The organism is Bradyrhizobium erythrophlei (genome assembly GCF_900142985.1).
Lineage (GTDB): Bacteria > Pseudomonadota > Alphaproteobacteria > Rhizobiales > Xanthobacteraceae > Bradyrhizobium > Bradyrhizobium erythrophlei_B.
Window position 1 is genome coordinate 3,825,913 of record NZ_LT670849.1, and the last position, 55,992, is coordinate 3,881,904.

Here is a 55,992-nt window from a genome sequence, read left to right on the forward strand (position 1 = left end):
TTGTACCTGGGGGATGGCGCCACGAGCCGCTCGACTATTGCCGGATCGCAGTACAGCAAGTTGGCTCTCCTCGAATGGTTCGAGCCATCGACGGACGGTCGGAGCGGCAGCTCCGGCCGGCCGGACACATTTCAGTCAGCCCCTCAGCGACGTCGCAAAGCTGGTCGTGGGATCAGAAGATGCAGATGAGCCTGCTCTTTGTCGCGAACCATATCTTGGAAGAACTTTCGGTTGAAGCCGGCATTCCCTTAGACATCGGTATGCGAACTCCGTTAGCTGAAGACGACAAGCTAATAAGATCCTCAGTCGCACATTTGATCGAGGAGCACTCCCGCGGTTTTGGTGTCCCGCAACTTCTCATCGGAGCCGCGGGACGTCATATAGCGGCTCATCTTCTTTTTGCTTACTCGCCAGAAAGGGACGTCGACCTCACCGGCCGAATGGCGGACTGGCAGCTGAAGCGTGCAATCGAATTCATACATTCCCATGCGTGCGAAGATATAGGATTGGCCGAACTTGCAGGTTCAACGGGTTTGCCGCCGCATTATTTCTGCCGGATATTCAGGAAGACTGTCGGCATTCCACCTTACCGCTACCTTTTGAATTGCAGAATGGAGGCGGCCAAGCGGCTTTTGGTCACCAGCGATTTGGCAGTTACTGCGATCGCCCTGGAAGTTGGCTTTTCGAGCCACGCCCATTTCAGCACCGCGTTTAAGCGGCTCGTTGGTCAAACGCCAGCCGCATATCGGAAGGCAGTAAGCCCGAATGTCGTATTACCAAGTTAGACGGTCCAATTCACCGGCTAAGTAGTATTCAGACCTGTTGGCGCAACCTGGCTAGGGCGGTCACGGTAGGCCAGCCTATACTCATCAGTTGATGATCCAGCGCACGCAAAATTCACGCGCTCGCGAATGTCGGAAACGCCGATCTGATTGTGACCGTCGAATTCCTGGACAACGCGAACCTGCCTTTGGCTTCGGAATGTGAAGCAGCGCCGACCTGCGGAAAATAACGCGTCGCGCTCGTCTCCGTCCCCACCCGATCAAAACTGCAAAATCCCGAAACCGCATCCCAATCCGGGCAAGCGCAAGACCCATCGGATGATAACTCTCCGCAACAAAGATATTCAACCATTCCGGAGAACCGAACAATGCTGCTGAATGATGTTTTCGTATTCGACAACGCCGTACACATGTACGACCTCTCGGACGAAAATCTGGTCCGGAGTGATAGCGCTCTTGATCGCGCTTACCATCTGCATCTGGGAGATGTCCGCAGAACCGCCGGCCAGGAATCCACATACGGAAACGGGAACATGTTTTCCAGTTTTGCCAGACGGTGGAACACAGCCGATCTTGGCCGACTGTTGTTCAAGGATTCAGTTACGGATATGGCGATGGCGCAAGCCGTTCCGCTTTATGATGTCTACAAAAGGGGCTTTGCACCGGTCGAAGCACAATATGAATTCGCAAAAGCCTTTCCCGATCGCGTGATGTTTTGTGGCGGAGTTGATCCGCTCTATCCCAGTCTCGATGCGGCGCTCGCTGAAATGGATCGCCAAGTTAACGAATTGGGAGCGCGCTCATTCAAATTCTACAATGCACATATCGGCCAGGCATGGCGCGCCGATGATCAAAAAATTGCTTATCCGATGTACGAGCGGGCAAGAAAGCTCGGCATCAAGGTCATACAATTCCACAAGGGATTCCCGATCAGTCGAGCAAATCTGGAAGACCTTAGTCCGTTGGATATTCAACGAGCCGCAACTGACTTTCCCGATCTAACATTTGCAATCCACCATCTTGCGCTGCCGTACTTTGAAGAGACTGTCTACATCGCCGCGCGATTTCCGAACGTCATTCTTGTGCTCTCGGGTACGATGCATCTGCCGATGATCGCCCCGTGGCAATTCCAAGAGTATATGGGACGATTGCTGCGGGATGTCGGCGCGGATCGCATCCTGTGGGGGTCGGAGGCGCCGCTTTTTGGAAATCCCCAGCCGATAATCGAGTGGTTCTGGAATATGCGGATCGATCCGCAACTACAGGACCGTTATGGATACCCGGAGATCACCGAAGACGACAAGCGCAAGATTCTCGGCGAAAATCAGGCGCGCTTGTTTGACGTCGATATTGACCAGGCAAAGGCCAGTGCTATCGCGAGAGCCGCATGAATACTCTCGGCTCTGCTAGCGTAGATGTCCGGCATCGTACACGGCTAATCGTGATGGACGTGCTGGAATCTGAGATTCGGCCGCTACTCAAGATTCACGGCGGCGGCGTCGACCTTCTCGAGCTTTCGGACGACGGCGTACTCCGCCTGGAATTCCAAGGGGCGTGCCGCGGGTGTGCCTTGCAAAGCGTGACCTACGCGATCGGAATCCGGCAACGATTGCTTGAAGTCGACGGAATAACTGACGTCGAGATGAAGGGCGTACGGCTTTCAAAGGCCGCGTTAGGCCGGACTGCCGCACTCTACAAAGGCTATTCGTTTCGGATCGCGCGCTAGCTTCGCCCGAAATCCGCTGCCCCTACGACGGCGGTCCGAAGAGCCGCCCGATTTTTGAAAACTCCTGAACGCCAACGGATATATCATGGTAGTCGAAACGGAACGTGACCGCCGCGGCGCCCAGAGTTATTTTGCAATAGACGGCATCGGTCCAGCACAAAAGCATTCGTTGCTCAGCAGTTTCATCGGCTGGATGTTTGACGGGTACGAAACCAGTACGCTCTTTCTAGTCGGTGGCGCAGCGATGATGTCGCTGTTGCCGTCGACGGACGCCGCTTCAGTTCAGCGGGGAGTCGGCATAGCTATTAGCGGTACCTTGCTCGGCTGGGCAGTGGGCGGCGCGGTGGGTAGCATTTTTGCCGACTATGTCGGTCGAAAACGAATGCTCGTTATCTCGATCGCAGGCTACTCGATTCTGACGGCGTTTACTGCGCTCAGCCCGAATTTCTATTGCCTGGTGGCCCTTCGGTTCCTGACCGGTCTGTTTCTGGGTTGTGAATGGAGTACCGGAACTGCATTGATCGCGGAAACGTGGCCGGCGCGGGCGCGCGCGAAAGCGTTGGGCATCATGCAGTCAGGCTATGGTTTTGGCTTTCTTCTGGCCTCAGGGCTTTGGTTGCTACTGCAACCCTTGCTTAGTAGCGAGGGGTGGCGATCGATGTTTGCTCTTGGCGTCATTCCCGCCTTCTTCCTGATATACATCAGGCGTGAATTGCCTGAATCGCAGCTCTGGTTGGACAGCCAATCGTTTCGTCGGAAAAGCGAGGCGGTTGAAACAAAGCTGATGACGAAAGTTGCGCCCGAGCAAAAGTTTACTTTGACGCAGGTGTTTGCGGATTCGACCTCACGGAGTCGTCTCTTAAAGACGTTAGTCCTCGCATGCATCACGGTCGCTGTGTTCTACGGGACCAATGCGCTAATACCGGTCTACATTTCATCCATTGCGTCACAAGCGGGCTTGAACGCCAAATACTGGGCGAGTATGTCGGCTGTAATTTTTAATATCGGAGCGATCATCAGCTACATTGCGGCCGGCTTTATTTGCGACAAGGTGGGGCGCAAGCCGTACATGTATTTTATTTTCGCCGGCGGGCTCGTCGCCGGCCCCGTCATGTTTTCGATCCCTCCTGAACTAACGACAGCGCTGGTAGCGACCGCGGTTCTCGGGTTCTTCACACTCGGAGCTTTTTCCTGGATGCCGATATACCTGCCGGAGCTATTTGCAACTCGGGTACGAGCCACCGCACTCGGATTCGTATTTAATATGGCACGGTTTATCGCCTTTGCTACCCCGATCTATTCCGCTTGGCTCTTCACTACGTTTGGCGGTCCGGCACGCGCTGTTGTCAGCCTCAGTCTTCTGTTCGCGGTATCGTTGATCATCGTGTTCGTTCTTCCCGAAACTAAAGGAAGGCCGCTCCCCGAATGACACGTGGGAGCTGACCGGATTGAAATACCTGAAAACGTCTTCGGATGAGCGACGTTGACGGTGAATATCTTTAATCGAACGGTGGAGTTGCGATGCTTATAGATCTCTCAAAATCATCAATGGCCTTGGATGTTGCTCTCAGCAAAGCCCGTGAGCTCAATTTGGAACCCCTCGCGGTCGTGGTTCTGGACAGCGGCGGCAACATGGTTGCAATGAAGCGGGAGGATGGTGCCGGCATATTGCGATCGGAAATAGCGTTCAGCAAGGCTTGGGGTGCGCTTGGCATGGGATTCGGCTCCCGAAATTTGATGGAGAGAGTGAGGAGAATGCCAGCATTCTTTGTGGCACTCGCGTCCGTTAGTAACGGCCGCGTGGTGCCGGTCCCGGGCGGTGTCTTAATTCGCGATGATGACGGCAAGGTTATTGGTGCGGTAGGGGTGTCGGGCGCCACATCCGATCAAGATGAACTGTGCGCCGTTGCTGGCATTAAAGCAGCCGGTCTGAATGCAGATCCCGGCAATGACGTATTCTGACAATTGCGTCGGCTGCTTGATGACTTGGAGCCGAAAAATCATTCGGCGGTTTCAGTTGAGACCAAGCTCAGAACTTGCGTATCGCTTGCGCGTGGCAAATTGATTTCGAATCTCATGCGATCGGGTGGGTAGATTAGTCTTGTAAACTCAAGGACGGAGCCCTGAGCAGAATAGGTAATTCGATTCATGCCGAGGCAAATATCGCCGACGCGCATATGCAGGTTGGCAGCGGACGGTTCGTCGAGTGTGACCGTCTTGATAATGTGTTTCGCTTCCTTGATGACTAGTCCCAGTGAATTTTCCAATATGGTGTATGTCGTCTGCTTGTCGATATTTTTGGCGAGCAGGTAGGCGACACCGCTCATTGACAGAGGCAAGTGCAACGTAGCTTGAGCGATAGGTATGTCCCCATTGCAAAAGAGCCGAACCAGCTTGACGACTTCTTCATCCGTCGTCTCCAAAGCGGAGGCCACCTCCTCATCAGGCGCGACGTGCTCTAGGCTTACCACCTTTATTGAGGGCTCGATGCCTTGCTGCCGTAACGCTTCGACGATTGTTTGCGCCCCGCTCGAAAGTTGCTGTCTGACATGCGTGCCACTGACGAACGTACCTCGCCCTTGATGCTTGTAGATAAAGCCTGTGTCCTCAAGCTCGGCGAGTGCTTGACGAACGGTAACACGGCTGACGCCAAAATCCTTGGTGAGACTTGTCTCGCTGGGTAATTGTTTCTCTGGCGGATAGACACCTGAGATAATCTGATAACGCAGTTTCTCCACGATCTGCGCATACAGAGGTGTCCTAGATCTCCGAGCTCGTCGCATTTGATGACCGTCAATCATGGCGAACATCAACTCCTTTCGCTGCAATTCTGATAGCGAGAAACGAGCCACCGCGCGGTTGTTCTTGGCATCTAGGCTGTCCTCACTTCGCCTACGGCCGTTGAACTGGCGTTCAATCGCCGCCGCATTGGCTTTAGGACAAGCAACGCCAGGCCTGCAGCTAGGGTGTTGAAAAATGCAGCCATGATGAAAATCGGTGTCCATGTGCCCGTCGCGATGGTCAATACGCTTCCAAGCGGCACCAGGATGGCGGCGACGCCTTTCGCCGTATAGAGCAGCCCGAAATTGGTGGTGGCGAACTTACTGCCGAAAATATCCGTGCATGTTGAAGGGAATAGCGTGAAAATTTCTCCCCAGGCAAAAAACACCATCGCAGAGAAAACGACAAAGAGCGTCGGATGATTGCCGAAGGCAATGAGTAGGCAAATTGCCGCCGCTTCGAGAAGAAACGCCATAAACATCGTATTCTCTCGCCCGAGCTTATCAGATACCCAACCAAAGAATGGCCGCGTGATTCCGTTCAGTGTTCGATCGAGTGTCATAGCGAACGTCAGTGCGGGCAGCGTCAGACCGAGAAAGGACACTGGAGTTTCTGCGATCTTGAAATCCAGTGCCATCAGGGCGAGCTGCGCGGTCGACATCAACCCACCCGCAACGACCAGCGCAAACATAACGTAGAGGAGCCAAAAAATGGGTTCGCGCAGGACTTGGGACGGGTGATGGTCGACGCTGATTGCGGGCTTCGTCGCCGAAGGCAGCGGGGTTTCCCCTAACCGGGGGAAGCGGAGCAACGGCGCGATCAAGATGATGATAAGTCCCTGGACGATGCCAAAATAGAGGAAGGTCAGTTGGTAACCGCTAAGGTCAATCATCGTCGCAATGGGAATGACAGTTATAGCCGAGCCGATGCCGAACCCTGCTGACGTCAGGCCTGAGGCCAATCCGCGACGATCAGGAAACCACTTCAGCGCATTTCCGATCGCCGCGCTATAGACGATACCGGCGCCTGTACCGCCAACCGCCGCACCCGCATAGAGCAAGAAAAGCGTTCCGGCCTGGGAATTGATCACCCAAGCCAATCCGACCAACGCGCCGCCGCAAGCGACCATCAACCTCGGCCCGATACGATCGATGAGATAGCCCTCGAGCGGAACGAGCCATGTTTCTGCGAGGATGAAAATCGTGAACGCCAGCTGTATGGCCGGTCTGCCCCAATGATATTTTTCATCGATGGGTGCCACGAAAAGCGTCCAGCCATATTGCAGATTTGCGATCGTGATCATGCAGCAGACGCCCAAGACGAGTTGAAGCCAGCGCTTAGAATCCTTGGTTCTCATTATAACCTCCCCGTCTTCTGATTCATCAGGTTCATCTCAGACCACTCGAAGTGTCTGAGATTTATATATTTTTATCATCATTTGACATGGGTACTAATAACTAATACAAGTAATACAAGCAAACCTATTTCACCACTTTGGAACGGAGGAATCGTTATGGACGCAGCAAAAACCCCGGAATTCGAAACACGAATCAAAACGGATCTGTTCATCAACGGAACTTGGGTCGAAGGTACCGGGGCGGCTCCCTTCGGCGTGATCAACCCGTTTGACAATTCAGAGATCTGCAAGATCCGTCCGGCCAGCGAGGCACAGGTGAACGAGGCTATCGAGGCCGCGCACGCTGCGTTCCGACGACCTGATTGGAAAAAGCTCACCGGACGGGAGCGCGGAACGCTCCTCTATCGGCTTGCTCAGTTGCTCAGGCGCGATTTGGAATCGTTCGCTGTCCTTGAATCTCTCGACACGGGTATTCCGATTCGTGAAACGCGCATGGAAGTCGCGACGTCGGCGGCGCACTTGGAATATTTCGCTGGCTTGGCCGGTTCGATCGAGGGCACTTGCCAGGATTTGGGATCGCGTTTCAACTTTACGCGCCGCGAACCATTCGGCGTCGTCGGGCAAATCGTGCCGTGGAATACACCGCTGAAGCTAATGGCGAGGGGTTTCGCGGCCGCCGTGGCCTGCGGCAATACGATGGTCGTGAAGCCGTCGATCGTTGCTCCGCTGACTAACCTTCGATTTGGTGAGCTCGTTGATGAGGCTGGTTTTCCGCGCGGTACCATCAACATCATCACCGGCTCGGGTCGCACGGTAGGAAAGCTCATCGTCGAGCATCCAAAAGTGCGAAAAATAATCTTTACCGGCGGAACGGAGGGCGGGCGTGAGATCCTGCATCAAGCGGCGCATACGGTTACGCCGGCGGTGCTTGAACTTGGCGGCAAGGGGCCGATCATCGTATCTGAAAACATCGATTGGGAGGAAACGCTTGATGGCGTTCTGACCCAAGCTTTCGCGAGGAAGGCAGAAGTCTGCTTCGCCGGCACGCGATTGTTCATACCGGCGAAACTGCACGATAAGTTCGTAACCGACCTTGCCGCAATGGCCGAACGCATTCCGATCGGAAATCCGTTGGATGCAAAGACGCAGCTTGGTCCTTTGATGACAGCGCAGCGCCTGACCGACATCCTGGCACAGCTCGATGCCGCCAAGCCTATTGGCGCCAAAGTTTTCTGCGGCGGCAAGAAGGAGACCCAACGAGATCTAAGCAAGGGCAACTTCATGCGCCCGACCATCGTTACCGATGTCAAGCCAGACATGGCCATTGCTCGTGATGAGCTTTTTGGTCCTGTGCTTTGCGTTACTTCATATGTTGATCTCGATGACGCCGTGCGGATGGCCAACGACTCCGAGTACGGTTTGGCCAGTTACGTCTGGTCTAACGATCTCCGGGAAAGCAATCGAATCGCGCAGGAGCTTGAAGCGGGGAATGTCTTCCTGAATGCCTACGGCTATCAATCGGAGATTCCATTCGGCGGTTACAAAATGAGCGGTATCGGAAGGGAACACGGCACCGAAGCCATGCATGAATATACGCAGATCAAGAGCGTCACGGTCGGAATGGAGCGTTTTAAGTCACGTTTTGAAATTTAACCCGTTATGGGATTCGCTGAGCTCAACGCGCGGCGAATCCCATTGACGCTCGCGGGTCACGAGGTATCGGTCGTTGCATGCGGAGAACATCTCAAGGCGATACGCGCCAGGGGTTTGACGCTCAGAATTGGAGGGATCGAAAAAAGAGCAGCTGTACAAGCGAGCGATGATCCTGCCCAATTTGGACCCCAAGATTACGTCTTCTGCACGCTCAAGTCGCACCAGGCGTACGCAGCCGCTCGCTCTTTCGTCCCTTTGCTTGGGCCCAAACCTGCGTTTCCTGATTCAGTGCTCGGACGAAGCCGGACTCATCGGCGAGGGGAATCGTTACATTGAAAAAACCGAAGCCTGAGTCCGCTCGAAGCCAGTTTATCGACAGTTGCCGCCGATGTCTAAGCAACTGATGAAGTCCGCTAATGTGGCCCTTTTCCGACCTGGTCGGTCTAACTGACTGTGTCGGTTAGTAGGGGGATAGTGTTGCAAAAGTCGTTTTGCAGGAGATGCAAATTTTCTGAGGGCCGCTGGCGCGTTATCCGTGTAATCATCTGAGGGACCTCATCGCCTTGCGCCAAATTCGTGGGCGACTTCGGTAGCGCGACTGAGACTATGCGAATCATCGCCCCCTTTGCGCTTCAGGTTTTCGCCAAAAATTTGTACCGCTGCAACTTTCGACTTTTGCAACACTATCAGGGGTAAAACGGACTCACAGCCGACATCACGGAAACGACGCGAATGACCCTAATGAGACATCTGCTCTCAATAGGAGGCGGCCCGATCGGAGTCGCCTCCACCTCAAGCGCTTCTCCAACCCATCCAAATCAAGCGCAGCCAACTAAAAGAATAAACTTGAATTTAATGGGCAGGTCCGCATGGGCCGCTACCTCTGAAGGGTCGCGCACCAGGGGGCTGCGCGATCCGTATCCGAGGGGCGCGGGAAGGGGTTGATCGGGCGAGTACTCGACGTGGCGATATGGAGGCGCCAAAAATGGACTATCTGGGCGCGCTGCGTATGTTCGTGCGAGCGGTAGAGGTCGGCAGCTTTTCGAAAGCTGCAATTGCCACGAATACCAAGACATCGACCGTCTCGCGCGCGATCGCCGGCCTGGAAGAGGATCTTGGCGTCAGCCTGTTTCATCGCACTACGCGACGCGCGCATCTCACCGAGCCGGGCGCCACATTCTACGAGCACGCACGCGGCGTTCTGCGCGGCCTAGAGGAAGCGCGGGATGCGGCCTCTGCCATGCAGGGGCGGCCACAGGGATTGATCCGCCTGCATATCCCGAGCGGCTTCGGCCGCCTGCACATCATGCCGTTCGTGCCCGATTTCCTGGCCGCCTATCCCGATATTCGCCTCGATGTCTCTCTGACCGATGTGCGGGTCGATCTGCTCTCTGTCGGCGCGGACCTTGCTATCCGTATCGGTTCGCTTTTGAATTCCAGCATGCTCGCCCGCAAACTCGCGCCGCACCGGCGCGTTACCTGCGCGAGCCCGGCCTATCTGGGCCGTATGCCGCCGATCGCCGAGCCGATCGACCTGCTGCAGCACAATTGTCTTGTCTATGCACTGCAACCGACCGATCGTTGGTTCTTTCGTAACCCGGCCGAGGCGGGCGAGGCTTTCGAGCAAGTACCCGTCACCGGCACGTTGTGCGCCGACGACGCCGAGCCGCTGCGGGATGCGGCGCTTGCCGGCGTGGGGGTTGCGCTGCTCCCGACGTGGCTCGTCGGCGAGGATATCAAGGCGGGTCGCCTGCGGCATGTGCTTTCCGAGTGGTCCTCCATGATCGCCACGAAGCCGGGTGGCATCTTCGGGGTCTTTCCTCCGCATCGCATGGTGCCACCGAAGGTGCGGGCCTTTCTGGATTTTGCCCAGAAACGCTTTGGCAAGCCGCCCTACTGGGATCCCGATTGGACAGAGGACTGGCAAAAGACCTCGCACGACGTCGCCGAACAAGACGGCTCAGAGAGCGACTGAGAATCGCGGCGCGTTGCGCGCCCCGCACCAATCATTCCCAGCACGGGGCTACAGCGCAGCCGATTGCTGACCTACATCAGACTTAAGCCTCGCGGCGACGTTCTTGATTTAGACTCTTATGGAGAAGCGCAATGTCGAGACTTGGCATCGTAGGGGCTGCGGCCCTGTCACTCGCGTCAGCAGTTGCCACCCCGGCCTTCGCCGTGGAACTTCACGGCGTCCGTGGTGGCGACCTGATGGACATCAGCGGGTTCGGCGGTTTTCAAGCAAGCACCGGCTCGTTCGTACCGAGCGAGGCCGCTGCTGCTCATTGCGCCCAGCGTTGGGCGTACTACGACCGGGCGTCCGGAAAGTACATGGGCGACGATGGGCAGTGGCGTCCTTGCGTATAAAACCAAAAAGGAGCGGCTCAAGCCGCTCTTTTTATGCTCGACACTTTCCATGCTCGACAGTCGGCCGGAGTAATTGAGAACTCCAAGCTTCAGCTTTTCTTTGGGTCGCCTCGGTTGGCGGGGTTTGAACACGCTGAGATGAACCGATCGCCGTTGTGTGCTTCTGTTGTGGAGGCGAAGTGACGACAGGCTCTGATAATGTCTGCTTTATCGGCGCCGTGTGTTGGTCACGTCTGCGCAGCCCTCGGCGATTTACCAAGTACAATTATTGCTGTATACGTAAGCGCGGCGCAGCTTCGGAACCGATCGTATTCGGGAGGGGGCGTTATGAAAATAGTTGGTGTTTTCACATCGATGATTTTCGGACTCGCTGCCGCGGTGTACGCAACGGCTGCTTTGGCTGACGACATCATCGCAACGAAGGCTGTGCCCGCCGCGACCACCAAGGCTTCGCTACAACCAGCGACCTGCAGCAGTCTTGAGGACTTTGTTGTCACGGCCTGCCCGTTGACCTGGAATGGCATCACGGTCTACGGCACGATCGATATGGGCGTGACGTGGCTGAGCCATGGGGCGCCCTTCAATGGGACTTCCGCCGTAGGGGCAGCTTATCTCGTCCAGAAGTACAGCAATCGCGCGCAGTGGAGTCTCGCGCCGAACGGTTTGTCCAATTCAAACATCGGCATCAAGGGGAAGGAGCCGCTCGCTCCCGGTTGGGATTTCATCTTCGATCTGCAGGCCGGGTTCGATCCTTATTCCCTGCATCTCTCCAACGGACCGCACTCGGTGACCCAGAACGCCGGCATACCGCTCACCAGCCAGGACGCGGGCGCCGACTCGAGCCGGGCCGGACAATTTTACAATTCGGTGGGCTATTTGGGCGTCAGTTCACCCTATGGTACCTTGACCGTTTTCCGGCAAAACTCGCTGACTTTGGACGCTGTTTTTGCCTACGATCCGATGGGCGCTTCGTACGCTTTCTCGCCGATCGGCTGGCAGGGAATTACCTGTGGCGCGGGCAATACCGAAACCTGCCGGTTTAGCACGTCGGCGAAGTATCGTGTCGACGTTGGCCAGTTCAGGGTTGCGGCGCTCTGGCAATTCGGTGGCTACGATCTGAACAACGGCTCGACCGGTGCGTATCAGCTCCAGCTCGGCGGGGATGTTCGCAATTTGGCCGGCGGCACGCTTTCGCTTGACGCAATTGGCAGCTACGTCCAGAACGCGGTGTCGGTCGTGCTGGCCGGCAATACCCTTCCGGCGGTGCTGCCGCAGGTTCTCACCGCCACGCTCTCCAATAATACGAGCGTGATGCTGGTTGGCAAATACAGCAACGGGCCGCTCAAGCTGTTTGCCGGATACGAATTCATTCAATATGCGCCCCCGAGCAATCCTTTTGCCCCCGGGGCTGGCTTTAGCGATATCGCGGGAGACTTCGTCTGCGCCGGCTGCACTGCGATCAACAACACGAACATCAACAACACGGCTTTCAGCGCCGGCGACAAGTCACTCCATGTATTCTGGACTGGAGTGAAATACGCCATCACTAACAATTTGGATGTGACTGGCGCTTATTATCATTACGACCAGCCCGCTTTTGGCGCACTCGTCAACTGCGCCAACTCCGCGGCGTTCGCAAACTGCCGTGGGACGTTCGACGCCGTTTCCTTTGTCGCCGATTGGCAGTTTGCGAAGAAATTTGATGCCTACGCCGGGATCATGTTCTCGCAGGTCAATGGCGGACTGGCGAACGGCTACCTCAATCGCAACACGATCGATCCCACGGTTGGGCTTCGCTTCCGCTTCTGAGAAAAACAACAGGCACCGATAAGTCATTCCCCGACTTTGCCGAAGCGGAAGGATCTTGCCTTTCGACCGATTTGCCTGCCAACTCCTGACGAGAAGCGGCGGCCTCGCGACGTGGAGTTCGGCTCCTATGCCTGCTCCGTCGGCCGGTGCTGGAATGCTGTCTCACGTTTCGTGCTAAGCCATTGTCGATATCCGACTATCGTAATTGGGGACCCGTCGAAACTCCCAGCGCCCTAATGGTGCCGGAAGATCGAAGGGCGTTTCCTTGCTTTCGAGATTTGTAATTGCAAATTGCAACACTACAGGCCCCTTTCGGCTGGGCCGACAACACATCGATGTTTCTGACTTAGTGTTCCAGGGGCTGAGCCGCATCGCCGCCGGGCATCGCCGAATAACTCAACGATAATAGCGAGAATGAGAAAGTCGTGCATTTTTGCTAAATAGCAGCGGGAATTGGTAATTCATTGTGATTGAGGTCAGCCCGGGCGTCGGGTAGGCTACCAGCAAATCTGGTTTGGGAGCTTCCTCGATGCCAGAAAATTTCGAGCGAAAATTTCCTCGGCGCGACCTGCTTCGTTTAGCGATGGCCGGTACCGGCGCAGCGCTGATCGGCTCGCAATTGCCGGACCCAGCTTCCGCACAATCCGTTGATCTGAAGAGCAAGCGTCGCGCCCGCTATCAAGCGGATTCTGCAGAAGTCCGTAACTTTTACCGCGTCAACAGCTATCCGACCCGATAGGGGGAAGTGCGGTGTTGGTAAAGAAGTCTGAAAAACGTCCTGAGAAGAGAAACGGCGATGGTAAAGCACCATTATCAAATGGCGAGTTGGGACGTCGTGCGTTTCTGAAGCGCTCGGGCATTGTCACTGGAGCGCTCGCTGCTCTGGGCACTCTTCCGCTCACCGGCGTGCGGAAGGTAGAGGCCGGGCCGCCGCCGCCCGCAGGCGCCACAGTTGCGACGCGCAAGAATGTTTGCACCCATTGCTCAGTCGGCTGCTCGGTGATCGCAAAAGTCGCGAACGGTGTGTGGATTGGGCAGGAGCCGGACTATGACAGTCCGATCAATCGCGGTTCGCATTGCTGTAAAGGCGCTGCAGTCCGCGATGATGTCTTGAGCGAGCGTCGCCTTCGTTATCCCGTCAAGTTGGTCAATGGCGAGTGGACCCGCGTGTCTTGGGCGAAGGCGATCGACGAGATCGGCGACAAGCTGCTCGACATTCGCCAGAAGGCCGGTCCCGACTCGGTCTATTGGCTTGGGTCAGCCAAATTTACCAACGAAGCCGCATACCTCAACCGCAAGCTTGCGGCATTCTGGGGCACCAATAATTCTGATCATCAAGCGCGTATCTGTCATTCCACGACCGTCACCGGCGTAGCCAACACGTGGGGCTACGGCGCGATGACGAACAGCTACAACGACATCCGCAATGCACGGACCATTCTGGTGATGGGCGGCAATCCTGCTGAGGCGCATCCGGTCTCGTTGCAACACATTCTGGAGGGCAAGGAGCTTAATCGCGCCAACATGATCGTTGTCGATCCGCGGATGACGCGGACCGCAGCCCATGCCACCGAATACGTAAGGGTACGTCCAGGCACTCACATCGCCACGATCTACGGCATGCTCTGGCACATCTTCGAGAACGGCTGGGAAGACAAGGAATTCCTGAGCCAGCGCGTTTACGGCCTTGATGAGATTCGCAAACAGGCAGCGAAATGGAATCCGAAGGAGGTCGAGCGCGTCACAGGCCTGCCTGAGGCCCAAGTCAAGCACATCGCTGAGCTGTTCGCCAAGCAGAGACCGGCGACACTGATCTGGGCGATGGGCCAGACCCAATTTACCACCGGGACCGCCAATGTCCGCGCAAGCTGCCTTCTCTTGCTCGCTACCGGCAATGTCGGCGTCGCCGGCGCCGGGGCCAACATCTTCCGCGGCCACACCAATGTGCAGGGAGCGACCGATCTCGGTCTCGATGTGACATCGTTGCCGCTCTACTACGGTCTGGCGGAGGAAGCGTGGCGGCACTGGTGTCGAGTCTGGGAAGTTGACTACGACTGGATGAAGTCGCGTTTTCCCGACAAAAAGCTGATGGAGACGCCGGGTATTCCGAGCACACGCTGGTTCGACGCGACGCTGCTGCCTAAAGATCAGGTCGATCAACCCAATCCGGTGCAGGCCATGTTCATCATGGGACATGGCGTCAACACGATTACGCGAATGCCGGAGGCGGTGCGCGGCATCGAGAAGCTCGAACTGCTGGTGGTTTGCGATCCCTATCCGACAGCGTGGTCGGTGCTGTCCGAGCGCAAGAACGGCACCTATCTGCTGCCTGCCTGCACCAGCTTCGAGATGGACGGCTCGCGCACGGCCTCAAACCGCTCGCTGCAATGGGGCGAGAAGATCGTCGAGCCGGTCTTTGAATCGAAGAACGACTATGACACGATGTACATGCTGGCGCGCAAACTCGGTTTTGCGGAGCTCATGTTCAAGAACATCAAGGTCGAGAACGGCAAGGTATCGGCCGAGGACATCCTGCGCGAGATCAACCGTGGCGGTTGGTCGACGGGCTATTGCGGTCAATCGCCTGAACGGCTCAAAGCGCACATGCGCAATCAGGCCAAGTTCGACCTCGTCACGATGCGGGCGCCAAAGGACGATCCCGAAGTCGGTGGCGATTACTACGGCCTGCCTTGGCCGTGCTGGGGAACGCCGGAGTTCAAGCATCCCGGCACCCCAATCCTCTACAACACAAATCTTCCGGTGAAAGAAGGCGGCGCCACGTTTCGCGCCCGATTCGGAGTCGAGCGGGTCGTCAAGCGGAAGGTGATCGAGAACGGCCAGGAGGTCGAGCGCGATGATCATGACAATCTGCTCGCCGAGGGCTCTTATTCGGTCGGCTCGGAGATCAAGGACGGCTATCCGGAATTCACGCTTGGCGTTCTGAAGAAGCTCGGCTGGGACAAGGATCTGACGCCGAAAGAATTGGAAGTGATCCAGCGCGTCAATGCCGCAAATCCAGATGCCGTCTCATGGTCGCTCGATCTGTCAGGCGGGATCCAACGCGTGGCAATCGAGCACGGTTGCTCGCCCTACGGCAACGCAAAGGCGCGGATGATCGCCTGGAATCTTCCTGATCCGATCCCGGTGCATCGCGAACCGATCTACACCCCGCGCCCTGACCTCGTCGGAGAGTATCCGACGCTGCCGGATGCCAAGCAGTTCCGGGTGCCTAATATCGGTTTCTCCGTGCAGAAGGCTGTCGTCGACCGCGGAATCGCCAGACAGTTTCCACTGATCCTGAGTTCCGGCCGACTGGTCGAATACGAAGGGGGCGGGGAGGAGACGCGGTCCAACAGGTGGCTCGCCGAACTGAAGCAGCACATGTTCGTCGAAATCAATGTGGCGGATGCGGCCGAGCGCGGCGTCAAGGACGGCGGCTGGGTGTGGGTTACCGGCCCGGAGAATAGCTCGCGAACCAGGATGAAAGCGCTCGTTACGGAGCGCGTCGGTAAAGGCGTTGCCTGGATGCCCTATCATTTTGCCGGCTGGTTCGAGGGCGCCGATCTGCGTGCCAAATATCCGAAGGGGGCCGATCCGATCGTGCTGGGCGAGAGCGTCAACACGCTGACAACGTATGGCTACGATCCCGCGACCGGTATGCAGGAGCCGAAAGCCACACTTTGTCAGATCAGGGCCGCCTGAGAGGAAGATCCATGGCACGCATGAAATTCCTTTGCGACGCCGACCGCTGCATCGACTGCAACGCCTGCGTCACCGCCTGCAAGAATGAGAACGAGGTACCTTGGGGCATCAACCGACGCCGCGTGGTCACCATCAATGACGGCAAACCAGGCGAGCGCTCAGTGTCGATGGCGTGCATGCATTGCACCGATGCACCATGCGCGGCAGTGTGTCCAGTGACCTGTATCTATCCGACCGACGACGGCATCGTCCTCCACAACAAGGACTTGTGCATCGGTTGTGGCTATTGCTTCTATGCCTGTCCGTTTGGCGCGCCGCAGTATCCAAAGGTGGGCAATTTCGGCTCACGCGGCAAAATGGACAAGTGCACCTATTGCGCCGGGGGCGGCGGGCCCGAAGCCCCTGGTAGTGCCGGGGAGTACGCGAAATACGGATCAAACCGTTTCGGCGAAGGCAAACTACCATTGTGTGCCGAGATGTGTTCGACCAAATCTTTGCTGGCCGGGGATGGCGACATCATCGCGCAAATCTATGGAGAGCGGGTTCGAAAGCGCGGTTACGGCTCGGGCGCCTGGGGCTGGGAAACGGCCTATCACGAGGATATCAAGTTCTGAGCAAACGGCATCCGACCGTTGCGGCGGGCCCAGTGATTGAAGCACACTGGAACAGGTGATTGTAATGACGCTATTGGCACGCATTCGCCTCGTGACGTTCGTCCTGATGTTGCTCGGTATTGCTTCGGTACCCGTGTGCGCCCAAAAGCTCGGCCCCGATGGTGCTCCGAACCCGGACGCGAGCGTTACTAGCCAGCGCACGCTGCTTGAACAGGCCCCGCGCATCCAGGGGCGCATCGATATTCCCGATGTCAAAGCCAGCGTGCTGATGCAGCCCGCTGGCCGAGCGTGGGACTATTTCCATGAAGTTCTTCTGCATTGGGGTGGTGCGCTCGTGATCGTCGGAACGATCGCGCTACTGGGGCTCGCGTATCTGATCATCGGACGCATCCGCATCGCGGCTGGGCGTTCCGGACGGAAGGTTCTCCGTTTCAGGGCCTTTGAGCGCTTCTCCCATTGGCTTACGGCGGTCTCCTTCGTCGTCCTCGGATTGACCGGCTTGAACATCACCTTCGGCAAGATCGTTCTGCTGCCGCTCGTAGGTCCAGAGATCTTCTCCGAGATCTCTGAGATCGCCAAATACATGCACAATTTTACGAGCTTCGCGTTCGTGGCAGGGCTGGTCCTCATCACGGTGATCTTCTTCAGGGACAATCTGCTCGCGCAGGTCGATGTCGAGTGGGTCAAGCAAGGCGGGGGCTTCATTAAATCCAAGCACGCTCCGGCGGGACGATTCAATCTCGGCGAGAAGATGGTCTATTGGTTTTCCGTTGCCGCCGGTGTTGCTGTCTCCGCCTCGGGATTTGTGCTGCTGTTTCCATTCTACGGTACCAATATCGCCGACATGCAGCTCGCGCAGGCAGCCCACGCCATTATCGCCATTTTCTTCATCGCGCTGATTCTGGCCCATATCTATATTGGCACGCTCGGGATGGAAGGTGCGTTCGAGGCCATGGGCACGGGCGAAGTCGATCTCAACTGGGCGAGGGAACATCATGATCGCTGGCTCGCCGAGCAGCTTGAAAGGGAGGACAGGCGACCTTCCGCGACACCTGCGGAGTGAAACGCGGGGATAGCCTCCGAACTGTTGCCATCGGGAGTACTGCACAGAAGTTCCCGGCGGCACCGGCTGGCTGGGGCAGGTGAGAGCTTCGCGGCAGCCAAGCTCCGGGCCGGCTATTCCTGATCGCGCTCGGCAGCCGGTTGCGCTAGTTGCTCACGAAGATAATCGTCGGTCGTGCGGACAAGAGGAGCTGCGCCGTAGGTCTCGAAACCTTGCTCGGCTACAAAGCTGACGCGGCAGTCTTCGCACATCTTGATGACGTCCAGCCTCTCTGACGAAGCGCTGTACATCCAGTGCTTGCCTTCGAGCTTTGCCACCACGCGCTCGATGCTGCTTTTGACACCGAATGGTTTGCCGCACCGGATGCAGCAGAACGGCTCTTCCTCCTTGAGGATGCGAGCGGGGGCTCTTGAGGCACCAAAATCAATCCGGGGTAACAACGTAATGACCTTTTCGGGACAGGTCGCCCGGCAGAGGCCGCACTGCACGCAGGCGTCCTCGACAAATCGGAGCACCGGCCGGTCTGGATCGTCGCGCAAGGCGCCGGTCGGACATGCTGACACACAGGACAAGCACAACGTGCAATTGCCCACATCGATCTCGACCGCCCCGAATGGAGCTCCTTCGGGCAGTGCAATCACATCGACAGGAGCCGGAGCGGAACGGTGCAATTCGCTGAGGGCAAAGCGAAGCACGTCGCGCTTTTTTCCAACCGTGCGGAAGCTTGCCAGTCGCGGCGCCGGCGCGAGTGGCGGAATCGTACGAAGTGCGTCAAGCAGGCCGTCCGGGTCATCCGTTTCGATTGCTGCGATACGGTTCCCTCCAAAGCCAAGTCCGACGAGGATCGGATCCGCCACCGCTATCGTCCGCGAGAGGCCGGAGACGTCGTGACGCGGCTTCGCCCGCAGCAGGAAGCGCATAGCCGAAGTGCCGTAAGCGAAGGCGGCGATGACCGCTTCCAGCCCGACCTGAGTGACCTCGTTGATCGCAAATGGCAACACATTTGCCGGTAGCCCGTCGCCAAACCGGGCCAGTGCGTCAATCAGCGGCGCGCCGTGCTTCTCATCGTGAAACAGCACGACGGCTCGTTCACCGCCGGCGTCGCGAAACGCGATCAGCATCGAGCGGAGTTGGCGTACGAGCACGTCCTCCGGCGGCAGGGCATAGGATGCAGCCCCAGTGGGGCAAGCGGCTGCGCATTGGCCACAGCCCGCGCAGATATTCGCATCGATCGCGACATGGTCTCCTGCGGCGCTGATCGCGCCGGCCGGACATAGGTCGAGACATCGGGTGCAACCTGTCCGGTGGGACCGCGAGTGCGCGCATAACTTGGGTTCAAAATTGATGTAGCGCGGCTTCTCAAAGGTGCCGACGAGATCGCGGGCCTTGAGGACGGCCTGTAACACCGCCGCAGGATTGGCCGGATCCGCCCGCAGATAACCATCGCGTAGATCAGCGGCAGAAAACAGGGCGGCGCCGCCCGTTAAATCGAGAACGATGTCGCAATTCGAGCGGGCGTTGTTGCGGGATGGCCCGAAGGTCAAGACTTGGCGCGAGGACGGAGCGGCCTCGGCGAAATCATCGACTGTGATCTCGAATGCGCCGAGATGGCCTTTGGCGCTCCTTACCTTGCCCTTTGCCACCGGAAATTCAGCTCTGCTTGGGGGCGCAATCGAGGCGGGCGGCTCGATGAGCACAGTAACATCTAGATGGTCCTTGAGCAGGTTGGCGGCCTCAACCGCGGCCTCGTCTCGGCCGCAGATGAGAATGACGCCGCCGCTTTGAAGCTCAGCCGAGGGTGTCGGAGGGACTGGCTCGGCGGCGGCCGCCAGCAGCGCTGCCATCTTTGGTCCCGATTGTTTTGCCTCACTCGACCAGCCGGCGGTCTCGCGAATGTTGCCAAACTGTATTGGGTTCTTGCGGCCAATCTCGGCAGCGACATCCGTGAACAGGATTGCCTGCTGGGTACATCCTACCGTCAGAGGGCCATCTTCGGAGGCGATCGTCTTGAAGCGATCAAGCTCAGCACCACAGAGATGGGTCGCTGACGTGGTATCGAGACCACAACCCCGGCCGACCGCATCTGCGTCAAGCGGCATCGTGCCTTCACAAGAGCAGATGAGCAGCCGTCGCGCGGGATCAGGTGTTGAGGTCACGATTGCTAGTAGCCTCTTTGTATAGTCCGGGGCCGCTGGCCCGGAACTCGCCAGAAGTATATACTGTCAAAAGCACGATGCCGAGACGCTTGACAGGTAGCGACAAATGGCGACTTCGCGCGATTTCTGGCTGTCTTGCGGGCATCATCTGCTCGACCGCAACGCCGCGGGTCGTTTGCTGGTAACGGATGAGTTCTTGAAGGCGTATCTGGCCCGCCCGGAGCTGGTGCCGCCGCCGGAGGCATGTGCTGAGGAGCAGGCCCTGCATCGCGCACTGCTGCGCGAACCGAGGCTGCCGGTTGCGGCCGCGCGGATTGCGGCGATAGACGACGTTGACGCACGCCAGAACTGGCAGACGATGATCGCCTGGCGCGATCAGCTTCTCGCGCACGATTGTCTGGAGGCGGCCTATCTTGCGATTGCCCGACGCAACATCCACTTCCCACAGATCCTTGTCTGTCAATTGGTTCAGGTCATTCTGCGTAATGCGTTAGACGGTTCCGACGACGTTTTCGTGCTGCGCGCGGCTGAAATGCTCTTCCGGCCGCAAAAACTCATATTCCAGGATGCGTCGGTCGTCGCGGTCGACGAAGAGACGGAGGCCGTTTGCGTACAGCATCCGGCGTTGCCGCTGTTATCGTTGCTGGGATTGCAGACCGCTACCGGAGTCGAACTCCTGAGCGAAGCAACATCAGAAAGCTATTGGGAACGAAGCGACCGTTTCGACATGGCGCTCGATCTCTCGCCAGGTGGGCGTGGCCTGACCGCGCTTTGCGACGTCATCTCTCGCTGGCTGGCTCATCTGCTCGCCATTGATGTGGTAGTCGAGCCAGTGGCAGAAATGCAGAATTTGCCATGGAATTGGTACGTCGGACTGAGCTCGGAAGCGACGCATATCGGAGACGCCATTTGGCGAGGAGACTTAGTGACCGACGCTATGCGTGCGGAATTGATCGGCCTGCTGCGACTGTTGTTCCGTGATCTGGAGGATGTGATCGAGAATGTGAGGGGCGAGCCGGTGCACTTGCTGCTGGCAATGACGACTGAGGAGATACTCCGGATAAAGCCACAAAATCTTCTGACTGGATTGCCGGTTCGCGATATGGAGGCCGTGAATTGATATCGACTGCTCTGATACGAATTCCCGTTGGCGTCGTGATCGAGCGGCGAAAGGCGAAAAGTGCATGGGCCGACGTTCTGTGGCGGCCAGTGTCCGCATTTGCGGGAACGCCAGTGGCAGCGCCCTGGACGCCGCTAGGTGCCGATGACGAAGTAACACTGTTCTATGCGGGTGAAGCCGTGATCGAATTGCATCGGACCGAGACCACGAATTATCGTGAGAACCTCGCGTCGGGTGTGCCGAGTCTATGGGTTAACATGCGTCCGACCACGTCTGAACTTCCGTACGAATTGCTGGCGGTCACGGCAGATCCGGCAGAGGGGGAAGCGTTCACCGATGCCGGTAGCAATCTGGTCGAAGCGGTACCGATGCCCTTAGAAATCGTCGACATCGTCAACCGATTCGTCGCCACCCATCATGTAGAGCGCCCTTTCGTCAAACGGCAACGCGATCGACAAGAATCTCCCTCTTCAAAATCGGATAGGGACAGCCAGCGATGAGCGAACAGGAAAACCCGTTGTCGCGCTGGACGCGGTTAAAGCATGCGGCGAAAGTCCAGGAAGAAATTGAGGCGACTTCGGCTGGCTCTGAGGCGATGGCAGTGCCCGAAGCGCCATTTGATCCCGCAAGCCTGCCCTCAATTGAGTCAATTGCGGGGGATACCGACATAATTGCTTTTTTGAGTAAAGGCGTGCCGGCTGACTTGACTCGGGCGGCCTTGCGAAAGGTATGGACCAGCGATCCTGCCATTCGAGATTTCATCGGAATTGCGGAGAACCAGTGGGATTTCAATGATCCCAACGCAATTCCGGGCTTCGGCCCTTTGATCCCAACGGAAAGTGGCGTTGATGTTCTTGCTCAAATCTCCAGCAGGCTACAGCCTCGTGCGGATCAAGGTTTGACGCCCGTGGAACCGACGGTCGCTTCGAACGAGAATGTTGATGTAGCCGATCGGCAGTTCGTCATCACCAATCCAGCTCTCGTCAGGTCCGGCGCAACGCCTAACGAAATGCCTGCTCCCGCGGAAGGTGAGAATACATTGACAAATAATGAGGTGCGAAAAGCCCAGCGTCATGGCAGTGCCCTCCCGCGTTGAGGTTCGGTTTGAGCCGTGGTTATTCTTTGGAAAGATTGAGAACCGCAGTGGATGCATCTTCGCGGAATTTACCCGGACGCAGCATCGATGAGGTCGACAGAGCGCGTGCACGGGAATACGCGTTGTTGGCGACTTTGCTTTCCCATAGTCCCGACGCGCAACTGCTGTCTGGTTTGGCTGGCCTGCATATCGATAACAGCCCGATCGGGCTGGCTCATGCCGCGTTGGCCGAGGCGGCCCGGCAAGCCACTGAGGAAAGTGTTGCGCACGAGTACGTGGCGCTATTTGGCGGACTGGAGGGCTGCGCCTTGTTGCCGTATGCCTCGCACTATTTGGCGGACACACTGTACGGCCGCCCTTTGGCTCGGATACGGGAGATGCTCCAACCTCTTGGCGTCGAGAAGGCGCCCGAGCGAATCGAGCCGGAAGACCATGCCAGCTTTCTCTGTGAGGTAATGGCAGGATTGGTCGGCGGGGACATTTTTGCGCCGGACGGCGCTGACCGAATCTTCTTCGAGGAGCATCTTGCGTCTTGGATCAGACGCTTTTTCGTCGATCTCGAAGGGACAAAAAGCGCGAGTTTCTACAGATCTGTCGGGATTCTCGGCCGGACCTTCATTGATGTCGAAACACACGCTTTTACGCTGTCCGGCTGAACACGTATTCTTGTCCGGTGGGGGAAGGTCTCGGGTCGAAAAAGTATGATAATGAACTATCCTTGAGGATTTTCGTATGCGCGCATTCGTTTTTGCTTGCCTGGTGTTGGCGGGTATCGCGGTTGGCTCCGCCGCCATCCTGATTGAAATGGTACAGCAATCTTCTTCGACGGCATTTGCCGAGCCGAGCGCGCGGGTGCCAACCTAGATTACGTGAAGGGCCCATTAGGCCAGAGGACTTTACCCAAATTGGAAACGGAGGCTTTGAATGACCCGTTCCTTAATCATTGTTTTCGCCATTTTAGCTGTGATTGTTGGCGGCGAGCTATTGAGCCCACGGCCCGATGCCCTTGAAGAAGCCACCGCGGCGATGCCTTCTTTGGAGGAGTTGCATTCGATGGCGGGCGTCCACCAACTCCCACTCCAGGACATCGAGGATCAGTCGCTGATGTACCCCACGGCACCGAACGAAGAAGCGCGGCCGAAGCCGTGAATTCAAACGTCTGTTGTAAGGATTACGAAATTTGCGACTTCCAAGCCTACGTGGTGTCTGCCAACCTGCGGGGCTTCTCAAGCCGCTGCTTAAAATAGCAATTTGAGATGGTTGCGGGTCCGCGATTTGAACGTAGCACTCGGCATTACCGGGAAAGTCGGCCGCGGTTTTAGGCCACCGGCTTTTCCCAGTTTGGGCGACCATTCTGAAACTCCTTGAAAAACAATGAGGCGTTTCTTGCCCAAACAGTTTCGTAAGCCAATGAATTCATTGGCTTGTCTCGCTTCCCTAGGGAGCGCCAGCGAACTCAGGCACTTAGGCAGCCATCAGCCGCGTTCGTTGAATAATGGTTGAATAAGACGCTGGTGAACAGCGGCGAACGCTTGGGGAATTTGCTGCCGACATTAGCAGACTAGCCTCGGCGCGATGCCTCATTGTGGCTGGCGCATTCGCGAAAAATCTTCTCATCGCCCTTGGTGTCCGGAAATATTCAAACCGCCGCTGACGTGCGCTGTCGTACGCGAGCGCCCTCGGATCTTCGCATTGACGTTGCTCGTCGCACAGCCAACTCTCGTCCTGTCGAGCTTTGTGCGAATAGGAGGGCCACGTGATCCACGGTCTGGGTCAGCTTTATTGATGACTGCTTCCAGTCGTTCGGAGGGCGTCCTCGAAGACGCAAGTCCCTCCCGAATCTCATGGGGGATCTGGATGCCCGACGACTCGAGGCTTGCAAGGAGCGCTTGGGCGGTTCCCTTTATCCGTCGCATGGCCCGCTTCGATTGGGCTTCCAGCTCGGCAGCCTTCTCGGCGCGCCGTTCGGCGTCGGCCTGAAGATAGGAGATTTCCGCCGGGATCTGCTTCTGTCGTCGCGAGCACGAATTGTCCCCTTGGTCGAACGTCACGCTCGATGATTCGTCTTGGAACCGCAACGAGATAAGCTGCGACATGCTCGCGGCAGCCAGTTTGGCGCTAGCATGCCTCAAGCCGCCATCTTGTCTTCCTTGTCCGCGCCCCACATGACGATCTTCAGCGCGTCGTTAACCAGCGGGCGCTGCAGCGCATTTGCCTCGTCCCAAGAGGCACGCATCCAGACGTCGCGCTCTTCGTCATTGGTCAGGATCACCGAGCTAAGGGAAGCTAAGAATTCTTCCTGTCTACAAATTGTGCCCGTTTCGAAGGCCCGCCTGCGTTTTTATAGAATCGACATGAACGCAAGCTCCGGTCCGATCGGAACGATGCCGGATGGATTCAAATTGCGGTGGCTCTGATAGTAGTGGCGCTTGATGTGCCCAAGGTTGACAGTCGCGGCGACGCCCTCGATCCGAAAAAGGGTGCGCATATAGTCAGAAAGACCCGGATAGTCGGCAATTCTCCGGATGTTGCATTTGAAATGGCCGACGTAGACGGGATCAAACCGGATCAGCGTCGTGAACAGCCGCCAATCGGCCTCCGTGATTTCGTCACCTGTTAGAAAGCGCCGGGATGACAGGCGATCCTCGAGCCAATCCAGTGTCTCGAAAAGCGGGCCGACGGCCTCCTCATAGGCTTCCTGCGTCGTTGCAAAACCGGCCCGGTAGACGCCGTTGTTGACCGTCGCATAGATGCGCGCATTCAAGTCGTCGATTTCGGTCCTGAGCGCCTCGGGATAATAGTCGCCTACTTTAGCGCCGATACCGTCGAAGGCACAGTTGAACATGCGAATGATTTCGGACGACTCGTTATTCACGATCGTACCCGTCGTCTTGTCCCATAGAACCGGAACTGTGACACGGCCCGAATAGGTCGGATCCGACCTCGTGTAAACCTCGTGCAGATAGTGTGCGCCGCCGATAGGATCGGAAACCACGCCATCGCCTGCGGCGAAGCTCCAGCCCTGCTCGGCCATGAGCCAATGCACAACTGAGACATCGATAAATGGCGTAAGCCCCTTCAGCGCGCGAAAGATCAGGGTCCGATGCGCCCAGGGGCAGGCCAGCGAAACATAGAGATGATAGCGCCCGGGCTCGGCCTTATATCCGCCGGACCCTGTCGGGCCGGGCGCACCGTCAGTGGTAATCCAACTGCGAAAAGCGCTGTCCTGACGCACGAAACGTCCGCCGCTGGCAGAGGTATCGTACCACTGATCGTGCCACCGACCGTCAATAAGCAATCCCATTTCATTCTCCTTCCAGATCGTCGGCGAGGCATACTGCGCCTACTGCGGCGGGCCCGGATGGTGCGACGTTGACGACTTTACGAATAGTGTCCTTCGCGAGTGCGATCGACCCCTTCTCATTCTCGACGCGTAGGACGCGACAGGACCGATTAGTTCTTGCGAGATCGGAGTCCCTTGTCGGTGCCGATCAGAATGGTCGGTTCGATGTAGATACCGGGCCGGTGGGTCTCTATTCGCTCTCGCGCTGGGATTGCGGCAGCACTCACTTGCACATGAATCTGATGATTTGCTCGGCGACAGCGCGGGGGGCTTCTTCAGGCATATAGTGCCCACAGCCAGCAAACACACTACCCCGCACATCCGCCGCGACCAGGCGCATCGTGTCGAGCAGCATGGCTCCGACTCCGGCATCCGCGCCGACTGCGAGTACCGGCATGGCGAGCTTGCGCTCGGCGCGCGCCCGGCTGTGCGCAATTCCTTCGGGCCCGAGCGTGTGTCGCTGGTAGGAAAGCGCCGCCCGCGTCGCGCCGGGGGCTGCGTTGACACGCACATATTCAGCGAGATCCGCCGGCGTGATCGTCCAGGGACGAGTGGATTTGGCCCTGAACAGCCAGGTCAGGAGTTCCCGCTCGCGTCCCTGCAGCAGGATCTCCGGCAGGTCATCGAGCCGGTTGAAGGCAAGGTGCCAGGTCTTCACATTCGTCTCCGCCGAGGGAATGCCGGCCGGCGGCGGCGAGGTGATGCCGGGCAACGCCGCGTCGAACAGGGCGAGCCGCCTCACGTCGCCCGGCCATTCGGCTGCATGGGCGTAGCCGATCCAGGTGCCCATATCGTGACCGACGATGTCGACAGGCCCGTTCGCCGTGAGTCCAAGCGCCTCGACGAAACCGTGAAGCTCGGCGGCCACCGTGCGCATCTCGTAGCCGGAGGCGGGCCGATCCGAGTCGCCCATGCCGCGCGGGTCGAGCGCAATCACGCGCCGGCCGGCCTTGGCGAGCAGCGGCATCACATAACGCCACGCGTACCAGCTCTGCGGCCAGCCGGGCAGCAGAAGGATCGGCGTGCCGCTGCCGCCTTCGACGAAATGCAGCCGCACGCCCTCGATGGCGACGGTATCGTGGTGGAATTGCGTCCAGAACGTCGCTGGGTCGAAGGGCGGCAACGTGTCCGCGGCAGAGGTTTGAACGATGTCATGGGTCATGGTGCATTCCTGATCATATCGAAAGAGACCTCTTCCAAATTTGGCAAATGCTCAGTCGAGCAGCTTCAACGCGCTATCGTCCGGCGCACCGACAGCGCCGGACTATGAGGCTGCTGGGCTTACTGCTCGAGGAAAGCGAGTGTCTGCTGAACGAAGGCGGCATGGTACTGGAAGATGCCGCCGTGCCCGGCGTCAGGGAAAATGCTCAATTGCGCATTCGGCAGCCGACGAGCGAGCTCGAATGAGTTGAACGACGGCACCATCACGTCGTCATCGCCATTGACGACTAGGACGGGATGCTGAACCGTCCCGAGTGCTGTGGCATCACCCTGTCCCCAGGCACCGATCGCCGCAATCTGAGCCTGAATAGTTTCGTTGCTTACGGGCGTGTCGAGATCCTTGGTGCGTTCTTTCAGCCGCCGCAGGAAGTCCTCAGCCGCCGCCTGGCCGTTCTTGGTCTGTGTAAAGAAAAGAAATTGCTTCGGGTGCTTGTTGGTGGCGCCTGCCTTCCCGAATGCGTCCTGTAGAACGGCACCGACATTCGCGATGCCTTCGCCGCCCGCCGGGCCGGTGCCCGCGAGGACGATTTTACGTACCAGACCGGGTTGTTGTTGTGCGATGAGCTGGGCGACGAAACCGCCGAGCGAGAAGCCCAGCAGATCGACTTTGCTAAAACCCAGGGCGGCTATGAATGTAGCGGCGTCCCGAGCCATCTCCTCGACGGTTTTGGGTGTCGAACCTCCGGACCCGCCGACCCCGCGATTGTCGAACGCGATCACGTGGTGCTTCCCTGCCAGGCCGTCCACGATCCTCGGATCCCAGTCCTCCAATACAGCCGTTAGATGGTGGAGGAGAACGACGGGAGTCCCGCCCTTCCTGCCAACTTCCCGGAACACGAATTTCGTGCCGTTCACATCGACAGATTGGGTCGTCGCATTTTCAAAGGTCGTGCTCATTGCAGTTCTCTCGGTTATTCGCGAGGTTAGATAACGATCGCGAGGGGTTGATCTGTAGAATGACGATCGTGCGTGGAACGCTATTGCCGTGATGACAGGTGCAATTGCGACCTCAGGAGCCAGGCAAGTCGGGTCATTCGGTTCGACGTTGCAGACCGCAATCGCGCTTTATCGCTCCAGAACAAATTTGGCCGAGGAAGTTCTGCATACTTGAGGGCCGGCTTGCGGCCGACAACCTGCCCTCGGTCTGCCGCGCGCAGCGTTATGTCTCAGCCTTGGCCGCAGCGGCCGCGCTCCAGAGGGAGCCGAGATTGGCGCGATCGGGATATAGCTCGAGCATATTGTAGTAGAGATCCCGCGCGGTTTTAGTTGTCTCATTTAACCGGATGAAGTCGCGTATGTATCGGCGAGTTTCTTCGACATTTCGCGGACTATCATCGTTGCTGGGAATCTTGTGTCCGGCAACAACCGCCGACGGTTTCAGAGCGTCGATTTTGTCAAGCGCCGCAATCCATTCCGATCGGGTTTGCCTGTTCGATTCGCCGAGAAATGGGTGAATGCCATTGTAGACGACGTCACCAGCGACGACCAATCCGATCGACGGGACGTGAAGACACGTCGTGTCGTCGGTGTCCGTATGACCGACTCTGACAACGATCAATTTATTTCCTTCCAATTCAATCTCGTTGCCTTCCAACGGATCCGCGATGGAAATAACGTCTGGAAGGTTCGGAAACTGCTTGCGCCGATCGTCCAATCTTTCCGGCGTGATCTGGCGCTTCATTTTCGCAACGACCTCACGTGTCGCAAGCGCTTGCACGTTTGGGAAGCGATCTTGTAGAATCTTTAGCCCGAAAAAGTGATCGGGATGTCCGTGAGTGACATAAATTGCCTTCAGCGATTTTCCGCTCGCAACAATGGCATCTGCCAAGCCATTGCACTGCTCCACCGTCATGAAGGTGTCTACGAGGACCGCGTCCCGCTCTCCGTAGATTAGGGTCGCCGAATTGGCGATCCATATCAGTGACTCTTTACCCGGCGGCACGTTACCCGGCGGCACATCACGGCCGGCGCGAATGGCGGTAAATACTCTGTACCCGACTGTGGGCGTTTTAGGCGCCGGATCTGCGTTTCCGACTCCCGGCATCATGGGAAGCATGACTGCCAGAGAAGCAAGTTTAATCACATCTCGACGCTTCATTTTGAAATCCCGCTTTCAAGGACAAGGCAGCATTCCCGCAACAGATGGCGGACCATCAGAGAGGGAGATGTGGATGGCATCTATTAATGATGATTATCATGATTATATTCATGATATCTATCCTGTATAAAGTCAAGGCATTCGGAGTGGCCCACGTGAAAGTGAGCAAAGAGCAGGTTGCGGAGCATCGAATACGGATCTTGGCCGCTGCGGCGCGCCTGTTTCGCCAGCGCGGCTTCGACGATGTGACTGTGGCGGACGTAATGAAGGATGCGGGTCTGACCCACGGAGCGTTTTATGGGCATTTTTCTTCCAAAGAGGCGCTGATTGCAGAGGCTGTGGGGCAAGCCCTGCCGTCGGCTCCTGACCAAGCCAAGCCCCGCCGCGCTGCCATGGAATTTGCCGACGGTTATCTCAGCGTTAAGCACCGCGACAACCGACCCACTTCTTGTCTGTTTTCAAGTCTGGGAACGGAAGCCGCGCGGGGCTCTGCTGATCTCCGGCACAGAATGACGGAGGCCGTCTGCAGGCGGATCAATCATCTCAGTGTCGACGCGGAAGGCGATGGGCCCAAGGAGAAACGGCGTGCGGCGATTGCCGCCTGGTCGGCCATGGTCGGTGCGATGGTGCTTGCCCGTCTCGTCGACGACGATAAACTCTCGAAGGAAATCCTGAGCGCGACGCGTGCGTCACTGCCGCTGGTTTAACCGTGTGACCTCCGAAGAGCGGACACCAGTCGGGCTAGTCGGCGCCATCGGTGAGACCAGTTGGTTTCCCATCTTGTTCATGAAACGCCGCAAGGCTGGGCCATGCGGAGCCGTTTCTGGCTGGGCGAGATTGATCCGGTCCAAACCCGTAAGCCTCCGCCGGAAGTGCTGAAGGAGAAGGTAGGTGACTCAGGCCTGCGCGCCGCCCTTGATCAACATCACCTTCTTGGGATCGAGCCAGTGGTCGATCCTATCAGCCCAATGCTGCATCAGCTTCGTGCGCGAGCCGATAAGTGCGAGCGGTCCGTGCTTCTTGTAGAGTCCTTCCACAGTTGAATTGTCGAGATGCGCGAGCTGCAGCTCGACGACATCGCCATCCCATGCCTTGGCGTCCTTGATCTCTTCGTGGTGAGACAGGGTCGAGAAGGTGGTCCGGAATCCGTGGGCACAATGATCAGTCTTGGTGTCAATGCCAAGCAGCCGCAACCGCTTGTTGAGCGTGTTGTTTGATAGCGGCGCGTCTTTCGAGCAGGAAAACGCGTACCGGCGATGGCCGGTCAACTTCTGAAGGCTGCGGAGGATTGCGAGTGCCTGCCGTGACAAGGGCACCACATGGTCCCAGCCCGTCTTCATTTTTGTGGCAGGAATAGTCCAGCGCTTGGCATCCCAATCGACCTCGCTCCACTCCATTTCATTGACCATGCCGGGGCGAGGAATCGTCAGCGCATCGAAGCGCAAGGCAAGCCCGACGACGTCACTAAACCTCGCTCTCATCCACGGTGCGCTGATGAGCTTGAAGACGCGTGTCACGTCGCGTGGTTCGGTAACGCCCGGACGCGGCGTCGAAATGTTGGCAATCATCTGCCCATTCAGGTTTCGGAATGGATTGTAACCGTCGCCTTCGACATCGGCATAGTCGCAGATTTGCTCACAGATGCTGCGCACGCGGTCCCGGGTTTCCAGCTTTCCCTCGGCTTCGTATGAACGCATGAAAGCGAGCACGTCCGGACGCTTGATGTCCTGCCTGCACAGCTTGCCGAAGCGATTCTTGATGTAGCCGACGCGCAGTTCAAGAACCTCGATGGTCTTGGGATCGCGCACCGCGACGATCCTGCCGCGCTTGACCTTTTCGACCTTCTTCTTTGCGAGCCACTCGTCGGCCCATTGCCCGAAAGGCCGGGCGGCGGCCTGCCTGTGCTTGTCGAGCTGCTTCTCGATGCTTGGGTCTTTGCCTTCCTTGAGCAGATCTTTGGCTTTGTCGCGCTCGCGCCGCGCGTCTGCGAGCGAGAACGTCCCATCCTTGCCGTTGCCGTAGGGGCCGATGGAGTAGGTTTTCTGGCGGCCATGGAAGCGGTAGTCCATCCGCCAGAGCTTCGAGGAAGCGTTGCCAGGCCTGCTCACGTCCGGAGTGACGAAGAGATAGAGCCAGCCGCCGGTCACGTCGGAAATTTTGGCGGGACTCCACGCGCCCTTGACGAAGTTCGGTCGGGCGGCGCGGCAATCGACGTCGGTCCTGATCTGCTTGGGATTGGCGCACGCGCTGCCGTTCTTGCCGGCCATCTGCTCAATTCCTTTATTCGGAAAAGCGAAAGTCGTTGTGAACGTTTGTTCTCCCGATACCAGCAGGATACCAGCAAAAATACCAGCAAATCGGGCGGCTGGGATCGGAGGAGAACAAACGGTGACGAACAAGAATGTACGCGGAAATGCCTATTTTTCAAGGGTTTCCGAGCACTGCGCGAACGATTGCGGACGATTTAGAACGGGCTTGAACAGCCTAGTTGGTGCCCCTGGCCGGAATCGAACCAGCACTCCTTGCGGAACTCGATTTTGAGTCGAGCGCGTCTACCAGTTCCGCCACAGGGGCCTTCGGTCGGCCGCTGTAGGCGTCGCGAAGCCGGCGGAATATAGCGGCAGGCCGCTTCCGGTCAACCCGCTGTGAAGAGGGTTGGCTCGACAGGGGCATTGTCACGGGATAGTCAGCGTGGCTGGCAGGAGGCTCTTGATGTCGAATATGACAGCCGTGTCCCCGATTTCGCGTCGCACATCGCCCGCGATGGCCGCAGCGCTTGCGGTTGGCGCCATCGCGGCCGTGACGTTGACCGGCGCATGGTATTTCCAGCTCGTGCTCGGCCTTCAGCCTTGCCCGCTGTGCCTGGAGCAGCGCTATGCCTACTACCTCGCGGTGCCGTTGGCGGCCGTGATCGCGCTCGCCGCCGGGCTCCATGCGCCGCGTCCGGTCCTGATTGGCGGGCTTGTCCTTCTGGCGCTCGCCGCGCTCGCCAATGCCGTGCTCGGCGGCTATCACGCCGGCGTGGAATGGAAATTCTGGGCGGGGCCGTCGGATTGCACCGGCCCGGTCGGCAATCTCGGCAGCGCAGGCTCGCTGCTGGAGCGGCTCGATACGGTCAAGGTCGTCATGTGCGACGAGGTGCAGTGGAAGTTTCTGGGCCTGTCGCTCGCCGGCTACAACGTGCTGATCTCGCTGTTGATGGCGGCGATCGCGATTTGGGGCGTCGCGAAGACGGCCCGGCAGAACTAGTCGTCCACATCCTCCTGCGGCCGTCCGAACAGGTGGACGATGCCGGGCGTTGCGATCGTCACGAAAATAAATCGCGACAGATGATGGGCCCCGACGAAGATCGGGTCGATGTGCAGCGTCAGCGCCAGGGCCAGCATCGCATCCATCGCGCCGGGCGCGAAGGCCACGAGCGCATCCGAGAAGCGTACCTGGGTGGCGAAGGCGACGATCGCGACGAACACAGCCGTAATCGCGCTGGCGACCGCGAACGAACCAAGGCCGGCGGCGAGATGCCGAAGGAAGGTGGTCATCTTCATCCGCGAGAAGCGCGAACCGATCAGCGTGCCGATGCCGACGAGCGCAATACTCCGCACGATCGGTGGCAGGCCGCCATCGATCCATCCCATGCCATGCAGCATCGCTGAGCCGATCATGGCGCCGAACAGCCAACTCGCCGGGAATTTCGCCATTCGAAGCACGAGTGACACCGCAACCGATGCGCCGATCAGCCCAACGAGCCCGAGCGGCGAGGCGACCGTCGTCGTTAGTGCCGGCACTGAAGAGGATGTCAGCCCGGCCGCCACCAGGATGACCGGAAGTGCGGCGGTCAGAATGATGACCCGCAGCGTCTGCACCACCGCGATCGCTGGCATGTCGGCGCCCTTTTCGATCGCGAGCACGGCGATCTGCGACAGCGCGCCGGGGCTGGCGGCCAGAAACGCCGATGTTCGGTCCCAGCCGTGCCGCCGCTGGAGGTAGTAGCTGGAGCCGAAGGTGGTGCAGAAGGTCGCGAGCGCCAGAAGGCCAATGGTCATGGGATAGGCGCCGATGTGCTGCAGCAGTTGGCGCGACATCAGCGAACCCAGGAGGATGCCGAGCAGCACCAGCACCGCTTGCGTCAGATGGGCCGGGACGGCCATCTGCCGCCCCGTCATCGCGGCAGCAGCAACCGCGAGCATGGCGCCCGAGATCAGCCCGCCGGGCAATCCCGTGACAAGAAACAGGACGCCGCCGACCGTGCCGATCGCAAGCGTTTCAAGATATTGCAGGGTCTTGGCGCGGGTGGGGAGGGCATCCGCCAGCCATGTCGGGATTTGGCTCACGGCGCCTTATGGCAAATCCGCACTCGCCGGACAAATGCGCGGATATGATCGCTGCAATGCACTCGGGCGCGGTGCCAGCCGGGATGGCGTGGCCTTGGGGGTGTGGACTTGGGGCCGTGGACTTGGGGCCGTGGAGTTGGGGCCGTGGAGTTGGGGCCGTGGACTTGGGGCCGTGGAGTTGGGGGCGTGGACTTGGGTAGGCTTTGGACAGCGGTCTCCCGTCCTCCGGTCGGGAGGACGGGATCTGATCGAGGTGACGCGATTACTTCTTGCCCATTGCCGCCTTCTTGCACTCGGAGCGGAATTTCTTGCGCTCCTTGCCATGCAATCCCTTGGCGTCGGCTTCCTTGGAGCACTCGAGCGATTCGGCGCTGCGGGGCTTGGAGGTCTTCGCCGCCGTATCCGCGGCGGGCGCGGCCGTGGTTTGGGCGAAAACCGGGGTCGCGAACAACAGGAGCGACGCGCCGAGGGCGGCGGCCAAGCGAGAGGATATCGTCATGAGAAACACCTCGAGGTTATTGGGGGTGCCACCGTTGCGCCGTGATGCTGAACCGCGCATGAATGACGCGCGCTGGTTTTTTCGCGACGCGATATTTTTGCCCAATCCGCGATGGCCGTTGTCACATGCCTTGGCTACGTTAGGATGGGGAACTACCGACCAGCATCCCCCAAGGAGAGCAAGGATGACCATTAAATCCAAATTATTGTGTGCTGTCGCGGCATCGGGATTTGCCGCCGTCGTCGCCACGGCGCCAGCGCAAGCACTGACCACGCAGGAATGCAGTGCCAAGTATCAGGCGGCGAAGTCAGCCAACACCCTCAATGGCATGAAGTGGAATGATTTCCGCAAGGCTCAGTGCGGCGCCGATGCAACGCCTGTGGCCGCGCCTGCGGCTCCGCCCGCAGCACCGCCGCCGCCCGTCGCCGAAGCCAAGCCGAAGGCTGCACCGCCCACGGCTGCGCCAGCTCCGACACTGCCGAGTGGACCTGCGATTTTCCCGATAATTGTTGATCAGAAGTACGCGCAGGAAAGCGCCGGCAAGGCGCGGATGCACACCTGCCTCGATCAGTACAATGCCAACAAGGCCGGCAATGGCAACGCTGGCCTGAAGTGGATCCAGAAGGGCGGCGGTTATTACAGCGAATGCAACAAGCGCCTGAAGGGGCCGGCTTGATCGTTTAGTTGCATAAGGCTCGGGCTGGAAACGGTCCGGGCCTTATTCTATTCGGTCCTTATTCTATCCGGGTATGGACGTGATAAAGTCTGAGCCGGATATTTCCGGGGAGAAATGATGGGCAAATCTGAAACGGCCGCCGTTGTTGCGCTGATGCTTGCGTCTCAGATGCTCGGCTCCCAGATGTTCGCGCAGGCCGCGGCCTCGCCCCTCGTGTTTGCGCAAGCCGAGAACAAGGCCCCGGCCGGCGCGGCGCCTGCACCGTCACCCGCACCAAATGCGCCATCGACCATCGTTGCGCCTGCCGAAAAATCAGCGCTGTCGATCCCGGCCTGTTCGGTGAAATATCTGGAAGCCAAGGTCGCCGGCAAATTGCAGGGCCGCAAATGGGTCGACTTCCGCCGCGACGAATGCGGAAGGCGCGAGACCACGGCCGTATTCCCGACCGAGATCTCGCCAAAATATGGAAGCGAAAAAGATCTCGACAAGGCGCGCACCAAGACCTGTGCCGATCAATTCACCGCCAACAAGGCGACCAACGCCAATGGCGGACTTGTCTGGGTCGAGAAGGACGGCGGCTACTACGCCGAGTGCATCATCCGCCTGAAGGGATGAACCCTCTAACGTGAAATTCCATGATCGCAAGCCTCAGCCTGATCCTGCTCTGTCAGTTGGCTGGTGAGGCTTTTGTGCGCGGGCTCGGTCTGCCGATGCCGGGGCCGGTGATCGGTCTGATCATCCTCTTGCTGCTGCTGCTGGCGCGCGATCATTTCACTTTGCTGGCGCGCGGGCCGCTGCAAGACGACGGCGTCGAGGCCGCGAGCCGCGGTTTGTTGGCTAATCTGTCGCTGCTGTTCGTTCCGGCCGGCGTCGGCGTCGTCCAGAAGCTCGACCTGATCGTCAATCACGGCGTCGCTTTTCTCGGTGTGCTCGTCATTTCCGTGTTGATCACGCTTCTGGTCACCGTCGCGACATTTCTCCTTGCAAGCCGTTTGTTGAGGCGCGGACAGGACACGCCATGAACCGCGATCCGTTCTCGCTCTGGGTCTATCTCTCGCAGTCGCCGCTGTTGTGGCTCACGGTGACGCTATTGGTCTATGCGATCACGGACGCCGTCTCGCTCTGGACCCATCGGCACCCCTTTGCCAACCCGGTCCTGCATTCGATGTGGATCATCGGCGTGTTCCTCAAGGCGACTGACACATCCTACACCGCCTATTTCGGCGGCGCGCAGTTCGTGCATTTCCTGCTCGGACCAGCGACGGTCGCATTGGCAGTGCCGCTCTACGAGAATCGCAAGGTGGTTGCTTCCGCCATTCTGCCGATGCTGGTGGCGCTCGCCGCAGGCTCGATCACCGCGGTCGTGTCCGTCGTGCTGCTCGCGGAGGCGGTCGGCCTGCCGCGCGAGGTGATTTTGTCGATGGCGCCGAAATCCGTCACCGCCGGTGTCGCGATGGGTATCAGCGAATCCCTTCATGCCGATCCGTCGCTGACGGCGGTTGCCGTGATTCTGACCGGCATCATGGGCGCGATCACCGTCACGCCGCTGATGAATCGCATGCGCATCACCGATTTTCGTGCCCGCGGCTTTGCCGTGGGGATTGCGGCGCACGGCATCGGCACCGCGCGCGCCTTTCAGGTCGATGAGGTCGCGGGCGTATTTGCCGGCATTGCAATGAGTCTGAATGCGCTGGTCACATCGCTGCTGGTGCCACTGGCGGTCACCTTCCTGCTGCGCTAACAGAACTTTCCCAAGGGCCTGTTGAGAGGTCCGTTTCGCCAAAAGGTCTCGTCTCTTGATCATCTCCACGATGCAAGCAGCGTTAGGTGTCGCATCGGGAGCGCTGGTCGGATTTTCGCTCGGCCTGATCGGCGGCGGCGGATCGATCCTGGCGGTGCCGCTGATGGTCTATGTGGTTGGCGTTGCCGACGCCCATATCGCGATCGGCACGAGCGCTATTGCGGTCGCGACCAATGCGGCGATCAATTTGTGGAATCACGCACGCGGCGGCACCGTGCGCTGGTCGTGCGCCATTCCCTTTGCGGCAGCGGGCATTGCAGGCGCACTGGTCGGCACAATTTTCGGCAAGCTGCTCGATGGCCGAAAACTGCTGGTGCTGTTTGCGCTGTTGATGCTCATCATCGCCGTGCTGATGCTCAAGACGCGCGCGCGCGAAGGTGTGCCGGATGTCCGCATCAGCCGCGACAACATGCCGGCGATCCTGGGTCTCGGCCTCGCCACCGGGACGCTGTCCGGCTTCTTCGGTATCGGCGGCGGTTTCCTGATCGTGCCCGCCTTGATGCTGGCAACCGGCATGCCGATCATCAACGCGGTCAGTTCCTCGCTGGTCGCGGTGACGGCTTTTGGCTTATCTACGGCTGCGAGCTATGCATGGTCGGGGCTGGTTTCCTGGCAGCTGGCCGGACTATTCATTGCCGGCGGACTGGCCGGCGGCCTGATCGGCACCGGCCTCGCACGGTCGCTATCGGCGCAGCGCGGCGCGCTCAACATCGTGTTCGCCTCTGTCATTGTGCTGGTGGCGCTCTATATGCTCACGCGTAACTTATTCGCCTTCTGACCATAAATGAGGCAGTACACCGATAAAGGCGGCCGGAGATGTCCATGAGAGATACGATCGATCGAGTTCAGTTGAACCGGCGGGGCCTTTTGAGCTCGCTCGCGGGTTCAGTGGCTGCGCTCGGCACAGGTATCCTGTCCACATCCGTGCGCGCCGAGACTGAGGAAGTGCTGACCGAAGCGTTGGTCCTGCGCGATCCGGAAATTCCGGTGGCAGGGAATGCGTCCGGCGACATCTCGATCGTCGAATATTTCGACTATCAATGTCCGTATTGCCGCAAGGTCGATCCGGAACTGCAGCAGGTGGTCCATGATGACGGCAAGGTACGGCTGGTCTTGAAGGACTGGCCGATCCTGGGGCCAATGTCGGTGACGGCGGCACGGCTGGCGCAGGCGAGCAAATACCAGGACAAATTCGTTGAATCTCATGACGCGCTGATCGCCATCAATTCGAAGCTGACGGAGGCCAAGATTCGCGAGGCGCTTGCGGCCGGCGGCATCGACATGGATCGGCTTGACCGCGATCTCACCAGCCATGCAAAGGACATCGACGCCACGCTGATGCGCAACAACGACCAGGCGAGCGCGTTCGAATTCCGCGGCACGCCGTCCTTCATTGTTGGAAAATTTCGCGTGCCCGGCGTGCTGACCATGGCGCAATTCACCCAGGCCATCGCCGACGCACGAAAAGCGGCCTCCGTAAAGAAAAAATAGCACCGCAGCCGCTACGTCGGCGACAACCGCTATCTCAACGACAAGCGCGCGTCAGCGCGACGACAACCGGGCCCAATCTTCGTGGGCGCGTGCCTTCATCGCACGCCAGTCCGCGGAGGCAACGTCCCAATTGACAATCGTTCGGTTGGTCGCAGCGCTCTGCCCGTTCGCGACCGACGACGTCGATTGGGAGTCGTAAATATAGACGCCGGCGACGAGCAGTAATGCGCCCAGGATCATTCCTATGAAAACCTGCATCGCTGATCTCCAAAATGACGCGCGACAACGTGCGCGGATCGGGAATGGTTCCCGCGTTTGACAGCATGTTTGCGTGACCGGGTCCTGATATAAGATGTTTTTGGACGAGCGATCGGGACAGGAGGCAACATGACCGACAAAACGAAGAAAGTCGCCATCGTGACCGGGGCTTCGCGCGGCATCGGAGCGGCCATAGCGGAGCGTTTGGCCCGTGACCGGTTTGCGGTTGTCGTCAACTACTCGGCGAGCGCCGGTCCTGCCGAGGCCCTCGTTGGAAAAATCAAGGCAAACGGTGGCAGCGCATCGGCTGTTCGCGCCGATGTCGCCGACCCCGCCTCCATGCGATCCATGTTCGAGGCCACCGAAAAGGCATTCGGCGGTATCGATGCGCTTGTCAACAATGCCGGCATCATGACGCTCGCCAAGGTCGCCGACAGCGACGACGCGATGCTCGATCGGCAGATCGCGGTCAACCTCAAGGGCACTTTCTACGGCATGCGGGAAGCGGCGCGGCGAATGCGCAACGGCGGCGGAATCGTCAATTTATCGACCAGCGTCGTCGGCACCAAGCTCGAGACCTACAGCATCTACGCAGCGACAAAAGCGGCCGTAGAAACGATGACGGCCATTCTCTCCAAGGAATTGCGCGGCCGTAACATCACCGTCAATGCCGTTGCGCCGGGGCCGGTCGAGACTGAATTGTTTCTTGAGGGAAAATCGCCGGAGCTGGTCGAGCGGATGGCGAAGATGAACCCGATGGAGCGTCTCGGTACGCCGGAGGACATCGCCTCCGTGGTCTCGTTCCTGCTCGGTTCCGATGGCGGGTGGGTCAACGGCCAGGTGCTGCGCGCCAATGGCGGGATGGTGTGAGGTTTAGGCTTCACCGAGCCACTTCAGGATCGGCGCGTTCATCTCGCGCGGATAGCAATGGCTGAGGTTGTCGATTTCGCGATAGGTGACGTTGGCGCCGGCCGCCGTCAGTACGTCTCGGGTGATCCGCGCCGTCTGCACCGGAAACATCCAGTCGAGTGCGCCGTGCACGATATGGATCGGCAGGCCGCGTAGCCGCTCAGTGTCGGCTGTCTCCGCCATCAGCGGATGAAACGTCGCTGCGATCGGCGCCAGGTGCGTGAAGGGCGAGGTGCGTTCGAGCCCGGTAACGTAACTAAAAGTGCCGCCATCGCTCATGCCTGTCAGCAGCAATTTTCGGGAATCGATGTTGTAGCGGCTGCGTACGATTTCGAGAATGCGCGCAAGGTTCGCCGTATCCGCGTCTTCGCCCATCAAGGCCCAGGTCGCGCCCAACGCCGTCGGGGTCACCAGAATGGCACCTAGGCTGCGGGCATCGCGCAGCCAGCGCCAGAGAAAGCCGCGGCCGTTGCCGCTGCCGCCATGCAGCCCCATCACCAGCGGAAGAGCGCGATCGGGCGTGTAGTATTCCGGCACATAGAGTGAAAAGCCGCCACGGCTGCGCGGCTCGTTGTTGTCGTGGATGATGCCGGTCGCCTCGTTTGCAGGCGCGGCCAGGCGCGCCAGCAGGTCGGCATCCTCGCAAAGCTCGGGATTGAGAAAGAAGCTGCTCACCGGGGGAAACCTGGCGGTCAGCGGATAGAGCACCTCTTCCGCGCGTGGCAATTGTCGCAGCGCACGAAACGCCAGCGTCATGTCGCCCTGGCCCGATCGCACGGCACGGAGCCCCGAAAATGCCGACAGCGCCGCATCGCTCGCCGTCTCGATCGCACCTCGGATGTCGGCAAACTCGGCTGGCCAGTTCGAGAGACGCGAACGGACCGCGCCCAGGTCCTCATCCGGTTGTCCCGCGGCGTCCATCACGCGATCGAAGGAGGGCGGGTGAAAATGGCGCGCGACGAAGCCGAGTGCTTCGATTGATTGCAATAGTGGCGGCAATACCGCCACGACGTCATCGATCACGGCCTCGCTCATCGGCGCGAGCCGCTAATGTAAACGTGGCGCCTTCAACAGCCGCGCCCGGTCGGTCGAGGCCAGCACGACGTCAAAGGTGACGCCTTCGTGGTGCACGGTGAGCGGCACGTCGACGCCCGCCGATCCCAGCGACCAGAGCTTGCGGTAAAAACCCGCCTGCGAGGTGACCTTGTCACCGTTGATGGCGAGGATCACATCGCCCGACTTGAGCTCGGCACGTGCAGCGGGTCCTTTGGCGGAGATGCCGACGATGACGACGCGATCGTCGATTTCGGTCGTATACATCCCAAGCCAGGGCCGCGCCGGCTTGTTGACGCGGCCGAACTTGCGCAAGTCGTCGAGTACCGGTTTCAGGAGGTCGATCGGCACCACCATGTTGATATGCTCGGGCTTGTTGTCGCGCTCCCGCTCGAGCTGAAGCGAGCCGATTCCGATCAGTTCGCCGCGCTCCGAGAGCAGTCCCGTGCCGCCCCAATTGGGATGCGCGGGGTGGGTGAAGATCGCCTCGTCCAGCATATATTCCCAGTAACCGGCAAACTCCTGCTTGGCGGCGATCTGGCTCGCCACCGAGCGCGTGCGCCCGCCGACGCCGCCCAGCACCACGCGATCCCCGACGGAAGTGGTCGCCGACGAGCCGATCGGCAGCGGATCGAGGTCGAGCCGGCCGAGCGCCTGCACCAGTCCGAAACCGGTCACCGCATCGAATCCGAGAGCATGGCCTTCCACGGCGCGTCCGTCGCCCATGTGCAGCCAGACCGCCTCGGCCTCTGTGATGAGATAACCGATCGTCAGCACCAGACCATCATCGATGATGACACCATTGCCGGCGCGCTCGGTGCCGAGCGTGTCGGCTGTGAAGGCGTCAGGGGGAATGATCGAATGCAGGCCGACCACCGAGGCAAGCGTGCGGTCGAGATCGAAGCCGTAATCGCTCGCGCGCGGCTGGTTCGCCGGCGGCACCTTCCATTCTGTGAGGGCAGGCATGGAGAATCTCCCAAACGGCGTCCGAAAGCCTCGCCTAGCGCCGCCTGTTTGACGTTCCTGCACCGCAAGCGGCAAATTCGACCAGGAACGTCAAATAGAGGAGCGGCACTAGAATCATAGGTGTGCTAGTGCCCATAACTTTCCGAGGTTCGTGAAAGGTGGGTGCTGAGACGTAACACGAATCTCGGAAAGTGGGCAGTAGGCGGCGATTTCGATTCCGCTGATGTCAATCTTAGGCCGCAAATTTTCTTCGGAAAAGGCCTTGCGCGGCGGGATTGCGGCCGGCTCCATCATTCGCATGGTACGGCTCTGCAAGGGAAATTCGTCGCCTCGAGCGGCCGCGTATCGCCCTTGTTAAGCTTTCGCGAAGTTAACGATGTACCGCAAGCTTGCATAAAGGGTCCGCTACTAGTCTGTGCCCCCGGAATTTCAGCAAAGTTTTTATTAGGGGGTCAAAATGGATAGCGTTACGAAAACTTCTGCCCAGCCCGCGCCGTCGATGGCCAACAACGCCATCGTCACTGTGATGGCGGTAATCTGCGGCCTTGCGGTGCTCGTGTTTGCCTGCATGGCGACCTCCGGCATCGATATGAGCGCCGGCTTCTTCTGATCGCGCTTCCAGGTTCCGAATAAATCCATTCGGCGCCGGGGCTTGTCGCTCCCGCGCCGAATTTGCTTGCGTCCAATCCTGAATTTTAATCGAGCTGCGCGCGCTGGATGACTTGAGGCCGGCGGCGCCATGCGTTTATGGATCGAGCTCGGTATCCCAATAGAGATAGTCGAGCCAGCTTTGGTGCAGATAGTTCGGCGGAAACAGCCGGCCATTGCGGTGAAGCTGATGCACCGTCGGCGCGAACGGCTGCTGCTTCGGGAACATCCGCGCCTGCTGCGGCGTCAGATTGCCCTTTTTCAGATTGCATGGCGAGCACGCGGCCACCACGTTTTCCCAGGTGGTCTGGCCGCCCTTGCTGCGCGGAATGATGTGGTCGAACGTAAGATCGTCGCCGGACAAACAGTATTGGCAGGAGAAGCGATCGCGCAGGAAAACGTTGAAACGGGTGAACGCGGGATGGGTGGTCGGTTTGACGAAGGACTTCAGCGACACCACGCTGGGCAGCTGAATCTCGAACGTCGGGCTGCGAACAGCGCGATCGTAGTGCTCAACGATGTTGACGCGGTCGAGAAACACCGCCTTGATCGCGTCCTGCCACGACCACAGCGAGAGCGGATAATAACTCAGCGGCCGGAAATCCGCGTTCAGCACTAATACCGGCCAACCGCCTTGCGAGACATGTGCGTTCAAGTAACGCTCCTGGCCTCCATATAGCTGCGAAGCAGCCTGCATTGACATACTACATGCAGCGTGACGGGATTGTGAAGAGGATAGAGAGGGTTGTCTACCCCGGCTTTAATTGTGGCCGGACGGCGAAGGCGCTGCCAAACCACGATAAGACAGCTAAACAAAGCGGGACGGACACGGCAAAATGAACACCAAGTCCCCCTATCTCGAGGCGCCGCGCCGGCTCCGGGCCTTCGTCCGGGCCCACGAGACAAGCCTGGTGATTCTGGCGGCGGTGGTCGGCGCGATCGGCGGGCTGGTGGTGGCCGCCATGAGTGCCGCAGTGGACATGCTCCATGTCGCGCTCTTCAATCTCAATCCCGGCGACCGGCTTTCGAGCCAGGTCGCGATCGACCCGCTGCGCGCGCTGCTGGTTCCGAGCCTTGGCGGGTTGATCCTGGGCATCGCCTTCCTGCTGCTGGCGCGTGTCCGGCCGGCGCGCGAAATCGACCCGATCGAAGCCAATGCCCTGCATGGCGGCCGCATGTCGTTTCGCGGCAGCGTGATCGTCGCGCTGCAGACGATCTGGTCCAGCGGGGTGGGCGCATCGGTCGGGCTGGAGGCCGGATATACCCAGCTCTCGAGCGGGCTTGGCGCTTCGATTGGCCGCGGGTTTCATCTGCGCCGCGCCGACCAGCGACTGATGGTGGGGTGCGGTACAGCGGCTGCGATCGCGGGCGCCTTCGGGGCGCCGTTGGGAGGCGCATTCTACGCTTTCGAACTTGTGATCGGCGGCTATACGCCCGCGAGCCTCACGCCGGTCGGGGTCGCCTCCGTCGTCGGGTATTTCGTGGCCCATGCCTTTGCGCCGCTGTCGCTCGGCCTTGGCACCGGTCCGCTGGTCGGGGTCGTGCTGGGGCGTGACCTGGCGGTGGCGGCGGTGCTGGGCGTTTTCGCCGCGCTGTTCGGCATTGCGATCATGCGCGGCGCCGGGCTTTGCGAGACGTTGCTGTCGAAGATCGTGGCCTGGCCACCGCTGCGCCCGGCGCTGGGCGGTCTCGCCGTCGGGCTTTTGGCGTTGCAGACGCCGCAGGTACTCTCGTCGGGGCACGGCGCCCTGCATTTCAACGGCATCGTGACGATGCCGCTCGCGTTCATCGGCATGGTGTTCGTGCTGAAGACGGTGGCGTCGGTGGTTTCGCTCGGCGCCGGATTTCGCGGCGGACTGTTTTTCGCCACGCTTTTTCTCGGCGCGATGGGCGGCCGCCTGTTTGCAGAGGGCTTTGACGGCACCTTTCCTGGCTTGCGCCTGGAGTCCAATATCTATGCCATCATCGGCATGAGCGCGCTGTCGGCCTCGGTCATCGGCGGTCCCCTGACCATGTCGTTCATCGCACTGGAAACGACCGGCGACCTCTGGCTGACCACGGCAGTGCTGCTCGCGGTCATCATCTCGACCCAGATTACCCGCGAACTGTTCGGCTATTCCTTTGCGACCTGGCGGCTGCATTTGCGCGGCGAAACCATTCGCAGCGCCGCCGACGTCGGCTGGATCCGCGATCTTACCGTGCGGCGGTTGATGCGGCCGGATGTGCTCACCGTGAATGCGGCGACGCCGATCGCCGAGTTTCGCGCCAAATACCCGCCGGGCTCGAAGACCCAGGTGGTCGCGGTCGACGATGCCGGTCACTATGCCGGCATGGTGTTCGTGTCGGACGCCCATGCCGGCGACATCGACACCAAAAAGCCGCTGAGCAGCATCCTGCATTATCCCCGTGTGGTGCTGCATCCCGGCATGAATATCCGCGAGGCCATCGCGGCCTTCGACGTCACCGAGGCTGAATCGCTCACCGTGGTCGAGACCGGTGAGCAGCGGCCGATCGGCATCCTGACCGAAGCGCATGCGATGCGACGTTATGCCGAAGAATCCGAGCGGCGGCGGCGCGAGGTGGTGGGCGATGCGTGATCTGCGGGCCTATCGATGGCTGGTTGCCGCCGCCATTCTCGTCAAAGCTTCTCCAGCTTTTGCAGGCAGCGCGCATGGGCGACTTCATCCGGCATCAGCCTGTCGCCAAAACTGCTCTTCCAGTTGGTGACGCCGACTTCACCGACATAGATGTCGCCTCTTGAGTCCAGCGCCACGCCATGGGGGGCGAGAAATTTTCCGGCCTCCAGGCCCGGGCCATGCTCGCCGCCGAGGCGCGCGATGCGCTTGCCCTTGGAATCGACGATGGTCAGGCGTGGACCGAGATTGGGCACCATCCGGTTGACCGGCATGCCCGGCCCAAGTTCGCCGATGATGAAGTTGGGCGATTTGCCGCCGCAGCAGTGCAGGGCGCATGGCCGGTGCAGGTTGTTCCACTGGGCTTCGTATTTGCCGTCGCCGTCAAACACCTGCACGCGATGGTTCTCGCGGTCGGCCACGTAAACCCAGCCGTCGAGATCGGTCGAAATATTATGAACGATGTTGAACTGGCCGGGGTCGCTGCCGGGTTCGCCCCAGCTTTTGATCAGTTTGCCGTCGGGCGTATATTTGTGCACGCGAGCATTGCCATAGCCGTCGGACACGTAGATTTCGCCTGTGGGCGACAGCGCCGTATGGGTGCAGCGATGGAACGGTTCGCCGCTCATGAACGGCGCCGGCTTCTCCGGGATGCCGATGGTCAGAAGCACCTTGCCGTCGGTGGTGCACTTGCGCACCGTGTGGTCGCCATCGTCGGTGCAATAGATGTGATCCTGCGCGTCGACGTGCAGCCCATGGGCGCGGTGGAACAGGCCTTCGCCCCAACTCTTGACGAAATTGCCGTCGCGATCGAACACGATCATCGGGTGCGCGCCCCGATTGAAGACGTAGACACGGTCCTTGCTGTCGACCGCAACGGCTGCGACGTCGGTCAGCGTCCAGCCGTCGGGCAGCTTTGCCCAGTTCTCCACGACGCGATAACGATGTTCATCCGAGCCGAGGATCACCGGCATTGTTCTTCTCCCTAGACGGTTTTTGTTGTGAGTGATGATCAGCGAGCGCGGGGCAACAGTCCTTCCTCAATCGCTTTGATCTGCAATGCAAGGAATTTCGAGTTGATGCGGCACTGCGCGAGGCTGCCGGCAATGAACCAGAGGCCGTCCTGACCGGTTCGCGCATACATGTTGCGCAGTTCCTGCCCGTCGCCGAATCCCCAGATCGGGCCGACGCGCGCGGCGATTTCCTCGCCGAATAGCCGCCCGACCAGAACTTCCTGCGGCTTGTACCCGGTCGCCAGCACGATGAGATCGGCGGCAAGCGTCTCGCCGTTTTTCATCCGCGCGCCGCCGGCGACGAAGGCGTCGATATCGGCAAATTGCCGAAGTGAGATTTCGCGCCGCGCCACCAGATCCGAGCAGCCGACGTTGAAATAATAGCCGCCGCCGCGCGTGAGATACTTGAACTGCCAGCCGGTATCGTCCTCGCCGTAATCAAGTTTGAAACCGACCGCTGTCAGGCCGTCGAGCAGCTCCTTGTCGAATTCCCTGGACTGCCCGGTGATCATCTGATGGGTCTTTTTCGCCAATCTCAGCGGCATCGAGGTCGCGATCAGGTCGTTGTCCTCAAGCGTGCCTTCGTTGTAGGTCGCGTAAGCGAGCTGCGCCGACGGCTCGATATTGGTGATCAGGGTCGGGCTGCGCTGAACCAGCGTCACGTCAGCGCCGCTCGAATACAGGTCCTGCGCGATGTCGTGGCCGCTGTTGCCGGTTCCGATCACAACCGTGCGCTTGTCTTTCCAGTTCTCGCCGTCGTCGTATTGGCTGGAATGCAGGATGGTGCCCGTAAAATTCTTCAGCGCCGGAATGTCCGGGATATTGGCGATGCCGCTGACGCCGGTCGCCATCACGACGTGGCGGGGATGCATCGTGCGCGCTGTGCCGTCGCCGTGGCGCAGCACCACGGACCAGCGTGCTTTTGCAAAGTCATACTCGCCGCTCTCGAGGCTCGTCGATGTCCAGAAGTTCAGCTCCATCGCATCGACGTAAGACTCGAACCAGTTGGCGAGCTTGTCCTTGGGGATATAGACCGGCCAGTTCGGCGGGAACGGCATGTAGGGCAGGTGATTGACCTGCACCTGATTATGCAGGGTCAGGGCGTGGTAGCGCTTGCGCCAGTTGTCGCCGATGCGGTTCTCGCGATCGACGATCAGCGTATCGATGGAAAGCTGTTTCAGTCGCGCGGCGATCGACAGCCCGGCCTGTCCGCCGCCAACCACGAGCACGGTCGGGTCGCGGTCGGCATAGGCGAGCGACGCCTGGCGCTGGTCGAGCCAGTTGGGGCCGCGAAAATCGCGCGAATAGGATTGTCCGCGCGGCCGCGCCGATCCGACCGTCTCCTCGAATCCCTTCAGCTCTTCGAGCGCGGTGAGCAGTGTCCAGGCCTTGAGCCGGTTGCGCTCTTCGGCGTCGGGGATCAACCGGACCATGCCGTGGCCGCGGCCCTCTTTGGTTTCGAACTTGAAGATCGCCTCGATGGTCTCGGTGCCGGCGCGTGTAACCCGGCGTGGGGCCGCGCGCGCGGGATCGATCAGGAAGCGGCGGGGTGCCCGCTGCGCGGCGAGGCCGGGAAGCTCTTTCAGGATCGCATCCGCGCCATTGAGCGTTTGCAGGTTCCAGCTCAGCGCCAGCACGTCGCGCCAATAGCTTTCGCGGTGGAACAGCGTTCGAAGCGCATCGACGTCGTGGTGTTCGAGCACACGCTCGAACTCCGCCAGCCAGCTTTCGACTGATGTTGCGATATCGTCGGTGCGATCGAGCATGCGATAGCCTCGGCTCGGCCGTCTTTCGCGGCGTTTCCTCTCAGCCGAGGCTATACCGTTTGGGCGCGGGCCAAAAGCCGCTCAACCAAGCAGCGACAGAATGTGGCCCTGCGCCGGGGGAATGCGGCCGTTGAGCGTGTCGAGATAGACCTGTTTGACCGCATCTCGCCCGCGGCCTTCGATCACCGTGAGCCGCGCCGGCAAAGTTGGCGCAAAGGCCGACCATGCCGCGCCAAAGCGCTGATCGATGCCGCCCGCTCCCCATTCCTTGGCGCGCTTTCGAATCTGGTCGGGCGCGAAGAACCATGCGGGTTTTGCGCCCGGCAGCTCGACCTCGTCGGGCGAAAAGCTCTGGTGCGTGAGCCCGATCTGGCCGGAATATTTCATCGCGTTGCGGAAGTGATGATGCAGCCGCGCACGAATGGCGCTGTTGCCGGCCATGTCGACGAAGGCGACCGGCGAGTCCTGCGGCAGCGTTTCGACCTGATCGTAGAGCACGACTTCATGATAGCAGCCGAGCGACCGGACAAAGTCGGCATTGCCGGCCGAGGTCAGTCCGATCACATGCATCGGTTCGGGATTCGAATGCAGCAGATAAGCGAGGCCGAACGCGGTTTTGCTGGAGGCGCTGGAGAGCATGACGCGGCGCGCGCCGAAGAATTCATGCTCGCGGAGGAAATCGTCGACCAGAAACGACAGCATGAACAGCGGCCGCAGCAGCGCCTGATAGTCGCCATTGCGCCCTTCGAAGTCGCCGATGCCACTGACGCGCGCATAGGCGTTGTAGACCGGCGCGACGCCCTGGCGATGCGCCGCCGCATCGCGCAAACCATGTTTGCGCACATCCGCCGCTTCGATCACCAGATGCGTCGCCATCGGAAAATAGCCAAACAGGCGTTCGCCGGCCTCGATGGAGGGGTGGCGGGAGACAACGACTTCGCCGAACCCCCATACCGGAATATTGCCGAAGCCTTGCGGCCCCGGAAACAACTGCCAGTATTTCAACTGATCGCCGAGCGTGGCGTAGGTGATGTTGTTGGCCGTGAAGGCGAAGCGCTCGATCTTGACCAGCAGTGCTTCGTCGGGAAGCGCGCCGGCGTTAGGTAGTTGCGTCTCGATGAATTTGCATTCGGAAAAGTCGTGGCGTGCAACGATGAAGTCGGTGGAGTTCATGGGCGGCGACCTCCGCAGGTGGTGCGGTCGCGATCTTTGCATCCGGCTATGAAGGTTTGGCAACACGGACTTTGTTTGAAACGGCGTTCAGTTGCCAGTGTGGCGGTTCACGCTAGGTTCCCGCGATTACGCCTTCGCGCTTCTTGAGCGCGCGGTAATACGACCACCACAAATGCGCCGCTGCGCCACGCAGCGGACGCCACGGTTCCGCGAGCGGAATCATCTGCTTTGGCGTTGGCCGCGTCTTCAATCCCAATCCGATCTTGACCGCCTCCTGCACGGCAAGGTCGCCGGCCGGCCAGGCATCGCCATGACCGAGGCAAAACAGCAAATACACATCGGCTGTCCACGGGCCGATGCCGTGAAGTGAGACCAGGCTGTGGTGCGCGGCGTCGGCGTCCTCGTTGGCGAGTACATCGAGGTTGAGGCGCTCGGCTCGGATCTCGCGCGCGAGATTTTTCAGCGTCTTGATTTTCGCCGCCGACAGGCCGAGCCGGCCCAGACGATCGGCGCGGGCGCGGCGCACCACCTCATGGTCAAGCGGATCGAAGGCGGCGGAAAGCCGCGCCCAGATCGCGGCTGCGCTCGCGGTCGAGAGCTGCTGGCCGCAGACGATATGCGCAAGGCCCGTGAAGCCCGGTTCGCGCCGCCGCAGCGCCGGCATGCCGGCAACCGCAAATACCGGCCGAAGGCGCGGGTCAAGCTTCAGAAGCGCGTGGATCGCCTCTTCGAGATCTGCCTGGCTGTTGAGGTGGAGGGTCATTGCGACTTAAAACCACCACCTATCGAGTTTGAAATCAATGTCGCCACCCGTTTTCCGATTTGCGCCGTCGCCGAATGGCTACCTGCATCTGGGGCACGCCTTTTCGGCGATGCTGAATGACGGCCTCGCGCGCGAAGCGGGCGGCCGTTTCCTGCTGCGTATCGAGGATATCGACACAACGCGCTGCAAACCGGAATTCGAGGCCGCGATCGACGAAGATCTCGCCTGGCTCGGGATTATCTGGGAAACGCCGGTGCGGCGACAATCGGAGCATTTCGCCTGTTATCGTGCGGCGCTCGAAAAGCTCGCAGGTCTTGGGCTGGTCTATCCCGCCTTCGAAAGCCGCGCCGAGACCGCCCGTCTCGTCGCCGAACGGGAGCAGGAAGCGCCATGGCCGCGCGATCCCGACGGTGCGCCGCTTTATCCGGGCACGGCACGGGCGCTTGCGCCCGAGGAGCAGGCGCGGCGGTTGCAATCGGGCGCGTCTTACGCGCTGCGGCTCGACATGGCGGCGGCCTGCGCGCGTGTCGGCCAGTTGAGCTGGATCGAGCGCGGCAAAGGCCCTGAAGGCGAAAGCGGGAGCGTCGCTGCCAATCCCGCGGCCTGGGGGGACGTCATCATTGCGCGCAAGGAGACGCCGACCAGCTACCACCTCGCGGTGGTGGTTGACGATGCGCTGCAAGGTATCACCGAGGTGGTGCGGGGCCTCGACCTGTTCTGGTCGACGAGCGTCCACCGGCTGTTGCAGGCGCTTCTCGGTCTGCCGCAACCCGTCTACCGGCATCATGGCCTCATTCGCGATGCTAGCGGCCAGAAGCTGTCGAAATCGACGGAGGCGACTGGATTGCGTGAATTGAGGGCGGCGGGCGTCACGCCGGCCGAGATTCGCCACCGGGTCGGTCTCGGCTAGGCGTCCGTTTCCAATTGCTAACATTCTGTTCGGGATGAACTGCGCCTCGGCGTGACTCCCTCCACCCCGCCATGCCATGGTGAGTCCCGGCCAGGATTGGGGGAATCATGGCGTTGAGTAAGCGCCCGCGGCGCAGTCGGCGGCCGAAAAAGCCGCCTCTGAAAAAGCGTAAAACAAGCGCCGCGGCGGGCAGGCCGCGCAAGGCCGCGAGAGTGGCCAGCAAGACGGCTGCGCCCGGCATTGTTGAGACGGCGCTCGCCACCTTTGCGCATGAGGTGCGCACGCCGCTGACCGGCATTCTGGCGATCAGTGATCTGCTGGCGACGTCCGATCTCGATGAGCGCGAGCGGCGCTGGGTCGATACCATCAAGGCCGGCGCCGAACATCTGGCGAGCCTTGCGACGCTGTTCGTCGATGCCGCGAGAGGCGGCCGGTCCGGCTACGGCGTCCGGCAGGATTTTTTCGACCTGCGCGCATTGGCTCACAGCGTCGGCGACTCGCTGGCCGGCCGGGCGACCGCCAAGGGCCTGCAGTCGCGGGTCGAGATTTCGGAGAAACTACCTGCCTTCGTCACCGGCGATCCCGTCCGCCTGAGGGCGGCGCTCGAAAACCTGATCGACAATGCCACCAAGTTCACCGAAGAGGGCGCCGTCGCGCTGACGGTGCGGCCGGCTAGCGAGGCGAAAGGCAAGGTCGCCGTCGCCTTTGCGGTTTCCGACAGCGGCATCGGGCTGACGCTGAAGGAGATCAAGCGGCTGTTTCGCCCCTTTTCACAGGCCAATGTGAAGATTGCCGCGCGCTTTGGCGGTGCCGGGCTCGGACTGTCGTCGGTGAAGCAGCTCGCCCGCGCCATGGGCGGCGACATTGTGGTGGCGCCACGCCGCGGCGGCGGGGCCGTGTTCACATTGACGGTGCAACTCACCCGCGCCGAGGTCGCACCGGACGATTCAGGCCCAGGTGACGATCATCTGCAGGCCCATGCACGGGGATTGCGCGTGCTCAGCGTCGAGGACAATCCGTTCGGCCGCGTCGTGCTCAATGCGGTTTTGACCGAACTCGGTCACCACGCGGAATTCGTCAGTCGCGGCGAGGACGCGCTGGAGCGCATCACGCAAGGTGGCTTCGATGCGATTCTGATGGATATGGTGCTTCCGGGCATCGACGGCATCGAGGCGATCCGGCGGATTCGCGCGTTGGGTCCGCCGTTCGGATCCGCCGCAATTATCGGCGTGTCTGGCCGCGGCGACGATGAGGCGGCGGCGCGCGCGGCCGGCGCGGACGCCTTTCTGGTCAAGCCTGTGTCTCCGAGGGCTTTAGCGATTGCGCTGCTTGAAGTGACACGCCGCGCGGCAGGCGCGACTTGATGATTGCGGCATTCAATTCGCCGCCATAGACGAAGATCGCGGCGAGAAAATAAAGAAACACCAGCGCGATCACGACCGAGGCGAGGCCGGCATACATCGTGACATAGTTGTTGGCGAACCGCGCCAGATATTGTCCGAACACCGTGCCCGATATGATCGAGGCGGCGATGGTGAAGACGATGCCCGGCAGGATCTGCAAAAAGCCGCGCCGTCCGGCAGGCAGCCATGCGTGCAGGACAATCAGCGCCACGACCAGCGCCAGGACCGTGATGCCGTAGCGCGCGATATTGAGCAGGTTCTCGTTGCTTTCGACGATCAGCGGGATGTGCCGCCGCGCCGCTTCCAGCATCAGCGGTCCGAGCACGATCAGGAAGGCCATCGCCAGCGAGGTAACGGCGGCGACCAGCGTATAGCCGATCGATTCCAGCCGCAGCCAATACCATCGCCGCGGCTCGAGCACGGCATAGGCGCGATTGAGCGCGACGCGAAGCGCCTCGACGCCGTTGGACGCGAAGTAGACCGCCAGCACGGCGCCGATCGTCAGGATGTCTCCGCGCGTCGTGGTCAGGACATCGTGGATTTCGCCCGACAGCGAATCGGCAACCTGTTTCGGCCAGACCTGAAGCAGCAGTCCCGCGGCCTGGTCGGCTAGTTCCTTGGAGCCGAAGAAGCCGGCGAGCGAGGTCAGTACGATCAGAAACGGAAACAGCGCCATCAGGGTCGACAGCGCGATATGGCTTGCGATCGCCCAGCCATCGTCGGCCAGAAACGTATAGAACGCGTCGATGCAGACATGAAAGATGTAGCGAATCTGCCGCACGGCTGCCCTCGGCACCAGGAATCGAGCCACCTTCTAATATTATTCCATTAAAAGCCAGATCGTTGGTCCGCTCTCCCGCGATAGCAGATCGACAGGTACAGTGTTATGTAAAGAAAATGGCTTCGTTCCTTAGTACGTTCATTGTCCCGCTCGCGGTGGGCGCCGTCGCGCTGGTGCTGCTGCTCGGTCTCGTCAATATGATGCGCGGCGGATCGCCGAATCGCTCGCAACAATTGATGCGCTGGCGCGTCGCGCTTCAGTTCGTTGCGATCGTGATCATCATGGTCACGGTATGGGCGATGGGTAGTCATCGCTAGCGTGCAGATCAAAGGAGACAAGTGCGGCGAATTTGAAGTTCCTATCGGCTTTGCCGCGGGTCCGGTTATAGGAACTTCAAATTCAAAAGCCGCACTTTCAGCTATATTGTCCTAGAGCTCCTTTGATTCCGAGTTCGCATCAGAGGTGCCGCAATAGCTTGCGAACTTCGGAATCGGAGCTCTAGCCATGGTCGTCCTCAACCGTATCTACACGCGTACCGGCGACGACGGCACCACGGCGCTCGGCACCGGCGAGCGGCGTCCGAAATACGACCTGCGGATTGCGGCCTATGGAACCGTGGACGAGACCAACGCAGTGATCGGTGTCGTGCGATTGCATCTGGCGGCGATGCCGGAGCTCGATGCAATGCTGGGGCGCGTGCAGAACGATCTGTTCGATCTCGGGGCCGATCTCGCGGTGCCCCAGCGCGAGGGCAAGGCCGAGCGCTTGCGTGTACTTTCCAGCCAGGTCGCGCGCCTCGAAAGCGACATCGACCGGCTGAACGCGGACCTTGAGCCCCTGAACTCTTTTGTGCTGCCGGGCGGCACGCCGGCCGCTGCCTATCTGCATCTGGCACGGACCGTGTGCCGCAGAGCGGAACGGATCATGGTGGAACTGGCGGCCCGGCCGGACGAACCCGTCGGTGATGCCGCCATCCAGTACATGAACCGGCTGTCGGATTTCCTGTTTATTGCCAGCCGCACGGCCAATGGTAACGGCGCCGGCGACGTGTTGTGGGTGCCCGGCCAGAATCGCTGACCGAGAAGGGCAATTTTTGGCCCCTGGTGGTTGATGAACCCGCAGCCAGGTGGGTGGCGAATGTCAAATCCACTCCACTAGCGTTGACCGGGGTGGGCCGGCGCTTTAGGTTCCGCGGCCTAGCCAATTACTGTCGTGTTCGAGCGAAAGAGGGTCGATGAAGGTCTTGGTACCGGTCAAGCGGGTGGTCGATTACAACGTCAAAGTCCGCGTCAAAAGCGATGGAACCGGCGTCGAGCTGGCCAACGTCAAGATGTCGATGAATCCGTTCGACGAAATCGCCGTGGAGGAAGCCCTGCGCCTGAAAGAGGCCGGCAAGGCAACCGAAGTGGTGGTGGTATCGATCGGGCCGGCGCAGGCGGCGGAAACCATCCGGACCGGTCTGGCCATGGGCGCCGACCGCGGCATCCTGGTCAAGGCCGAGGGCAATGTCGAACCGCTGGCGGTCGCCAAAATCCTCAAGGCGGTGACCGACGAGGAGAAACCCGGGCTCGTGATCCTCGGCAAGCAGGCGATCGACGACGATTCCAACCAGACCGGTCAGATGCTGGCAGCCTTGCTGGGATGGTCGCAGGCGACTTTTGCCTCCAAGCTCGAAGTCGATGGCTCCGACTTCAAGGTGACGCGCGAGGTCGATGGCGGGTTGCAGACCGTGAAACTCAAGGGCCCGGCGATCGTTACCACCGACCTGCGGTTGAACGAGCCGCGTTATGCGAGCCTGCCAAATATCATGAAGGCGAAGAAGAAGCCGATCGCTGACAAGGTCGCATCGGATTATGGCGTCGATCTCACGCCGCGCCTGGAGATCGTCAAGACGTCCGAACCGCCGGGCCGCAAGGGCGGCGTCAAGGTCAAGGACGTCGCCGAACTCGTGTCGAAGCTCAAGACCGAAGCGGGAGTTCTCTAATGACCACGCTTCTGATCGCCGAACACGACAACGCATCGATCAAGGACGCCACCAACAAGGCGCTGACCGCGGCAACCGCGCTCGGCGGCGACGTGCATGTGCTGATTGCGGGTGAAAACGCCAAGGCCGCTGCCGAGGCAGCCGCGAAGCTTTCCGGCGTCAAGAAGGTCCTGCTCGCCGACAATGCGGCCTATGCGCATGATCTGGCCGAGCCGCTGGCGGCGCTGATCGTCTCGCTGGCCGGCAGCTATGATGCCTTCGTCGCGCCTGCGACCTCGCGCGCCAAGAACGTGATGCCCCGCGTGGCGGCATTGCTCGACGTGATGCAGGTTTCGGAAATCACCAAGGTGGTGGCGCCCGACACCTTCGAGCGGCCGATCTATGCCGGCAACGCCATCCAGACCGTGAAATCGAAGGACGCCAAGAAGGTCATTACGGTGCGGACCTCGACCTTTGCAGCTACCGGCGATGGCGGCGGCGCGGCGGTCGAGAATGCCGCGGCCGCGGCCGACCCCGGCCTTTCCAGCTTTGTCGGCGAGGAAGTTGCCAAAAGCGATCGTCCCGAACTGACCTCGGCCAGGATCGTCGTTTCCGGCGGCCGCGCGATGCAGAGCCGCGAGAATTTCACGAAATATATAGAACCGCTGGCCGATAAACTGGGAGCAGCCGTCGGCGCCTCGCGCGCCGCCGTCGATGCCGGCTACGCGCCGAACGACTGGCAGGTCGGCCAGACCGGCAAGGTGGTGGCGCCGGAGCTTTACATCGCGATCGGTATTTCCGGTGCGATCCAGCATCTCGCCGGCATGAAGGATTCCAAGGTCATCGTCGCCATCAACAAGGACGAAGATGCGCCGATTTTCCAGGTCGCCGATTACGGCCTGGTCGCGGACTTGTATCAGGTGGTTCCGGAATTGACCGAGGCGATCGGCAAGTAGAGGCGAGGGCGGCGCGTGCGCCGTTTGGTTGGGATGGCAGGATGGCGGTCATGATAAAGAAAATCGGCGTGATCGGTTCAGGCCAGATGGGCAATGGCATCGCTCACGTGGCGGCTTTGGCCGGCTTCGACGTGGTGATGAACGACGTCGCCGCCGACCGCCTGAAGTCGGGCATGGCCACCATCAACGGCAACCTGTCGCGACAGGTCGTCAAGAAGGCCATCACCGAGGATGCCCGCAAGCAGGCGCTGGCCCGGATTGCACTCGCCGAGTCCATGGAGGGTCTTGCCGACTGCGATCTGGTGATCGAGAGCGCGGTCGAAAAGGAAGACGTCAAGCGCAAGATCTTTCAGGAGGTCTGCGCGCTGTTGAAGCCGGACGCCATCGTCGCGTCCAACACTTCATCGATTTCGATTACGCGGCTGGCGGCCTCGACGGACCGGCCCGAGCGTTTCATCGGCATTCACTTCATGAATCCGGTGCCGCTGATGGAGCTGGTCGAGCTGATCCGCGGCATCGCCACCGATGATACGACCTTCGACGCGGCCAAGGAATTCGTCACCAAGCTTGGCAAGCAGGTCGCGGTCTCGGAAGATTTCCCCGCCTTCATCGTCAATCGTATCTTGCTGCCGATGATCAATGAGGCGATCTACACGCTTTATGAAGGCGTCGGAAATGTCGAGGCGATCGACGCGGCGATGAAGCTCGGCGCCCATCATCCGATGGGCCCGCTCGAACTCGCCGACTTCATCGGCCTCGATACCTGCCTGTCGATCATGCAGGTGCTGCACGAGGGGCTCGCCGACTCCAAGTACCGTCCGTGCCCGCTGCTCGTGAAATATGTCGAAGCAGGCTGGCTCGGCCGCAAAACCCAGCGCGGCTTCTACGATTATCGCGGCGACAAGCCGGTTCCGACCCGGTAAATCCCTACGATCGCCAGTTTTTGTTAACCCTTGCCGGATAGCTTCGCCGCCGGCAGGAGTGACGCGTATGGACGTTGCAAGTTTGGCCCTGAGTTTGATTTCGCTGCAGGCGGGCAATGCCCAGCAGCAGGTCGCAACCTCCGTCCTGAAATCGAACCTCGACTCCGAAAAGTCCTCCGTGCTGACCC

Annotated in this window: 58 protein-coding genes, 1 tRNA gene and 1 pseudogene (2 of these 60 cut by a window edge); 39 read left to right on the top strand and 21 right to left on the bottom strand. The window is 59.9% G+C overall.

Annotation, left to right across the window (positions count from 1 at the left end; genetic code table 11):
• The 5 genes from BUA38_RS17785 to BUA38_RS17805 all read left to right on the top strand — a co-directional run.
• A protein-coding gene (locus BUA38_RS17785) for a helix-turn-helix transcriptional regulator (protein WP_072819690.1) crosses the window boundary here: on the top strand, positions 1-785 show its 3' portion. Its footprint begins 124 nt before the window's first position; only the last 785 of its 909 coding nucleotides appear in the window; its start codon lies beyond the left edge, outside the window; its stop codon occupies positions 783-785.
• Positions 786-1,150: 365 nt separating this feature from the next.
• Entirely contained in the window at positions 1,151-2,173 is a 1,023-nt protein-coding gene (locus tag BUA38_RS17790; RefSeq protein WP_197685862.1) for an amidohydrolase family protein, read from the top strand.
• 59 nt (positions 2,174-2,232) lie between these two features.
• Entirely contained in the window at positions 2,233-2,508 is a 276-nt protein-coding gene (locus BUA38_RS17795) for a NifU family protein (protein WP_172806043.1), read from the top strand.
• Positions 2,509-2,593: 85 nt separating this feature from the next.
• Complete coding sequence (locus BUA38_RS17800; RefSeq protein ID WP_083587632.1) at positions 2,594-3,937, top strand: MFS transporter; 1,344 nt, start codon at positions 2,594-2,596, stop codon at positions 3,935-3,937.
• A 92-nt stretch (positions 3,938-4,029) separates the two neighbouring features.
• Positions 4,030-4,470, top strand: coding sequence for a GlcG/HbpS family heme-binding protein (locus BUA38_RS17805; protein WP_072819702.1), 441 nt, complete (start codon positions 4,030-4,032; stop codon positions 4,468-4,470).
• Between the two features lie 38 nt (positions 4,471-4,508).
• Here the strand turns inward: BUA38_RS17805 and BUA38_RS17810 are convergent, their stop codons facing one another.
• Both BUA38_RS17810 and oxlT read right to left on the bottom strand, forming a co-directional pair.
• A complete protein-coding gene (locus BUA38_RS17810) occupies positions 4,509-5,318 on the bottom strand; it encodes a GntR family transcriptional regulator (RefSeq protein ID WP_072819703.1) in 810 nt (269 codons plus the stop codon).
• 62 nt (positions 5,319-5,380) lie between these two features.
• Positions 5,381-6,646 (bottom strand): oxalate/formate MFS antiporter, encoded by a 1,266-nt coding sequence (gene oxlT / locus BUA38_RS17815; RefSeq protein WP_072819706.1) that lies wholly within the window; start codon positions 6,644-6,646, stop codon positions 5,381-5,383.
• A 156-nt stretch (positions 6,647-6,802) separates the two neighbouring features.
• Here oxlT and BUA38_RS17820 point away from each other — a divergent pair, with 156 nt between their 5' ends.
• The 8 genes from BUA38_RS17820 (at position 6,803) to BUA38_RS17855 (ending at position 17,854) form a co-directional block, all read left to right on the top strand.
• Positions 6,803-8,299, top strand: a complete 1,497-nt coding sequence (locus tag BUA38_RS17820; RefSeq protein WP_072819708.1) for an aldehyde dehydrogenase family protein — start codon at positions 6,803-6,805, stop codon at positions 8,297-8,299.
• A 6-nt stretch (positions 8,300-8,305) separates the two neighbouring features.
• Positions 8,306-8,635 (top strand): ketopantoate reductase family protein, encoded by a 330-nt coding sequence (locus BUA38_RS17825; RefSeq protein ID WP_072819710.1) that lies wholly within the window; start codon positions 8,306-8,308, stop codon positions 8,633-8,635.
• A 649-nt stretch (positions 8,636-9,284) separates the two neighbouring features.
• A complete protein-coding gene (locus BUA38_RS17830) occupies positions 9,285-10,274 on the top strand; it encodes a LysR family transcriptional regulator (RefSeq protein WP_072826206.1) in 990 nt (329 codons plus the stop codon).
• A 590-nt stretch (positions 10,275-10,864) separates the two neighbouring features.
• The gene (locus tag BUA38_RS17840) at positions 10,865-12,475 is read left to right on the top strand and encodes a porin (RefSeq protein ID WP_156898564.1); all 1,611 of its coding nucleotides are present in this window, start codon (positions 10,865-10,867) and stop codon (positions 12,473-12,475) included.
• A gap of 529 nt (positions 12,476-13,004) precedes the next feature.
• Entirely contained in the window at positions 13,005-13,214 is a 210-nt protein-coding gene (locus BUA38_RS36765; protein ID WP_156898565.1) for a formate dehydrogenase, read from the top strand.
• A gap of 11 nt (positions 13,215-13,225) precedes the next feature.
• The gene (locus BUA38_RS17845; protein ID WP_072819714.1) at positions 13,226-16,177 is read left to right on the top strand and encodes a formate dehydrogenase subunit alpha; all 2,952 of its coding nucleotides are present in this window, start codon (positions 13,226-13,228) and stop codon (positions 16,175-16,177) included.
• Positions 16,178-16,188: 11 nt separating this feature from the next.
• Positions 16,189-16,791 carry a formate dehydrogenase FDH3 subunit beta gene (gene fdh3B, locus BUA38_RS17850; RefSeq protein WP_072819716.1) on the top strand — a complete coding sequence of 201 codons (603 nt, stop codon included), beginning with the start codon at positions 16,189-16,191 and terminating at the stop codon, positions 16,789-16,791.
• Between the two features lie 64 nt (positions 16,792-16,855).
• Positions 16,856-17,854, top strand: a complete 999-nt coding sequence (locus BUA38_RS17855) for a formate dehydrogenase subunit gamma (RefSeq protein ID WP_072819718.1) — start codon at positions 16,856-16,858, stop codon at positions 17,852-17,854.
• 113 nt (positions 17,855-17,967) lie between these two features.
• On the opposite strand, the gene BUA38_RS17860 is transcribed toward BUA38_RS17855, so the two are convergent.
• Positions 17,968-19,953, bottom strand: a complete 1,986-nt coding sequence (locus BUA38_RS17860) for a 4Fe-4S binding protein (protein ID WP_072819720.1) — start codon at positions 19,951-19,953, stop codon at positions 17,968-17,970.
• 163 nt (positions 19,954-20,116) lie between these two features.
• Here BUA38_RS17860 and BUA38_RS17865 point away from each other — a divergent pair, with 163 nt between their 5' ends.
• The 6 genes from BUA38_RS17865 (at position 20,117) to BUA38_RS17885 (ending at position 23,375) form a co-directional block, all read left to right on the top strand.
• The gene (locus BUA38_RS17865) at positions 20,117-21,130 is read left to right on the top strand and encodes a DUF6352 family protein (RefSeq protein ID WP_072819722.1); all 1,014 of its coding nucleotides are present in this window, start codon (positions 20,117-20,119) and stop codon (positions 21,128-21,130) included.
• Complete coding sequence (locus BUA38_RS17870; RefSeq protein ID WP_072819724.1) at positions 21,127-21,630, top strand: DUF3305 domain-containing protein; 504 nt, start codon at positions 21,127-21,129, stop codon at positions 21,628-21,630. Before BUA38_RS17865 ends, BUA38_RS17870 begins: the two co-directional genes overlap by 4 nt.
• The gene (locus tag BUA38_RS17875) at positions 21,627-22,226 is read left to right on the top strand and encodes a DUF3306 domain-containing protein (RefSeq protein ID WP_072819726.1); all 600 of its coding nucleotides are present in this window, start codon (positions 21,627-21,629) and stop codon (positions 22,224-22,226) included. The genes BUA38_RS17870 and BUA38_RS17875 overlap by 4 nt, the downstream gene beginning before the upstream one ends.
• A 122-nt stretch (positions 22,227-22,348) precedes the next feature.
• A complete protein-coding gene (locus tag BUA38_RS17880; RefSeq protein ID WP_244552983.1) occupies positions 22,349-22,882 on the top strand; it encodes a TorD/DmsD family molecular chaperone in 534 nt (177 codons plus the stop codon).
• 76 nt (positions 22,883-22,958) lie between these two features.
• Complete coding sequence (locus BUA38_RS38470; RefSeq protein WP_276328133.1) at positions 22,959-23,090, top strand: hypothetical protein; 132 nt, start codon at positions 22,959-22,961, stop codon at positions 23,088-23,090.
• A gap of 60 nt (positions 23,091-23,150) precedes the next feature.
• Entirely contained in the window at positions 23,151-23,375 is a 225-nt protein-coding gene (locus BUA38_RS17885) for a hypothetical protein (RefSeq protein WP_072819730.1), read from the top strand.
• A gap of 979 nt (positions 23,376-24,354) precedes the next feature.
• Here BUA38_RS17885 and BUA38_RS36770 read toward each other — a convergent pair.
• From BUA38_RS36770 to BUA38_RS17910, 5 genes are all read right to left on the bottom strand, one after another.
• Positions 24,355-24,498 (bottom strand): hypothetical protein, encoded by a 144-nt coding sequence (locus BUA38_RS36770; protein ID WP_156898566.1) that lies wholly within the window; start codon positions 24,496-24,498, stop codon positions 24,355-24,357.
• Positions 24,499-24,567: 69 nt separating this feature from the next.
• Positions 24,568-25,530 carry a glutathione S-transferase family protein gene (locus tag BUA38_RS17895; RefSeq protein ID WP_072819734.1) on the bottom strand — a complete coding sequence of 321 codons (963 nt, stop codon included), beginning with the start codon at positions 25,528-25,530 and terminating at the stop codon, positions 24,568-24,570.
• 262 nt (positions 25,531-25,792) lie between these two features.
• The gene (locus BUA38_RS17900; protein WP_072819736.1) at positions 25,793-26,731 is read right to left on the bottom strand and encodes an alpha/beta fold hydrolase; all 939 of its coding nucleotides are present in this window, start codon (positions 26,729-26,731) and stop codon (positions 25,793-25,795) included.
• Positions 26,732-26,850: 119 nt separating this feature from the next.
• Positions 26,851-27,687 carry an alpha/beta fold hydrolase gene (locus BUA38_RS17905; RefSeq protein ID WP_083587634.1) on the bottom strand — a complete coding sequence of 279 codons (837 nt, stop codon included), beginning with the start codon at positions 27,685-27,687 and terminating at the stop codon, positions 26,851-26,853.
• Positions 27,688-27,949: 262 nt separating this feature from the next.
• Entirely contained in the window at positions 27,950-28,888 is a 939-nt protein-coding gene (locus tag BUA38_RS17910) for an MBL fold metallo-hydrolase (RefSeq protein WP_244552984.1), read from the bottom strand.
• 155 nt (positions 28,889-29,043) lie between these two features.
• Here BUA38_RS17910 and BUA38_RS17915 point away from each other — a divergent pair, with 155 nt between their 5' ends.
• The gene (locus BUA38_RS17915; protein ID WP_072826209.1) at positions 29,044-29,595 is read left to right on the top strand and encodes a TetR/AcrR family transcriptional regulator; all 552 of its coding nucleotides are present in this window, start codon (positions 29,044-29,046) and stop codon (positions 29,593-29,595) included.
• A gap of 60 nt (positions 29,596-29,655) precedes the next feature.
• Positions 29,656-29,718, top strand: a pseudogene (locus tag BUA38_RS38800) (DAPG hydrolase family protein); the annotation flags it as partial.
• Positions 29,719-29,784: 66 nt separating this feature from the next.
• Here BUA38_RS38800 and BUA38_RS17920 read toward each other — a convergent pair.
• Together BUA38_RS17920 and BUA38_RS17925 are read right to left on the bottom strand one after the other, a co-directional pair.
• Complete coding sequence (locus tag BUA38_RS17920; protein ID WP_072819740.1) at positions 29,785-31,155, bottom strand: tyrosine-type recombinase/integrase; 1,371 nt, start codon at positions 31,153-31,155, stop codon at positions 29,785-29,787.
• 222 nt (positions 31,156-31,377) lie between these two features.
• A tRNA-Leu gene (locus tag BUA38_RS17925) sits at positions 31,378-31,462 on the bottom strand.
• A 138-nt stretch (positions 31,463-31,600) separates the two neighbouring features.
• On the opposite strand from BUA38_RS17925, the gene BUA38_RS17930 reads away from it, so the two are divergent.
• Positions 31,601-32,137: a disulfide bond formation protein B gene (locus BUA38_RS17930; protein WP_072826210.1), complete on the top strand. Its 537-nt coding sequence runs from the start codon at positions 31,601-31,603 to the stop codon at positions 32,135-32,137.
• Here the strand turns inward: BUA38_RS17930 and BUA38_RS17935 are convergent.
• Both BUA38_RS17935 and BUA38_RS17940 read right to left on the bottom strand, forming a co-directional pair.
• Positions 32,134-33,219, bottom strand: a complete 1,086-nt coding sequence (locus tag BUA38_RS17935) for an AbrB family transcriptional regulator (protein ID WP_072819742.1) — start codon at positions 33,217-33,219, stop codon at positions 32,134-32,136. The two genes, BUA38_RS17930 and BUA38_RS17935, sit on opposite strands and share 4 nt — an antisense overlap.
• 262 nt (positions 33,220-33,481) lie before the next feature.
• The gene (locus BUA38_RS17940; RefSeq protein ID WP_072826211.1) at positions 33,482-33,718 is read right to left on the bottom strand and encodes a PsiF family protein; all 237 of its coding nucleotides are present in this window, start codon (positions 33,716-33,718) and stop codon (positions 33,482-33,484) included.
• A gap of 184 nt (positions 33,719-33,902) precedes the next feature.
• Here BUA38_RS17940 and BUA38_RS17945 point away from each other — a divergent pair, with 184 nt between their 5' ends.
• The 6 genes from BUA38_RS17945 (at position 33,903) to BUA38_RS17970 (ending at position 37,686) form a co-directional block, all read left to right on the top strand.
• Positions 33,903-34,394 (top strand): hypothetical protein, encoded by a 492-nt coding sequence (locus tag BUA38_RS17945; protein WP_072819744.1) that lies wholly within the window; start codon positions 33,903-33,905, stop codon positions 34,392-34,394.
• Positions 34,395-34,511: 117 nt separating this feature from the next.
• Positions 34,512-35,009 carry a hypothetical protein gene (locus tag BUA38_RS17950; protein WP_244552986.1) on the top strand — a complete coding sequence of 166 codons (498 nt, stop codon included), beginning with the start codon at positions 34,512-34,514 and terminating at the stop codon, positions 35,007-35,009.
• A gap of 20 nt (positions 35,010-35,029) precedes the next feature.
• Positions 35,030-35,416, top strand: coding sequence for a CidA/LrgA family protein (locus tag BUA38_RS17955; RefSeq protein ID WP_072819746.1), 387 nt, complete (start codon positions 35,030-35,032; stop codon positions 35,414-35,416).
• Positions 35,413-36,135, top strand: a complete 723-nt coding sequence (locus BUA38_RS17960; protein WP_072819748.1) for an LrgB family protein — start codon at positions 35,413-35,415, stop codon at positions 36,133-36,135. Before BUA38_RS17955 ends, BUA38_RS17960 begins: the two co-directional genes overlap by 4 nt.
• A 58-nt stretch (positions 36,136-36,193) precedes the next feature.
• Entirely contained in the window at positions 36,194-36,973 is a 780-nt protein-coding gene (locus tag BUA38_RS17965) for a sulfite exporter TauE/SafE family protein (RefSeq protein WP_072826213.1), read from the top strand.
• Between the two features lie 44 nt (positions 36,974-37,017).
• Positions 37,018-37,686, top strand: a complete 669-nt coding sequence (locus tag BUA38_RS17970; protein WP_083587635.1) for a DsbA family protein — start codon at positions 37,018-37,020, stop codon at positions 37,684-37,686.
• Between the two features lie 51 nt (positions 37,687-37,737).
• Here BUA38_RS17970 and BUA38_RS17975 read toward each other — a convergent pair whose 3' ends face one another.
• A complete protein-coding gene (locus tag BUA38_RS17975; protein WP_072819749.1) occupies positions 37,738-37,944 on the bottom strand; it encodes a hypothetical protein in 207 nt (68 codons plus the stop codon).
• A gap of 129 nt (positions 37,945-38,073) precedes the next feature.
• Between BUA38_RS17975 and BUA38_RS17980 the strand changes: the two genes are divergently transcribed.
• The gene (locus BUA38_RS17980) at positions 38,074-38,814 is read left to right on the top strand and encodes an SDR family oxidoreductase (RefSeq protein ID WP_072819751.1); all 741 of its coding nucleotides are present in this window, start codon (positions 38,074-38,076) and stop codon (positions 38,812-38,814) included.
• Positions 38,815-38,817: 3 nt separating this feature from the next.
• On the opposite strand, the gene BUA38_RS17985 is transcribed toward BUA38_RS17980, so the two are convergent.
• A complete protein-coding gene (locus BUA38_RS17985; RefSeq protein WP_072819753.1) occupies positions 38,818-39,888 on the bottom strand; it encodes a phospholipase in 1,071 nt (356 codons plus the stop codon).
• A 12-nt stretch (positions 39,889-39,900) separates the two neighbouring features.
• On the bottom strand, positions 39,901-40,872 hold the full coding sequence (locus BUA38_RS17990; protein WP_072819755.1) for a S1C family serine protease: 972 nt from the start codon (positions 40,870-40,872) through the stop codon (positions 39,901-39,903).
• A gap of 457 nt (positions 40,873-41,329) precedes the next feature.
• Here BUA38_RS17990 and BUA38_RS36775 point away from each other — a divergent pair, with 457 nt between their 5' ends.
• Positions 41,330-41,482, top strand: a complete 153-nt coding sequence (locus tag BUA38_RS36775; RefSeq protein ID WP_156898569.1) for a hypothetical protein — start codon at positions 41,330-41,332, stop codon at positions 41,480-41,482.
• 135 nt (positions 41,483-41,617) lie between these two features.
• Here BUA38_RS36775 and BUA38_RS18005 read toward each other — a convergent pair whose 3' ends face one another.
• A complete protein-coding gene (locus tag BUA38_RS18005) occupies positions 41,618-42,175 on the bottom strand; it encodes an HNH endonuclease (protein ID WP_072826215.1) in 558 nt (185 codons plus the stop codon).
• A 181-nt stretch (positions 42,176-42,356) separates the two neighbouring features.
• On the opposite strand from BUA38_RS18005, the gene BUA38_RS18010 reads away from it, so the two are divergent.
• Entirely contained in the window at positions 42,357-44,117 is a 1,761-nt protein-coding gene (locus tag BUA38_RS18010) for a chloride channel protein (protein WP_072819776.1), read from the top strand.
• A gap of 41 nt (positions 44,118-44,158) precedes the next feature.
• Here the strand turns inward: BUA38_RS18010 and BUA38_RS18015 are convergent, their stop codons facing one another.
• From BUA38_RS18015 to BUA38_RS18030, 4 genes are all read right to left on the bottom strand, one after another.
• Positions 44,159-45,127 (bottom strand): peptidyl-alpha-hydroxyglycine alpha-amidating lyase family protein, encoded by a 969-nt coding sequence (locus BUA38_RS18015; protein WP_072819777.1) that lies wholly within the window; start codon positions 45,125-45,127, stop codon positions 44,159-44,161.
• Positions 45,128-45,165: 38 nt separating this feature from the next.
• Positions 45,166-46,932, bottom strand: coding sequence for a flavin-containing monooxygenase (locus BUA38_RS18020; protein ID WP_072819778.1), 1,767 nt, complete (start codon positions 46,930-46,932; stop codon positions 45,166-45,168).
• 81 nt (positions 46,933-47,013) lie between these two features.
• Positions 47,014-48,105: a DUF2855 family protein gene (locus BUA38_RS18025; RefSeq protein ID WP_072819779.1), complete on the bottom strand. Its 1,092-nt coding sequence runs from the start codon at positions 48,103-48,105 to the stop codon at positions 47,014-47,016.
• A 112-nt stretch (positions 48,106-48,217) separates the two neighbouring features.
• Positions 48,218-48,868 (bottom strand): DNA-3-methyladenine glycosylase family protein, encoded by a 651-nt coding sequence (locus tag BUA38_RS18030; protein ID WP_072819781.1) that lies wholly within the window; start codon positions 48,866-48,868, stop codon positions 48,218-48,220.
• Positions 48,869-48,905: 37 nt separating this feature from the next.
• On the opposite strand from BUA38_RS18030, the gene gluQRS reads away from it, so the two are divergent.
• Together gluQRS and BUA38_RS18040 are read left to right on the top strand one after the other, a co-directional pair.
• Complete coding sequence (gene gluQRS, locus BUA38_RS18035) at positions 48,906-49,778, top strand: tRNA glutamyl-Q(34) synthetase GluQRS (RefSeq protein ID WP_072819783.1); 873 nt, start codon at positions 48,906-48,908, stop codon at positions 49,776-49,778.
• 107 nt (positions 49,779-49,885) lie between these two features.
• Complete coding sequence (locus BUA38_RS18040; RefSeq protein ID WP_072819785.1) at positions 49,886-51,142, top strand: ATP-binding protein; 1,257 nt, start codon at positions 49,886-49,888, stop codon at positions 51,140-51,142.
• Here the strand turns inward: BUA38_RS18040 and BUA38_RS18045 are convergent.
• Complete coding sequence (locus BUA38_RS18045) at positions 51,069-51,962, bottom strand: YihY/virulence factor BrkB family protein (RefSeq protein WP_072819787.1); 894 nt, start codon at positions 51,960-51,962, stop codon at positions 51,069-51,071. The two genes, BUA38_RS18040 and BUA38_RS18045, sit on opposite strands and share 74 nt — an antisense overlap.
• 116 nt (positions 51,963-52,078) lie before the next feature.
• On the opposite strand from BUA38_RS18045, the gene BUA38_RS18050 reads away from it, so the two are divergent.
• The 6 genes from BUA38_RS18050 to BUA38_RS18075 form a co-directional block, all read left to right on the top strand.
• Complete coding sequence (locus tag BUA38_RS18050; protein WP_072819799.1) at positions 52,079-52,279, top strand: twin transmembrane helix small protein; 201 nt, start codon at positions 52,079-52,081, stop codon at positions 52,277-52,279.
• Positions 52,280-52,466: 187 nt separating this feature from the next.
• The gene (locus BUA38_RS18055; RefSeq protein ID WP_072819801.1) at positions 52,467-53,039 is read left to right on the top strand and encodes a cob(I)yrinic acid a,c-diamide adenosyltransferase; all 573 of its coding nucleotides are present in this window, start codon (positions 52,467-52,469) and stop codon (positions 53,037-53,039) included.
• A gap of 157 nt (positions 53,040-53,196) precedes the next feature.
• A complete protein-coding gene (locus BUA38_RS18060; RefSeq protein ID WP_072819803.1) occupies positions 53,197-53,946 on the top strand; it encodes an electron transfer flavoprotein subunit beta/FixA family protein in 750 nt (249 codons plus the stop codon).
• The gene (locus BUA38_RS18065; RefSeq protein ID WP_072819805.1) at positions 53,946-54,881 is read left to right on the top strand and encodes an electron transfer flavoprotein subunit alpha/FixB family protein; all 936 of its coding nucleotides are present in this window, start codon (positions 53,946-53,948) and stop codon (positions 54,879-54,881) included. The genes BUA38_RS18060 and BUA38_RS18065 overlap by 1 nt, the downstream gene beginning before the upstream one ends.
• A 41-nt stretch (positions 54,882-54,922) precedes the next feature.
• The gene (locus BUA38_RS18070) at positions 54,923-55,804 is read left to right on the top strand and encodes a 3-hydroxybutyryl-CoA dehydrogenase (protein ID WP_072819807.1); all 882 of its coding nucleotides are present in this window, start codon (positions 54,923-54,925) and stop codon (positions 55,802-55,804) included.
• Positions 55,805-55,871: 67 nt separating this feature from the next.
• A protein-coding gene (locus BUA38_RS18075; RefSeq protein ID WP_072819809.1) for a YjfB family protein crosses the window boundary here: on the top strand, positions 55,872-55,992 show its 5' portion. The gene runs 74 nt beyond the window's last position; 121 of the gene's 195 nt are visible here — the first part of the coding sequence; its start codon is at positions 55,872-55,874; its stop codon lies beyond the right edge, outside the window.

Bases quoted from the DNA above. Each gene is read 5' to 3' on its own strand.
- BUA38_RS17790 (WP_197685862.1), top strand. From the start codon at position 1,151: ATGCTGCTGAATGATGTTTTCGTATTCGACAACGCCGTACACATGTAC.
- BUA38_RS17800 (WP_083587632.1), top strand. From the start codon at position 2,594: ATGGTAGTCGAAACGGAACGTGACCGCCGCGGCGCCCAGAGTTATTTT.
- BUA38_RS17805 (WP_072819702.1), top strand. From the start codon at position 4,030: ATGCTTATAGATCTCTCAAAATCATCAATGGCCTTGGATGTTGCTCTC.
- BUA38_RS17810 (WP_072819703.1), bottom strand. From the start codon at position 5,318: ATGTTCGCCATGATTGACGGTCATCAAATGCGACGAGCTCGGAGATCT.
- oxlT (WP_072819706.1), bottom strand. From the start codon at position 6,646: ATGAGAACCAAGGATTCTAAGCGCTGGCTTCAACTCGTCTTGGGCGTC.
- BUA38_RS17820 (WP_072819708.1), top strand. From the start codon at position 6,803: ATGGACGCAGCAAAAACCCCGGAATTCGAAACACGAATCAAAACGGAT.
- BUA38_RS17825 (WP_072819710.1), top strand. From the start codon at position 8,306: ATGGGATTCGCTGAGCTCAACGCGCGGCGAATCCCATTGACGCTCGCG.
- BUA38_RS17830 (WP_072826206.1), top strand. From the start codon at position 9,285: ATGGACTATCTGGGCGCGCTGCGTATGTTCGTGCGAGCGGTAGAGGTC.
- BUA38_RS17840 (WP_156898564.1), top strand. From the start codon at position 10,865: ATGTCTGCTTTATCGGCGCCGTGTGTTGGTCACGTCTGCGCAGCCCTC.
- BUA38_RS36765 (WP_156898565.1), top strand. From the start codon at position 13,005: ATGCCAGAAAATTTCGAGCGAAAATTTCCTCGGCGCGACCTGCTTCGT.
- fdh3B (WP_072819716.1), top strand. From the start codon at position 16,189: ATGGCACGCATGAAATTCCTTTGCGACGCCGACCGCTGCATCGACTGC.
- BUA38_RS17855 (WP_072819718.1), top strand. From the start codon at position 16,856: ATGACGCTATTGGCACGCATTCGCCTCGTGACGTTCGTCCTGATGTTG.
- BUA38_RS17860 (WP_072819720.1), bottom strand. From the start codon at position 19,953: ATGCCGCTTGACGCAGATGCGGTCGGCCGGGGTTGTGGTCTCGATACC.
- BUA38_RS17865 (WP_072819722.1), top strand. From the start codon at position 20,117: ATGGCGACTTCGCGCGATTTCTGGCTGTCTTGCGGGCATCATCTGCTC.
- BUA38_RS17875 (WP_072819726.1), top strand. From the start codon at position 21,627: ATGAGCGAACAGGAAAACCCGTTGTCGCGCTGGACGCGGTTAAAGCAT.
- BUA38_RS38470 (WP_276328133.1), top strand. From the start codon at position 22,959: ATGCGCGCATTCGTTTTTGCTTGCCTGGTGTTGGCGGGTATCGCGGTT.
- BUA38_RS17885 (WP_072819730.1), top strand. From the start codon at position 23,151: ATGACCCGTTCCTTAATCATTGTTTTCGCCATTTTAGCTGTGATTGTT.
- BUA38_RS17895 (WP_072819734.1), bottom strand. From the start codon at position 25,530: ATGGGATTGCTTATTGACGGTCGGTGGCACGATCAGTGGTACGATACC.
- BUA38_RS17900 (WP_072819736.1), bottom strand. From the start codon at position 26,731: ATGACCCATGACATCGTTCAAACCTCTGCCGCGGACACGTTGCCGCCC.
- BUA38_RS17905 (WP_083587634.1), bottom strand. From the start codon at position 27,687: ATGAGCACGACCTTTGAAAATGCGACGACCCAATCTGTCGATGTGAAC.
- BUA38_RS17910 (WP_244552984.1), bottom strand. From the start codon at position 28,888: ATGAAGCGTCGAGATGTGATTAAACTTGCTTCTCTGGCAGTCATGCTT.
- BUA38_RS17920 (WP_072819740.1), bottom strand. From the start codon at position 31,155: ATGGCCGGCAAGAACGGCAGCGCGTGCGCCAATCCCAAGCAGATCAGG.
- BUA38_RS17930 (WP_072826210.1), top strand. From the start codon at position 31,601: ATGTCGAATATGACAGCCGTGTCCCCGATTTCGCGTCGCACATCGCCC.
- BUA38_RS17940 (WP_072826211.1), bottom strand. From the start codon at position 33,718: ATGACGATATCCTCTCGCTTGGCCGCCGCCCTCGGCGCGTCGCTCCTG.
- BUA38_RS17945 (WP_072819744.1), top strand. From the start codon at position 33,903: ATGACCATTAAATCCAAATTATTGTGTGCTGTCGCGGCATCGGGATTT.
- BUA38_RS17950 (WP_244552986.1), top strand. From the start codon at position 34,512: ATGGGCAAATCTGAAACGGCCGCCGTTGTTGCGCTGATGCTTGCGTCT.
- BUA38_RS17955 (WP_072819746.1), top strand. From the start codon at position 35,030: ATGATCGCAAGCCTCAGCCTGATCCTGCTCTGTCAGTTGGCTGGTGAG.
- BUA38_RS17960 (WP_072819748.1), top strand. From the start codon at position 35,413: ATGAACCGCGATCCGTTCTCGCTCTGGGTCTATCTCTCGCAGTCGCCG.
- BUA38_RS17970 (WP_083587635.1), top strand. From the start codon at position 37,018: ATGAGAGATACGATCGATCGAGTTCAGTTGAACCGGCGGGGCCTTTTG.
- BUA38_RS17975 (WP_072819749.1), bottom strand. From the start codon at position 37,944: ATGCAGGTTTTCATAGGAATGATCCTGGGCGCATTACTGCTCGTCGCC.
- BUA38_RS17980 (WP_072819751.1), top strand. From the start codon at position 38,074: ATGACCGACAAAACGAAGAAAGTCGCCATCGTGACCGGGGCTTCGCGC.
- BUA38_RS17985 (WP_072819753.1), bottom strand. From the start codon at position 39,888: ATGAGCGAGGCCGTGATCGATGACGTCGTGGCGGTATTGCCGCCACTA.
- BUA38_RS17990 (WP_072819755.1), bottom strand. From the start codon at position 40,872: ATGCCTGCCCTCACAGAATGGAAGGTGCCGCCGGCGAACCAGCCGCGC.
- BUA38_RS36775 (WP_156898569.1), top strand. From the start codon at position 41,330: ATGGATAGCGTTACGAAAACTTCTGCCCAGCCCGCGCCGTCGATGGCC.
- BUA38_RS18010 (WP_072819776.1), top strand. From the start codon at position 42,357: ATGAACACCAAGTCCCCCTATCTCGAGGCGCCGCGCCGGCTCCGGGCC.
- BUA38_RS18015 (WP_072819777.1), bottom strand. From the start codon at position 45,127: ATGCCGGTGATCCTCGGCTCGGATGAACATCGTTATCGCGTCGTGGAG.
- BUA38_RS18020 (WP_072819778.1), bottom strand. From the start codon at position 46,932: ATGCTCGATCGCACCGACGATATCGCAACATCAGTCGAAAGCTGGCTG.
- BUA38_RS18025 (WP_072819779.1), bottom strand. From the start codon at position 48,105: ATGAACTCCACCGACTTCATCGTTGCACGCCACGACTTTTCCGAATGC.
- BUA38_RS18030 (WP_072819781.1), bottom strand. From the start codon at position 48,868: ATGACCCTCCACCTCAACAGCCAGGCAGATCTCGAAGAGGCGATCCAC.
- gluQRS (WP_072819783.1), top strand. From the start codon at position 48,906: ATGTCGCCACCCGTTTTCCGATTTGCGCCGTCGCCGAATGGCTACCTG.
- BUA38_RS18040 (WP_072819785.1), top strand. From the start codon at position 49,886: ATGGCGTTGAGTAAGCGCCCGCGGCGCAGTCGGCGGCCGAAAAAGCCG.
- BUA38_RS18050 (WP_072819799.1), top strand. From the start codon at position 52,079: ATGGCTTCGTTCCTTAGTACGTTCATTGTCCCGCTCGCGGTGGGCGCC.
- BUA38_RS18055 (WP_072819801.1), top strand. From the start codon at position 52,467: ATGGTCGTCCTCAACCGTATCTACACGCGTACCGGCGACGACGGCACC.
- BUA38_RS18060 (WP_072819803.1), top strand. From the start codon at position 53,197: ATGAAGGTCTTGGTACCGGTCAAGCGGGTGGTCGATTACAACGTCAAA.
- BUA38_RS18065 (WP_072819805.1), top strand. From the start codon at position 53,946: ATGACCACGCTTCTGATCGCCGAACACGACAACGCATCGATCAAGGAC.
- BUA38_RS18070 (WP_072819807.1), top strand. From the start codon at position 54,923: ATGGCGGTCATGATAAAGAAAATCGGCGTGATCGGTTCAGGCCAGATG.